The organism is Rhodococcus sp. 14-2470-1b (assembly GCF_002259415.1).
Lineage (GTDB): Bacteria > Actinomycetota > Actinomycetes > Mycobacteriales > Mycobacteriaceae > Rhodococcoides.
This window is the reverse complement of the sequence record NZ_NPFY01000011.1, coordinates 285,314-342,183: the sequence shown is the minus strand read 5'-3', so window position 1 is coordinate 342,183 and position 56,870 is coordinate 285,314. Positions and strand designations below refer to the sequence as shown.

At 64.9% G+C, this 56,870-nt stretch carries 53 protein-coding genes (2 of these 53 running past the window's edge); 27 read left to right on the top strand and 26 right to left on the bottom strand.

The features are described 5' to 3' along the window. Positions 1-424 carry the end of an ABC transporter ATP-binding protein gene (locus CH293_RS08625; protein ID WP_094719968.1) on the top strand. It extends 716 nt beyond the left edge of the window, so the window shows 424 of its 1,140 coding nt (coding positions 717-1,140); the start codon falls outside the window, past its left edge; it ends in the stop codon at positions 422-424. On the opposite strand, the gene CH293_RS08620 is transcribed toward CH293_RS08625, so the two are convergent. Both CH293_RS08620 and CH293_RS08615 read right to left on the bottom strand, forming a co-directional pair. Continuing rightward, a complete protein-coding gene (locus CH293_RS08620; RefSeq protein ID WP_037109391.1) occupies positions 402-1,712 on the bottom strand; it encodes a cytochrome P450 in 1,311 nt (436 codons plus the stop codon). The two genes, CH293_RS08625 and CH293_RS08620, sit on opposite strands and share 23 nt — an antisense overlap. Before the next feature lie 95 nt (positions 1,713-1,807). Further along, positions 1,808-3,778, bottom strand: coding sequence for a M13 family metallopeptidase (locus tag CH293_RS08615; protein WP_176459949.1), 1,971 nt, complete (start codon positions 3,776-3,778; stop codon positions 1,808-1,810). Between the two features lie 71 nt (positions 3,779-3,849). Between CH293_RS08615 and CH293_RS08610 the strand changes: the two genes are divergently transcribed. The 3 genes from CH293_RS08610 to CH293_RS08600 all read left to right on the top strand — a co-directional run bounded on the left by CH293_RS08610 (position 3,850) and on the right by CH293_RS08600 (position 7,489). Then, positions 3,850-4,764, top strand: coding sequence for an ABC transporter ATP-binding protein (locus CH293_RS08610; protein ID WP_094719966.1), 915 nt, complete (start codon positions 3,850-3,852; stop codon positions 4,762-4,764). Further along, the gene (locus CH293_RS08605; RefSeq protein ID WP_094719965.1) at positions 4,761-6,350 is read left to right on the top strand and encodes an ABC transporter permease; all 1,590 of its coding nucleotides are present in this window, start codon (positions 4,761-4,763) and stop codon (positions 6,348-6,350) included. The genes CH293_RS08610 and CH293_RS08605 overlap by 4 nt, the downstream gene beginning before the upstream one ends. Before the next feature lie 74 nt (positions 6,351-6,424). Beyond that, positions 6,425-7,489 (top strand): GGDEF domain-containing protein, encoded by a 1,065-nt coding sequence (locus tag CH293_RS08600; RefSeq protein ID WP_241483743.1) that lies wholly within the window; start codon positions 6,425-6,427, stop codon positions 7,487-7,489. 37 nt (positions 7,490-7,526) lie between these two features. Here CH293_RS08600 and CH293_RS28515 read toward each other — a convergent pair whose 3' ends face one another. Both CH293_RS28515 and CH293_RS08590 read right to left on the bottom strand, forming a co-directional pair. Next, positions 7,527-8,123: a DUF4190 domain-containing protein gene (locus tag CH293_RS28515; RefSeq protein WP_241483741.1), complete on the bottom strand. Its 597-nt coding sequence runs from the start codon at positions 8,121-8,123 to the stop codon at positions 7,527-7,529. A gap of 62 nt (positions 8,124-8,185) precedes the next feature. Further along, positions 8,186-8,971, bottom strand: coding sequence for a pirin-like bicupin family protein (locus CH293_RS08590; RefSeq protein WP_037109380.1), 786 nt, complete (start codon positions 8,969-8,971; stop codon positions 8,186-8,188). A gap of 163 nt (positions 8,972-9,134) precedes the next feature. Between CH293_RS08590 and CH293_RS08585 the strand changes: the two genes are divergently transcribed. After that, complete coding sequence (locus tag CH293_RS08585) at positions 9,135-10,544, top strand: hypothetical protein (RefSeq protein WP_094719964.1); 1,410 nt, start codon at positions 9,135-9,137, stop codon at positions 10,542-10,544. Positions 10,545-10,550: 6 nt separating this feature from the next. On the opposite strand, the gene CH293_RS08580 is transcribed toward CH293_RS08585, so the two are convergent. After that, positions 10,551-11,525 (bottom strand): pirin family protein, encoded by a 975-nt coding sequence (locus CH293_RS08580; protein WP_094719963.1) that lies wholly within the window; start codon positions 11,523-11,525, stop codon positions 10,551-10,553. Between the two features lie 123 nt (positions 11,526-11,648). Between CH293_RS08580 and CH293_RS08575 the strand changes: the two genes are divergently transcribed. The 11 genes from CH293_RS08575 (at position 11,649) to CH293_RS08530 (ending at position 23,494) form a co-directional block, all read left to right on the top strand. Then, positions 11,649-12,245 (top strand): MSMEG_1061 family FMN-dependent PPOX-type flavoprotein, encoded by a 597-nt coding sequence (locus tag CH293_RS08575; protein WP_094719962.1) that lies wholly within the window; start codon positions 11,649-11,651, stop codon positions 12,243-12,245. A gap of 10 nt (positions 12,246-12,255) precedes the next feature. Continuing rightward, positions 12,256-14,400, top strand: a complete 2,145-nt coding sequence (locus CH293_RS08570; RefSeq protein WP_094719961.1) for a xanthine dehydrogenase family protein molybdopterin-binding subunit — start codon at positions 12,256-12,258, stop codon at positions 14,398-14,400. Positions 14,401-14,462: 62 nt separating this feature from the next. Further along, the gene (locus CH293_RS08565) at positions 14,463-14,921 is read left to right on the top strand and encodes a (2Fe-2S)-binding protein (protein WP_037109374.1); all 459 of its coding nucleotides are present in this window, start codon (positions 14,463-14,465) and stop codon (positions 14,919-14,921) included. Between the two features lie 102 nt (positions 14,922-15,023). Then, positions 15,024-15,194 (top strand): hypothetical protein, encoded by a 171-nt coding sequence (locus CH293_RS28160; RefSeq protein ID WP_170945190.1) that lies wholly within the window; start codon positions 15,024-15,026, stop codon positions 15,192-15,194. 73 nt (positions 15,195-15,267) lie between these two features. Continuing rightward, a complete protein-coding gene (locus CH293_RS08560; protein ID WP_037109372.1) occupies positions 15,268-15,720 on the top strand; it encodes a GtrA family protein in 453 nt (150 codons plus the stop codon). A 44-nt stretch (positions 15,721-15,764) separates the two neighbouring features. After that, positions 15,765-17,981, top strand: a complete 2,217-nt coding sequence (locus tag CH293_RS08555) for a DUF2254 domain-containing protein (RefSeq protein ID WP_094719960.1) — start codon at positions 15,765-15,767, stop codon at positions 17,979-17,981. Between the two features lie 122 nt (positions 17,982-18,103). Next, positions 18,104-19,162, top strand: coding sequence for a Dyp-type peroxidase (locus CH293_RS08550; RefSeq protein ID WP_094719959.1), 1,059 nt, complete (start codon positions 18,104-18,106; stop codon positions 19,160-19,162). After that, entirely contained in the window at positions 19,159-19,968 is an 810-nt protein-coding gene (locus CH293_RS08545; protein ID WP_037109366.1) for a family 1 encapsulin nanocompartment shell protein, read from the top strand. The genes CH293_RS08550 and CH293_RS08545 overlap by 4 nt, the downstream gene beginning before the upstream one ends. Before the next feature lie 146 nt (positions 19,969-20,114). Further along, complete coding sequence (locus CH293_RS08540; RefSeq protein WP_037109363.1) at positions 20,115-21,077, top strand: acyl-ACP desaturase; 963 nt, start codon at positions 20,115-20,117, stop codon at positions 21,075-21,077. A 48-nt stretch (positions 21,078-21,125) separates the two neighbouring features. Beyond that, positions 21,126-22,676: an acyl-CoA carboxylase subunit beta gene (locus CH293_RS08535; RefSeq protein WP_170945209.1), complete on the top strand. Its 1,551-nt coding sequence runs from the start codon at positions 21,126-21,128 to the stop codon at positions 22,674-22,676. A gap of 113 nt (positions 22,677-22,789) precedes the next feature. Further along, a complete protein-coding gene (locus CH293_RS08530) occupies positions 22,790-23,494 on the top strand; it encodes a M50 family metallopeptidase (RefSeq protein ID WP_094719958.1) in 705 nt (234 codons plus the stop codon). Here CH293_RS08530 and CH293_RS08525 read toward each other — a convergent pair. Continuing rightward, positions 23,439-24,890 (bottom strand): NAD(P)/FAD-dependent oxidoreductase, encoded by a 1,452-nt coding sequence (locus tag CH293_RS08525; RefSeq protein ID WP_037109357.1) that lies wholly within the window; start codon positions 24,888-24,890, stop codon positions 23,439-23,441. The genes CH293_RS08530 and CH293_RS08525 overlap by 56 nt on opposite strands. A 168-nt stretch (positions 24,891-25,058) precedes the next feature. Next, positions 25,059-25,427, bottom strand: a complete 369-nt coding sequence (locus CH293_RS08520; protein WP_037109354.1) for a hypothetical protein — start codon at positions 25,425-25,427, stop codon at positions 25,059-25,061. A gap of 91 nt (positions 25,428-25,518) precedes the next feature. Here CH293_RS08520 and CH293_RS08515 point away from each other — a divergent pair, with 91 nt between their 5' ends. The 5 genes from CH293_RS08515 (at position 25,519) to fabG (ending at position 29,834) form a co-directional block, all read left to right on the top strand. After that, positions 25,519-26,502 (top strand): ATP-binding cassette domain-containing protein, encoded by a 984-nt coding sequence (locus CH293_RS08515; protein WP_094719957.1) that lies wholly within the window; start codon positions 25,519-25,521, stop codon positions 26,500-26,502. An 11-nt stretch (positions 26,503-26,513) separates the two neighbouring features. Then, complete coding sequence (locus CH293_RS08510; protein ID WP_094720094.1) at positions 26,514-27,260, top strand: ABC transporter permease; 747 nt, start codon at positions 26,514-26,516, stop codon at positions 27,258-27,260. 63 nt (positions 27,261-27,323) lie between these two features. Next, positions 27,324-28,259: a lysophospholipid acyltransferase family protein gene (locus tag CH293_RS08505; RefSeq protein WP_170945189.1), complete on the top strand. Its 936-nt coding sequence runs from the start codon at positions 27,324-27,326 to the stop codon at positions 28,257-28,259. A gap of 14 nt (positions 28,260-28,273) precedes the next feature. Further along, positions 28,274-29,008, top strand: a complete 735-nt coding sequence (locus tag CH293_RS08500) for a 1-acyl-sn-glycerol-3-phosphate acyltransferase (protein ID WP_094719956.1) — start codon at positions 28,274-28,276, stop codon at positions 29,006-29,008. Positions 29,009-29,075: 67 nt separating this feature from the next. Next, complete coding sequence (fabG, locus tag CH293_RS08495) at positions 29,076-29,834, top strand: 3-oxoacyl-ACP reductase FabG (RefSeq protein WP_037112123.1); 759 nt, start codon at positions 29,076-29,078, stop codon at positions 29,832-29,834. Positions 29,835-29,878: 44 nt separating this feature from the next. On the opposite strand, the gene CH293_RS08490 is transcribed toward fabG, so the two are convergent. The 4 genes from CH293_RS08490 to CH293_RS08475 form a co-directional block, all read right to left on the bottom strand. Next, positions 29,879-30,790, bottom strand: coding sequence for an SDR family oxidoreductase (locus CH293_RS08490; RefSeq protein ID WP_094720093.1), 912 nt, complete (start codon positions 30,788-30,790; stop codon positions 29,879-29,881). A 158-nt stretch (positions 30,791-30,948) separates the two neighbouring features. Continuing rightward, the gene (locus CH293_RS08485) at positions 30,949-31,794 is read right to left on the bottom strand and encodes a 3-hydroxybutyryl-CoA dehydrogenase (RefSeq protein WP_303396209.1); all 846 of its coding nucleotides are present in this window, start codon (positions 31,792-31,794) and stop codon (positions 30,949-30,951) included. A gap of 5 nt (positions 31,795-31,799) precedes the next feature. Next, positions 31,800-32,957, bottom strand: coding sequence for an acyl-CoA dehydrogenase (locus tag CH293_RS08480; protein ID WP_019666868.1), 1,158 nt, complete (start codon positions 32,955-32,957; stop codon positions 31,800-31,802). Between the two features lie 132 nt (positions 32,958-33,089). Next, the gene (locus CH293_RS08475; RefSeq protein ID WP_094719954.1) at positions 33,090-33,782 is read right to left on the bottom strand and encodes a TetR family transcriptional regulator; all 693 of its coding nucleotides are present in this window, start codon (positions 33,780-33,782) and stop codon (positions 33,090-33,092) included. A gap of 123 nt (positions 33,783-33,905) precedes the next feature. Between CH293_RS08475 and xylB the strand changes: the two genes are divergently transcribed. Then, positions 33,906-35,294, top strand: a complete 1,389-nt coding sequence (gene xylB, locus CH293_RS08470) for a xylulokinase (protein WP_037112118.1) — start codon at positions 33,906-33,908, stop codon at positions 35,292-35,294. Between the two features lie 14 nt (positions 35,295-35,308). Here xylB and CH293_RS08465 read toward each other — a convergent pair whose 3' ends face one another. The 7 genes from CH293_RS08465 to CH293_RS08435 are packed head-to-tail and all read right to left on the bottom strand — an operon-like array spanning position 35,309 to position 42,692. Then, the gene (locus CH293_RS08465) at positions 35,309-36,382 is read right to left on the bottom strand and encodes an SDR family oxidoreductase (RefSeq protein WP_037112116.1); all 1,074 of its coding nucleotides are present in this window, start codon (positions 36,380-36,382) and stop codon (positions 35,309-35,311) included. 35 nt (positions 36,383-36,417) lie between these two features. Beyond that, complete coding sequence (locus CH293_RS08460) at positions 36,418-37,134, bottom strand: sulfite exporter TauE/SafE family protein (RefSeq protein WP_176459961.1); 717 nt, start codon at positions 37,132-37,134, stop codon at positions 36,418-36,420. Between the two features lie 21 nt (positions 37,135-37,155). Further along, a complete protein-coding gene (locus CH293_RS08455) occupies positions 37,156-38,166 on the bottom strand; it encodes an ABC transporter ATP-binding protein (RefSeq protein ID WP_037112113.1) in 1,011 nt (336 codons plus the stop codon). Beyond that, positions 38,159-39,184, bottom strand: coding sequence for an ABC transporter ATP-binding protein (locus CH293_RS08450; protein ID WP_037112112.1), 1,026 nt, complete (start codon positions 39,182-39,184; stop codon positions 38,159-38,161). The genes CH293_RS08455 and CH293_RS08450 overlap by 8 nt, the downstream gene beginning before the upstream one ends. Continuing rightward, positions 39,181-40,164 (bottom strand): ABC transporter permease, encoded by a 984-nt coding sequence (locus CH293_RS08445; RefSeq protein ID WP_094719952.1) that lies wholly within the window; start codon positions 40,162-40,164, stop codon positions 39,181-39,183. The genes CH293_RS08450 and CH293_RS08445 overlap by 4 nt, the downstream gene beginning before the upstream one ends. Before the next feature lie 8 nt (positions 40,165-40,172). Next, positions 40,173-41,102: an ABC transporter permease gene (locus tag CH293_RS08440; RefSeq protein WP_094719951.1), complete on the bottom strand. Its 930-nt coding sequence runs from the start codon at positions 41,100-41,102 to the stop codon at positions 40,173-40,175. A 9-nt stretch (positions 41,103-41,111) separates the two neighbouring features. After that, entirely contained in the window at positions 41,112-42,692 is a 1,581-nt protein-coding gene (locus tag CH293_RS08435) for an ABC transporter substrate-binding protein (protein WP_176459947.1), read from the bottom strand. A 343-nt stretch (positions 42,693-43,035) separates the two neighbouring features. Between CH293_RS08435 and CH293_RS08430 the strand changes: the two genes are divergently transcribed. From CH293_RS08430 to CH293_RS08420, 3 genes are all read left to right on the top strand, one after another. Further along, on the top strand, positions 43,036-44,031 hold the full coding sequence (locus tag CH293_RS08430) for a 2-hydroxyacid dehydrogenase (RefSeq protein WP_255122766.1): 996 nt from the start codon (positions 43,036-43,038) through the stop codon (positions 44,029-44,031). Continuing rightward, positions 44,028-44,423 (top strand): universal stress protein, encoded by a 396-nt coding sequence (locus tag CH293_RS08425; RefSeq protein ID WP_094719949.1) that lies wholly within the window; start codon positions 44,028-44,030, stop codon positions 44,421-44,423. Before CH293_RS08430 ends, CH293_RS08425 begins: the two co-directional genes overlap by 4 nt. A gap of 322 nt (positions 44,424-44,745) precedes the next feature. After that, positions 44,746-45,591 carry an endonuclease domain-containing protein gene (locus CH293_RS08420; RefSeq protein WP_141217161.1) on the top strand — a complete coding sequence of 282 codons (846 nt, stop codon included), beginning with the start codon at positions 44,746-44,748 and terminating at the stop codon, positions 45,589-45,591. Between the two features lie 67 nt (positions 45,592-45,658). On the opposite strand, the gene CH293_RS08415 is transcribed toward CH293_RS08420, so the two are convergent. From CH293_RS08415 to CH293_RS08390, 6 genes are all read right to left on the bottom strand, one after another. Further along, positions 45,659-46,552, bottom strand: a complete 894-nt coding sequence (locus tag CH293_RS08415; protein ID WP_037112107.1) for a LysR substrate-binding domain-containing protein — start codon at positions 46,550-46,552, stop codon at positions 45,659-45,661. A gap of 84 nt (positions 46,553-46,636) precedes the next feature. After that, positions 46,637-47,917 (bottom strand): glucarate dehydratase family protein, encoded by a 1,281-nt coding sequence (locus CH293_RS08410; RefSeq protein WP_037112105.1) that lies wholly within the window; start codon positions 47,915-47,917, stop codon positions 46,637-46,639. Next, positions 47,917-48,843 carry a 5-dehydro-4-deoxyglucarate dehydratase gene (locus CH293_RS08405; protein ID WP_037112104.1) on the bottom strand — a complete coding sequence of 309 codons (927 nt, stop codon included), beginning with the start codon at positions 48,841-48,843 and terminating at the stop codon, positions 47,917-47,919. The genes CH293_RS08410 and CH293_RS08405 overlap by 1 nt, the downstream gene beginning before the upstream one ends. A 31-nt stretch (positions 48,844-48,874) precedes the next feature. Further along, complete coding sequence (locus CH293_RS08400; protein ID WP_094719947.1) at positions 48,875-50,473, bottom strand: aldehyde dehydrogenase (NADP(+)); 1,599 nt, start codon at positions 50,471-50,473, stop codon at positions 48,875-48,877. 160 nt (positions 50,474-50,633) lie between these two features. Then, positions 50,634-51,647, bottom strand: a complete 1,014-nt coding sequence (locus CH293_RS08395; protein ID WP_094719946.1) for an ABC transporter substrate-binding protein — start codon at positions 51,645-51,647, stop codon at positions 50,634-50,636. 24 nt (positions 51,648-51,671) lie between these two features. After that, a complete protein-coding gene (locus tag CH293_RS08390; RefSeq protein WP_094719945.1) occupies positions 51,672-52,496 on the bottom strand; it encodes a siderophore-interacting protein in 825 nt (274 codons plus the stop codon). A gap of 191 nt (positions 52,497-52,687) precedes the next feature. Here CH293_RS08390 and CH293_RS08385 point away from each other — a divergent pair, with 191 nt between their 5' ends. After that, positions 52,688-54,037, top strand: a complete 1,350-nt coding sequence (locus CH293_RS08385) for an enolase C-terminal domain-like protein (protein ID WP_094719944.1) — start codon at positions 52,688-52,690, stop codon at positions 54,035-54,037. A gap of 11 nt (positions 54,038-54,048) precedes the next feature. After that, entirely contained in the window at positions 54,049-54,984 is a 936-nt protein-coding gene (locus CH293_RS08380; protein WP_176459946.1) for a 2-hydroxyacid dehydrogenase, read from the top strand. 21 nt (positions 54,985-55,005) lie between these two features. On the opposite strand, the gene CH293_RS08375 is transcribed toward CH293_RS08380, so the two are convergent. Together CH293_RS08375 and CH293_RS08370 are read right to left on the bottom strand one after the other, a co-directional pair. Continuing rightward, positions 55,006-55,812, bottom strand: coding sequence for an IclR family transcriptional regulator (locus CH293_RS08375; RefSeq protein WP_170945187.1), 807 nt, complete (start codon positions 55,810-55,812; stop codon positions 55,006-55,008). Positions 55,813-55,865: 53 nt separating this feature from the next. Continuing rightward, positions 55,866-56,870 carry the 3' portion of an enolase C-terminal domain-like protein gene (locus tag CH293_RS08370; protein WP_037112098.1) on the bottom strand. Its footprint extends 156 nt past the window's final position, so the window shows 1,005 of its 1,161 coding nt (coding positions 157-1,161); its start codon lies beyond the right edge, outside the window — the gene reads right to left on this strand; its stop codon occupies positions 55,866-55,868.

Below are 56,870 nucleotides of genomic sequence, written 5' to 3'. Positions count from 1 at the left end.
CGGGATGAACCTGATCGACGCTCCGGTCGTCGACGGCGCCGCCGTGGTCGGCGACATACGCATCCCTGCTCCCACGCGGGATCCCCGCGTGACGGTCGGAATCCGGCCAGAATCGTGGAGCTTGCGGGAACGATCATCGGCGCAGTCGTGGAGCTTGCGGGAACGATCATCGGCGCAGTCGTGGGATCTCGTCGGGAAGGGGGTTGGAGCTGTTGAGGTCGCGGTCGAACTGATCGAGGAACTGGGCGCCGAATCGTTCCTGTACGGCGCTCCACCCCTCGGTTCGGACTGGAGCACGCAGTCCGGCCGGGTGTCGGTGCGCGTCGACCGGCGGTTGTCCATCGGGTTGGCCGAGACCGTTCGGCTCGTTCCGAAGCTCGACGAGGTGTTCTTCTTCTCCGCTACGACGGGTGATCGGCTGTAGCGGGCTGCCCCAGATCCACCGGCAGCGACGCCCAGCCGTGCAGGACTCGGGTGTCGCGGCGAATTCCCTCACCTGCGAGCCGCAGGTGGGGGAATTTGTCGAACAGGGTCTTCAGGCCGACTTCGGTTTCCGCCTTGGCCAACGACGCGCCGAGGCAGTAGTGCCTGCCGCCGGAGAACGACAGGTGCTTGCCTGCGTTGGCTCGGGTGACGTCGAAGCGGTACGGGTCGTCGAACACGTCGGGGTCGCGGTTGGCGCCGGCCAGGACCAGAATCACCAGCGACCCTTCGGAGATGGGGACGCCCTCGATCGTCACGTCGTGGCGTGCCATGCGGGCGGTGAGCTGCACCGGGGATTCCAGCCGAAGCATCTCGTCGACGGCCGTCGGCCAGTGCGACGGGTCGTCGCGCAGAATCTCGAGTTGGTCCGGGTTGTCGAGCAGGAGCCGGATTCCGCTGCCGAGTAGGTTCACGGTCGTTTCGAAGCCCGCCGCGAGTACGAGGCCTGCCGTTGCCCGCAGTTCCTCGTCGTCGAGTCCGACGCCGTCGTCCTCGGCCCTGATCAGCTGGCTCATCAGGTCGTCGCCGGGGTTGCGGCGCAGTTCCGCGAGGTGGCCGGCAAGCCAGGCGTCGAACTGCGCCAGGCCGTCCTCGACGCGGTTGAACTGCTCCCAGGACAGCCCGATGTCCAGGCTCGGGGCGGCCATCTCCCCGAATTCGAGCACCCGTTGCCGGTCCTTGTCGGGGACTCCGAGGATGGTGCTGATGACGGCGACGGGCAGCTGCGCGCAGTACTCGTGCACGATGTCCACCTGTGGACCTGCCGCGGCGAGCTCGCTGAGCAGACTGTCGGCCTTCTCCTGCACCATCTCTCGCATGCGGGCGACCGCGCGTGGGGTGAACACCGAGGTCACGAGCTTTCGGTACCGGGTGTGCTCGGGCGGTTCGACCGACAGCAGGGAGGGCGGTTTCAGCGGATGAAGAGCCTTGGACCTGGTTCGGTTCTCGATCCATCGAAGTGGACTGGGCAGGCTGGCGCCGATCTCGGTGACCCTGAGGTCGTCCGAGCGCAGCAGATCGTGGACCACGCGATGGGTGACCGTGATGTTGGAAATCCGGGTTTTCACCAGGGGCCCGGTGGCCCGAATCTTCTCGAACACTTGCCGCGGATTCGCGCGCGTCTCCGGATCGACAACCAGCTTGGCCTGCAGATCACCGGCCTTTGCGGCCTTCTCGGCCCCGTACCGCACGAGACCGTGCGCTGCGATCCACCTGATTCTGTTCTTCACGTCGTCCCCCCATCCGTGTGGGTGGAAATGTAGGCCAGGGGGCAGGAGCGGAGCCTGCGGAGCGACCCGAAGGCACTACATTTCCACTCACGTGATTACCAGATCCTGACCCGCTCCTGTGGCTCCAAGTACAACGCATCGCCCGGCTTCACATCGAACGCTTCGTGAAAACTGTCCAGATTGCGTACTACGCCGTTGCAGCGGAACTCGGGCGGCGAGTGCGGATCGACCGCAAGCCTGCGAATCGCTTCCTCGTCGCGTGCCTTCGTTCGCCACACCTGCGACCAGCCGAAGAACACTCGCTGCAGCCCGGTCAGCCCGTCGAGCACCGGAGCCTCCTTGCCGTCCAGCGCGATCTTGTACGCGGCGACGGCGATGGACAGGCCGCCGAGGTCGCCGATGTTCTCACCGATCGTGAACTCGCCGTTGACCTTGTGGCCGGGGAGCGCCTTCGGTTCGAACTGGTTGTACTGGTCGATCAGCGCAGTGGTGCGTTTGCCGAATTCGGTTCTGTCCGAATCGGTCCACCAGTCCACGAGGTTGCCGTCGCCGTCGTACTTGGCGCCCTGGTCGTCGAAACCGTGCCCGATCTCGTGGCCGATGACGGCTCCGATTCCGCCGTAGTTGGCCGCGTCGTCGGCGCCCGAGTCGAAGAACGGAGGCTGCAGAATCGCTGCAGGAAAGACGATTTCGTTGAGCCCCGGGTTGTAGTAGGCGTTCACGGTCTGCGGAGTCATGAACCACTCGTCACGGTCCACCTCGCCACCGAGCTTGTCGAGATCGCGCTGGTATTCGGCGACGTAGCCGCGTCGGTAGTTGCCGAGAAGATCGCTCGCCTCGATCTCCACGGCGGAGTAGTCGCGCCAGCGATCCGGGTACCCGATCTTCGGGGTGAACTTCTCGAGTTTGTCCAGTGCCTTCTGCCTGGTCTCCGGGCTCATCCACTCGAGATCGGTGATGTTGCGACGGTAGGCCTCACGCAGATTCGCGACGAGAACCTCCATGCGCGCCTTGGCATCCGCGGGGAAGTGACGCTCGACGTAGAGCTTGCCGACGGACTCGCCGAGCAGGTCCTGCACCAGTGAGACGCCACGCTTCCAGCGCTCCCGGTTCTCCTCGGTGCCGCTCAGCTTCTTTCCGTAGAACGCGAAGTTCTCGTCGACCAGCGCGGCAGTCAGGTAGGGCGCACGGCCGTGCACGATGCGCCAGGCGAGCCACGCCTTCCAGTCCTCGATGTCCGCGGACACCCACAGTCCGGTGAACGTGGACAGGAACGGGGGCTGCCGCACGACGATCTCGGCGAACTGCTCCGTGGTGCCTCCGAGTCCGGAAATCCATGCGGTCCAGTTGAATCCGGGTTCGTTCTTCACCAGCGTGTCGAAGTCGACCAGGTTGTAGCTCTTCTCCGCGTCACGACGCGCGACGACGTCCCAGTGGCCCGCGGCGAGCTTCTTCTCGAGGTCGAACACCTTCCTGGCGTCGTAGGAGAGTCCGGCGAGCGAGAACATCTTCTCGATGTGAGCGACGTAGGCGTCGCGGATGTCGGCGTACCCCTCCTCGCGGTAATACGACTCGTCGGGCAGGCCGATGCCGGACTGCGAGAAATGCACGAGGTAGCGGGAGGAATCCTTGGCGTCGGTGTCGACGTAGTGGCCGATGGCGCCGCCGATCCCGGTGCGCTGCAACGAACCGAGAACCTCGGCGAGGGTGACCAGGTCACCCGCATCGGCGACGGCAGCAAGTTCGTCGGCGATGGGCGTCAGGCCGGCGTCCTCGACGGCGTCCGCATCGAGGAAGCTCGAGTAGAGGTCGCCGATCTTCTGCGCGTCGGTCCCGACCGGGGGGTGCGACGCCGCGCTCTCCTGGATGATCGTGCGCACGTCCTCTTCCGCCTTGTCGTACAGCGTCCGAAACGCCCCGTCGACGGCCCGGTCCGCGGGAATGGCGTACTCGTCCAGCCACTTGCCGTTCACGTGGACGAACAGGTCGTCCTGCGCCCGAGTGTCCGCGTCCGTGTAGCTGAGGTCGATACCAGAGTTCGCCTGTCCAGAATCCACAACTGTCATGCATCCCATCTTTACACTCATCGCAGAGAAGTGGCCTTCGAGTCGTGACTGCAAAGGCAGGGAGCTCGTCCATGGTGGTGCACGTCAGGGATTTGCGGAAGACCTTCGGCACGTCGCTCGCGCTGGCGGGCCTGGATCTGAGCGTCGGGCAGGGCGAAGTGCACGGCTTTCTCGGCCCTAACGGTGCGGGCAAATCGACCACCATCCGCGTGTTGCTGGGGCTCGTTCGTGCCACGTCCGGGGAGGTGTCCGTGTTCGGAAAGGACCCCTGGGCCGACTCGGTGGAGTTGCACCGCCGCCTGGCGTACGTGCCGGGGGACGTCACGCTGTGGCCGTCGTTGACCGGTGGTGAGGTGATCGACGTCCTCGGTCGTATGCGGGGTGGTCTCGATTCGCGTCGACGCGAGGACCTGCTGGAGCGCTTCTCGCTCGATCCGAGGAAGAAGACTCGCACCTACTCCAAAGGGAACCGGCAGAAGGTCGCCCTCGTCTCGGCGTTCTCGTCGAACGCAGAACTGCTTCTGCTGGACGAGCCCACCTCCGGTCTGGACCCGCTCATGGAGCAGGTCTTCGCCGACTGCGTCGCCGATGCGTCGGCCCGCGGTGCGACGGTGCTGCTGTCCTCGCACATTCTGTCGGAGGTCGAGAAGCTGTGTGAACGTGTGACGATCATCCGTGAGGGCAGAACCGTCGACACGGGATCGTTGAAGGACATGAGGCACCTGACGCACACGACGGTCACCGTCGTCGTCGAGACCCTGCCCGGTGCTGGTCTGCCCAATGCCTCCCCGCCCGATGCCTCCCCGCCCGATGCCTCCCTGCCCGGGGTGATCGAGGTCGACGGGCACCGACTGATCTGCCGGGTGGCGTCCGCTGAACTGCCGGAGCTGATGACGAGGTTGGCTGCGCTCGGGATCACCAGCATCGTCAGTTCGCCTCCCACGCTGGAAGACCTGTTTCTGAAGTACTACGTGGCGCAGTCGTGAGCGGCATTTTCCAGTTGGTCCGACTGTTCGCTCGCCGCGACCGGGTGGCGATGCCACTGTGGGTGCTGGCCATCGGCTTGGTTCCACTGCTCTACGCAGTCAGTTTCGAAGGGCTCTACCCGACGGTGGCAGATCGTCAGGCGTTCTACGAGGCGACAGCGCAGACGCCCGCCGAGCTGGCGTTGGTCGGCCCGATCTTCGGCGCCGACCTGGGCGCGCTCGTCACGTGGCGCTCCGGGATTCTGTTGACGCTCGTGCCTCTCGCGGCACTGCTGACGGTGATCCGGCACACCCGTGCGGAGGAAGACGCGGGCCGGACCGAACTGGTGGGCTCGACGGCGGTCGGTCGACGCGACGGGCTGTGCGCGGCCATGGCGCTGGCGGCGACGGGTGTGTTGATGACGGCGGTGATCGCCGCGACAGCGCTGGCGGCCTCGGGGTTCGCGGTGGGTGGCAGCGTCGCGTTCGGGCTGTCGATCGCCGCGGTGGGCGTCGTGTTCGTCGGGGTCGCTGCCGTTGCCGCGCAGGTCGGCTTCAACGCGCGTGCGGCGCGCGGTTACGCGATCACGGTGCTGGCGGCGGCGTTCGTGCTGCGGGCCGTCGGTGATGCGGGCGCATCAGGAACTTCAGGGTCTTCCGGGACGCTGTCGTGGCTGTCGCCGATCGGGTGGTCGTCACAGCTACGACCGTTCGCCGACGAACGGTGGTGGGTAGTGGTGCTTCCGGCAGTGGCGGCGACGGTCGCCGTGGGGCTCGCGTTCACTCTCGCGAGTAGGCGTGACCTGGGCGCCGGTCTGGTGGCGGTGCGCGACGGTAAGCCCACGTCGTCTCTGCAGGGCGTGTTCGGCCTGGCGTGGCGCGCCCAGCGCGGCAGTCTGCTGGCGTGGACCGTCGGACTCGGGGTGATCGCGGCGGTGCTGGGCAGTGCCGCGGACAGCGTGCAGGGTCAGTTGGGTGGGAGTGCGGCGATCGGCGACGCGCTGAGCAAGTTCGGGGGGTCCTCGCTGGTCGATTCGTTCCTGGCGACGGCCCTGAGCATCCTCGGAATCGGTGCGGCGGCCATGTCCGTCTCGTCGGTGCTACAGGCCCACGGCGACGAGGAGTCGTCCATCGCGGAGATTGTGTTGGCCGGGAGCGTCGGGCGGACTCGGTGGCTGGTGAGCACAGTCGTGTTCGCGCTGGGCGGCCCGGCCGTCGCGATGACGGTCGTCGGCTTCGCAGCAGGTCTTCCGTACGGAATGTCGGTGGGCGACGTCGGGTCGGTGCTGCCGGGAGTGCTCGCCGGTGCGATGAGCCAACTGCCCGCAGTCTGGATACTGACGGCGTCGGGCATCGTTCTGTTCGGGTTCGTCCCTCGGTTCTCGGTCGCGACCTGGGGTCTGCTGGCCGCGTTCGTGATGCTGGGGCAGGTCGGGACCGTGCTCGGTCTTCCCCAGATGGTGCTCGACCTGTCGCCGTTCACGCACCTCCCGCATCTTCCTGGCGGTACTGTCTCGGTGACGCCACTCGTGTGGCTCGTCGTCGTCTCGATGGTCGGGCTCGTGACCGGGATCGTTGCTTTCGAGCACCGCGATCTCCGTAGTTGAGCCAGAGCGGTTAGCATTTCTCACAACCGGACCGCAGGGTTGGTTCCATAGTCGGGCGCAAAGGAGACGTACGGGTGACGTTTCTGCGCAGATGGTGGCATCAGTCCTACAGCTACGGCTGGATGGTGCACTACTTCGACGGGCACGGTGCGCTCACGGCGTACCGGGTAGGCGTCGGGTTGAGCTGTTTCTGCTTCGGACTCGCCGCGATCACGACGTACCTCACTGCGGTTCCTCCCACCTCGACCGTGGCGAACGCTGTGATCATCGGCGGAACAGTCTCGTCGTTCGCGGCAGGGCTTCTCTGGATCCGCGGGCCGTGGCCGCCCGAGCGCCGGTCGCTGATGTTCGTGGTCTACGCCGACATCGGCACCACGGTCGCGTTGCTGTCCTACGGTTCGATTCAGATGTCGTTCCCCGGCTGTGCTTTGCTGGCCGCCACCGGTGTCTACGTGCAGATCTATCACAGCCCGCGGGTACTGTTGATGCACCTGGGTTGGTCGGCGTTCACCGTCGCGCTGATGTTCGTGCTGATCATGACGACCCCGCACTTCGATCACGGTCTGGCCGTATCTCAGCTGGTGGTGCTGCTGCCGGTGATGTTCGCCGCGCCGGTCTTTCTGCAGTCGGTGCTGCTGAGCCTCCGGCTCGACGCCGACGGCGCCAGAACCGACCCACTCACCGGTCTGCACAATCGGCGCGGGCTCGACGAGAAGGTCGCGCAGTTCCTCGACGATGCCCCCGACGTGTCCGTGATGGTCCTCGACGTCGACCGGTTCAAGTCGATCAACGACCGATTCGGCCACCAGGCCGGCGACGTGGCGTTGCAGCTCATCGCTCGGCGGTTGCGAGTCGACGACCTGCTGGTCGCACGCACCGGCGGCGAGGAATTCGCGGTCGTCGCCAAGGTGGGTCTGGATCAGGCCAGATCCATCGCCGAGTGGTTGCGCAATCGACTGCATTCACCGCAGGATGCATGTCCCCTGACGGTCAGCGTCGGCCTGGCGCATGTTCAGCCCACCGAATCCGAGCCGATTCGCACGGTCACGGGCCTGATGCGCCGCGCTGACGTCGCCATGTACGAGGCGAAGCACCGGGGCGGAAACCAGGTCGTGGAAGTCGGCTCCCTCCGCACGTGAGCACCCCGGCAGGGGTGCCGACGTACGGAGAGACTCGCTAGCGGTAGCGGTCCTCGATGTTCTGCTGGAACCTGTCGCTGCACTGGTCCTGTGCGGACTGGCTGTTGCCCGCGTCGTTCATGCAGTCGATGAAGTCCTGCCCACCGACGTTGTTGAACCAGCTGACACCGAAGGCGATCAGCGCCACGGACAGCGCTGCGGCGACGAAGCCCAGAATGATGGCGACCAGCGACACCGTCCCGTTGGTCGCGTCACCCTTCTTCACCCGCGATCTCGCCACGAATCCCAACGCCACCGCGAGCAGGCCGAGGACGATTCCGCCGACGACCGACCAGAACGTCAGCACACCGACGATCGCCGCGACGAGCGCCACCGTGCCCAGGGTGTTCTTCGGTGCCGACGGCGGGTACTGCCCGGGCTGCTGGTAGCCACCTGCCTGGTAGCCGCCTGCCTGGTAGCTACCCCCCTGGTAGCCACCCGACTGGTAGCCGCCGGGCTGATTTTCACCTGACGGGTAGTTGCCGGGCGGTGGTGGATATCCGCTCGCCGGTGGTGGGTAATTGCCGGGCGGTGGCGGGTAGTCACCGGGTGGCTGATCGCCGGGTGGCTGGTGTCCAGGTGGCGGATAGGTCATGTGGGGTCCCCCCGTTGTCGTTGCGTGCTTGGCGTTGCGTGCTTGTCGGTCGGGGCAGCGTGTCAGAAGCCGAGGCGAGAATGCATTTCCCAGACCAGGACTTCCGCGTGTTCGTACGATTGGATGCGCTGCCCACCGGAATCGCTCATGCGCACTGCGTCACCTTCGTACAGTTCCCCGACTCCCTCGACCTGCACGGTGCCCTGTGCGACGAAGACGTGGAGGAACGGGGCTTCGGGAAGCGTGATGGGCCGCTCGGGCTGCAGGCGTGCGACGTGCAGCGCTGCTGCCTTCTGATTGATTCTGATCGCGGCGTGGCCGTCGTGCTTCTTCATTCCGGATGCCACGGGTACCAACCCGCCGCGTAACAGTTCGTCGTCCACTTCGAGCTGCTCGTAACCGGGATCGAGACCGGGGGTGTCCGGAACAACCCACATCTGGACGAATCTGACCGGTTCCTGGTGCGTCTCACCGCTGATCCGCCAGGAATCGTTCTTCTCGGAGTGCATGATGCCGCGGCCTGCACTCATTCGTTGTGCGAGACCGGGATAGATGACGCCGGAGTGCCCGATCGAATCCTGGTGAACCAGTGACCCTTTTGTCACCCAGGTCACGATCTCCATGTCCTTGTGTGGGTGGCTGTCGAATCCTTGCCCGGGAGAAACGATGTCGTCGTTGTTGACGAGCAGGAGGCCGTGGTGGGTGTTGTCCGGGTCGTAGTGCTGGCCGAAGGAGAACGAATGTTTCGAGTCCAGCCATGCCACACGGGTTTTCAAGCGATCACCGGCGCGATGGATGTCGATGTGCGGGATCGAAGGTTGGTGCGGACTACGTCGTGGAGCGGACATGAGACCACTCTACGGAGCGCACTCGAACCTCGGAACTGCACTCGCATAACTTTCGCGCGACGAAAGGCGCTGATGTGTGAGCGAATGCGACGCCGGGTAAGGGCCGATAGGGTTCGGGACACATCGAACTTCGGGCATACCGAGCGAAGGCGGCACACTTTCCATGATCGAGTCGACGGGCGTGACCACGGTGGACCTCGAGGCGGCACTGCTCACCTGGATTCCGCAGCAGCGTTGGTTCGCCGCGAAGGGCACACCGGTGGTTTCCCTCGACATCGTCGAACGCGTACGCATCGGCGCCCGTCCCGACGTCACGGCCGAGCATCTGCTGGTGGACATCGGACTCGACGCACCACTCGCGCAGAATCCACAGGTGCAGCGGTATCAGGTTCCGTTGGGGTTTCGCAGCAGCGCCCCCGACGAGGTGGCTGCATGGCAACTTCCGCTTCCCGGTTACGACGTCGTCGTGTACGACGGGATGAGGGATCCGGCGATCATCTCGTTGTACGGTGACGCACTCGCGGAGTCGGCGTCGTTCGGGCGCATCGATTTCGAGACGCTTGCCGAGGATTCGGTGGATTCCGGGCTGGTCGGTCGAGTGCTGGGTGCAGAACAGTCCAATACGTCGGTTGTGCTCGGCGAAGAGCTGCTGCTCAAGCTTTTTCGTCGCATTTCACCGGGCGTGAACCCCGATATCGAGCTGCATCGAGCGCTGGCGGAAGCCGGCTGCGACAACGTCGCGCCGCTGCGTGGGTGGATTCAGACGGAGGAGGTCGGCGATCTCTCGATGCTGGGGATGGCGCAGGATTTCGTCGTCGACTCGGCCGAGGGGTGGACGGCGGCCCTCGCGTCCGTCACGGATCTGATCGCCGGGGGTGCAACCGACGCGTTCGCGGTCGAGTCGTTCGAACTGGGGAAGGCCGTCGCGCGCGTGCACGCGGATCTGGCGACGGAGCTGGGAACGTCGAGGCGTCCGGCGTCCGAGCTGGTGCAGGAGATCACCGAGCGGGTCGAGGCGGCGGCGCTGGTGGTGCCGGAGTTGGCCGAGTGCCTGCCCGCGGCCCGTGAACTGATCGCTCGCGCTCGCTCGGGCGAGACGACGGTGCACCGCATCCACGGCGACCTTCATCTCGGTCAGGTACTGCGGACACCGCTGACATGGCTGCTGATCGACTTCGAGGGGGAACCGTCCAAGTCACTGGAGGAGCGGCGCCGGCCGGACAGTCCGCTACGGGACGTCGCGGGGATGCTGCGGTCCTTCGACTACGCGGCACACCATCTGCTCGTGGACGGTGCTGGACCGGACGGTGCTGGACCGGACGGTGCTGGATCGGACGGTGCTGGGTTGGACGAGACGGTTGCGACGCGGTGGGTGGAGCAGAATTCCGCCGCGTTCTGCGAGGGATACGCCTCGGTGACCGGCGAGGATCCGCGTGCCACCGAGGCGCTGCTGGGCGCCTACGAGTTGGACAAAGCGGCCTACGAAGCGGTGTACGAAGCGCGTAACCGGCCCACGTGGCTGGACATCCCGATGCGCGCGGTACGGCGACTCGCGCCGCCCGCACGCACCTGACGATCGTTACTCGGTCGGTGCGCCCAGTCGCCCGGCCTGGTAGTCCTCGAAGGCTTGCACGACCTCGGACTTGGTGTTCATGACGAACGGGCCTGCCATTGCGACGGGCTCCCGGATCGGCTTGCCGCCGAGCACGAAGATCTCCATCGACTCTCCACGCGAATCGGCGGCAAGATCGATGACGTCGCCCCTACCGAACAGCGCGGTCTGGCCCATGCGGATCGGCCTGCCTGCCGATGCACTCCCAATGGATGCACTCCCGACGGATCCGCCCCCGCCGACGGTGCCCGAACCGGCCAACACGTAGGCCAGCGCGTTGAACTCCGGGTTCCACGGCAGGGACAGTGCTGCCCCCGGTGCCACCGTGATGTGCGTCAGTGCGATCGGGGTGTACGTCGATCCCGGTCCCTGATGCCCGGCCACTTCGCCGGCGATCACGCGGACCAGCGCACCGCCGTCACTGCTGGACAGTAGTGCGACTTTGTTGCCCGTGATGTCCTGGTACCGCGGCGTCGCCAGTTTGTTCGCCCGCGGAAGGTTCACCCACAACTGCACGCCGTGGAACAGTCCACCGGACATCACCAGGTGCTCCGGCGGAGCTTCGATGTGCAGTATGCCCGCACCGGCCGTCATCCACTGCGTGTCGCCGCCGCCGATGGTTCCACCGCCGCCGTGGGAATCCTTGTGTTCCATGATCCCGTCGATCATGTACGTCACCGTCTCGAAACCACGGTGCGGGTGCCACGGAGTTCCCTTCGGCTCACCGGGCGCGTAATTCACCTCGCCCATCTGGTCCATGTGAATGAACGGATCGAGCGAAGAAAGGTCGATACCCGCGAACGCCCGACGAACCGGGAACCCTTCACCCTCGAACCCTGTGGGGGCTGTGGTGACGGTCTTGACCGGCCGGGCCACCGCCGTGGCGTCGGGGAGGGGGATGCGGGGGAGAGCAAGGATGTTGTCGACCGTGACAGCGGGCATGGTGGGCTCCTCGACGATGCAGTCGGCTGGATTCCCGCCGGCTGGATTTAGTTGCTTAGTCAACTACTGCTGCCGAGTGTAACGGCCATGGCGCCGAACTATTCCCCCGCTACCCTGTACTGCATGTCGGCACTTCGAGACGCTGCGTTCGCAGCCACCATCGCGTCGGTTCCGGATCTCGAGGCCCTCGTCGGCGAGCCCTCGGAACTCGTGCGAACGAAGGTGGGCCACGTGGTCACCCCCGGTGTCCGAGCGTTCCTCGACGACGCCCGCTTCCTTCTGTTCGCGACGTCGGATGCCGACGGCAACTGCGACGTCAGTCCGCGGGGAGATGCGCGCGGCGCTCTGCTGCATCTCGACGACCGGACGTTCGTGATCGGGGATCGGCCGGGCAACCGCCGAGTCGACAACTTCCGCAACGTCCTCGCCAATCCGCACGTCGGAATGTTGTTCGTGGTGCCGGGCGCATCGCACACACTCCGGGTCAACGGCCGCGCGACGCTGACGGTTGCTCCCGAGATCCTCGACTTGCTCGAGGGTGAGGAGGCGCGGCCCAAGCTCGGTGTGGTCGTCGAGGTCGACGAGATATTCGCGCACTGCCCCAAGGCCTTCCAGCGTTCAGGGCTGTGGGACAGCGCACAGTGGGTCGACCCGGCCTCGCTTCCCAGCTCCCGCGACATGACTGCGGAACTCAAAGCGGCGACACGCGTTTCGGCGTGACGCTTCAGGCATGCGTGACGAGAAGGGGGAGTCGGTGTGGAGTAGGCGAGCGTTTCTGACGACTCTGCTCATCGCTCCGACGCTCACCGTTGCGGTGTCACCGTCCGCCTCGGCCCAGGATGCGACGGGTCTCGGTGACAGCATGGATCTGGGTGACGTCTTCATCGCGGCGGGCAAGCCGACGGAGCATCTGCTGGTCGTTCTGGACGTACGCGCAGACGGCACCGTCGGTCTCGTCATTCCTCGCGCCGAGGTGGGGCAGGGTCTGACGACGTCGCTGGCGATGCTCGTCGCCGACGAGCTCGACGTTCCCGTTTCGGCCGTGCGCGCGTCCCTTGCCGATGCGCGGCCCGAACTGCTGTTCGGCCAGATGACCGGCAGTTCCAACTCGATCCGCTCGATGTACTGGCCGGTGCGTCACGCGGCAGCAGGTGTGCGGGCACGTCTGATCGCGGCGGCCGCGGTGACGTGGACGGTGCTTCCCGACGCGATCTCGCTACGCGAGGGTGTTCTCACCGCTCGGGACGGTAGGTCGATGGGGATCGGGTCCGTTGCCGTGGCCGCCGCCGACCCGTTGCTGCGTGTCGTCTCCGGTCCGCCCAAGCAGCAGAAGAGTCTCGCCGGGACAGGCAGGCTCGACGCACGCGCCATGGTGACGGGTACACACGAGTACGCTCTCGACCTCGACGTGCCGGGCGCACTCCCGGTGGTCGTCAAGCGTCCCCCGACGATCGGTGCCCGCGTGGACGGGGTCGACGAAGCCGGCCTGCGAGGCCTTCCCGGTGTGGTCGACGTCGCCGTGATCCCGACGGGTGTTGCGATCATGGCCGAGACCTTCGGCCAGGCAATCGACGCCGCTGCGGCGGCGCAGGTCACGTGGACGGCAGGCACCGTCGACGACGAGAACGACGAGTCCATCCGAGCTCGGCTGCACGGGGCCGTCGAACCGTTCGACACGGCAGGTGATCTCGAAGCCCGTTTCGATTTCGCGTTCGTGTCGCACGCGCCGATGGAAACCAATTCTGCGGTAGCCGATGTGCGTTCGGATTCCGCCGAGGTCTGGGGCTCGATGCAGACGCCGATCATCGCGAAGCAGACCATCGCCCGCGCGCTCGGCCTGCCTGTGCCGAGTGTGACCGTGCACGTGGTTGCCGGGGGTGGATCGTTCGGTCGCAGACTGTTCTTCGACGCGCCGTTGGAGGCCGCTCGAATCTCGAAGGCCATGGGTAGACCGGTTCGGTTGATGTGGACGAGGGTCGACGACATGCGTCACGGCCGGGCCCGTGCCGCGTCCCACCACAGGTTCGCCGTCCGCACCGACGGCCGGACGGTGTCGTCGTTCGATCATCGAATCGCTTCTGTTGCAACGGACTTCTCGCACGGGTTCGGTGAGGCGTTGACTGCCGGAAGCGGGGGATCGGGACGGTCGGTGTACGCGCGAACCGTGGTCACCCCCTACCGATTCGGCGGTGTGCAGGAGTCCCTGCGTGAAGTGGACCTGCCGATGAACACCGGCAGTTGGCGGTCGGTGTTCTCCGCCACCAGTCGAGGCGCCGCGGAAATCGTCGTCGACCGTGTCGCGGCGCGACTCGGCATCGACCCCGTCGAGTTCCGTCGCGTACACCTCGAGGATCCACGCCACCGAGCGGTGCTCGACGCCGCCGCGTCCTCGAGCGGGTGGGGCGACCCGCTACCGGCAGGAGTGGCCCGCGGAGTCGGGTTCCATGCCGAGTACCGGTCGTGCGCGGCGGTCGTGGTCGAGATCGATGCCGTGGATCCGGAGCGGCCACGTGTCCGTCGCGCGGTGATCGCTGTCGACGTGGGTACGGTGATCAACCCGCTCGGGCTGAAGGCTCAGATGCTCGGTGGCCTCACCGACGCCATCTCGACGACACTGTCCGCGGGCCTGCACATCGATGCCGGGCTTCCGGTGGAGGGCAGTTTCTCGCAGTTCCATTACGCCAGGCAGCGAGACTCGCCACTCGACGTCGAGGTGGTCGTCGTCGACAGTGGGGGCGGGCCGGGCGGAGCTGGCGAATTGGGCGTGCCTCCCGCCGTCGGGGCCGTCGCGAATGCCTACGAGAAGGCGACGGGGAGGGAGATCACGTCGTTTCCCCTACGCTTCGCCGTCGACTTCGAACCGTTCCCCCGATGACAACCGCTGCCACGGAAGGTGCACGCGTATGAAGGACTTTCACTCATGACGGACTCTCGCTCATGACGGATTTCGTGGTGAACGGTCGACCGGTGTCCGTCGATGCCCCGGGCGATCTTGCGTTGCTGTGGGCGCTGCGGGACAAGCTGGGCATCAGGGGGCCGAAGTACGGGTGCGGCATCGGGGTGTGCCACGCCTGCACGAGTCACCTCGACGGCGAAGAGATCCTGCCGTGTGTCACTCCGCTGTCCGAGGCCGAGGGCCGCGAGGTCACGACCATCGAGGGTCTGGCCGACGGCGACCGCCTGCATCCGGTTCAGCAGGCATGGCTGGACGAGGACGTGGCCCAGTGCGGCTACTGCCAGCCGGGGCAGATCATGGCCGCTGTCGCGTTGCTCCGTCGTACTCCCGAGCCGACCGACGAGGACATCGACCGCATCGAGAACGTGTGCCGGTGCGGCACGTACTTCCGGATTCGACGGGCCATCGCGCGGGCCGCCGAGCTGGGTGGCGGAGCGTGAGAGCGCCGCGGGGCGTCGGCCGCACATGTCCGATTCGGGGTGGATTCGACCCGCACTTCGGCTGCCCAGTACGGTAAGGGGCGACACGGGAGGTAGGCAGTTATGGAAAGTATCGGCGCGTTCATCGGAATCGTCGTGGTCGTTCTGACGATCGTCTTGGTTGTTTTCGGGTGCGCGATGCTGTTCCTGGCGTCCGTGAAGCCTGATCTGTTCAACTTCGATCTCACGCGTGGCAAGCGCGCCAAGGCGGAGAAGAACGCTCGATCCAAGTAATCAGGCCCTGTCTTTCAGTGACATAGGCCATAGTCGGGGACCGAATGTCACAGGTCTGCGGTTGTATGGATTCATGAGTAGCAGGGTCGACGCGCGAACCCGGGTCGATACCTGCGGTCCGCGACTCAAGGCCAGGTTCCTGGGCGAGTCGGCGACCGCGCAGTTCGTCAGATTCGTCTTCGTCGGCGCCTCCAGCAATATTCTGTACGCCGCGCTGTTCGTCGGCCTTGCGTCGTTCGGATCGTTCGTCGCCAACATCGTCGGAATAGCATCCAGCACCGTCTTGGCCAACGAGCTACATCGGCGCCACACCTTCCATGCCGCGGAACGTGTCGGCTGGTTCCAGACTCAGTGGGAAGCAGGCGGCCTCGCCCTCGTCGGACTGGCACTCGGTACTGCCGCGCTCGCCGCGGTCCACGTCCTCTTCCCCGGCTCGTCCGCACTGGTTCAGATAATCGCGGTCATCGCCGTGAGCGCAGCCACCGGCGCACTCCGCTTTCTCGCCCTCCGCGGGTGGGTTTTCTAGCTCTCACCACGTAGTTCACCTGCCCGGTTATAGGCTGGCTGGCCATGAGCGGCTGGTTCACCGAGACGATCGTCGACAACGGGCGATTACCGCTGTTCTTCCTGCTCGTGTCGTTTCTGCTTGCCTTTCTGTTCATCCGATTCAGCGTTCGCATGATCCGTGCCGAGGTCTCCTGGTGGCCGGGCAACGTCACCCCGGGTGGGATGCACATCCACCACGTGATGTTCGGACTGATCATGGTGCTGATCTCGGGGTTCTCGCTGGTCGCGATCGCGAACTATCACACCCCGGTCGCCAATTGCATCCTCGCGAGCGTCTTCGGCGTCGGTAGCGCGTTGATGCTCGACGAGTTCGCACTGATCCTGCATCTGCGGGATGTGTACTGGGCGGAGGAAGGTCGAGCGTCGATCGACGCAGTTTTCGTTGCGATCGCCATCACCGGCCTGTACTTGCTGGGGGTGCACCCGATCGGTTTCGCCGGCGACTTCGACGCCTACCAGCAGGATCGTTCGTTGGTCACGCTCGCTCTCGTGCTCGGCGGACTTGCGTTCCAGTTGGCGCTCGCCGCCGTCACGCTGCTCAAGGGCAAACTGTGGACGGGTCTCGTCGGCTTGTTCTTCGTGCCGTTGTTGATCGTCGGTGCGTCGAGGCTCGGGAGGCCGGGTTCTCCCTGGGCCAGGTGGCGGTACGCCGACAAGCCGAGCAAACAAGCCAGGGCGTGGTCGCGTGAGAAGCGATTCCGTGAGCCGATGATCCACGCGAAGATCGTTGTGCAGGAGGCGCTGTCCGGTCGCTTCGGAGTCCCGGTGAACATCGCCCCGGTGCAGGAATTCCCTGTCGCGGACCCGCTGCAGGCGTCCAAACCCTCACTGCCGAACCGGGTGTTGTCGACGATCCGATGGCGCAGTACCCGCCGACGCCTGCGTCGCCCTCCGGTGTGGCGACTTCCGACGCTGTTGGTGCTGTTCTTCTTGATTCTTGCCATCGTTCTCGTCGTCGTCGACGCGGAGCTCGCAGGCAGCGACGGGACCGTCACGGTCGAGTCGAGTCTCGACATCGGTGCCACGGCAACACTGCTGGCAGTGATCGCGGGCGGGATGATCACCCTCACCGGTCTGGTGTTCACGGCCATCACCCTGGCGATGCAGTTCGGCGCGTCGCAGATCTCGGTCCGCGTGGTTCCGATGCTTGCGCAGGAAGCCATCATGCGATGGTCCATCGGAATGTTCCTGTCCACCTTCGTGTTCGCCATCGTCATCGCCTCGGATATCGCGCTGTCCGGTCAGTCGTCGTCGCCGGTACTGTCGACGTCGATCGCGATTCTGCTGTCGTTCGTCAGCGCGTTCCTGTTCATCGGACTCGTGTCCCGGGTCGGGATGATCCTGAACTCGTCCCGGTTGCTTCGCTGGCTCGCGGCGCAGGGCAGAACCTCGATCGTCCGAATGTATCCGGCAGTCAAGGAATCCGCCCCGACGGCCATGGCGGACAGTGCAGTGGTGGCCGATCCGGACGACCGAACGTCCTTGCCCGAGTCGACCTCGACGGTGAGGTTGACGCAACTCTCACCGGACGGACGAGTGCTGCTGGCGGTGAATCTGGCAGGCATACAACGCATGGCATCATCCTGGGGTGTGACCGTGCAACTGATGCCGACCATCGGCGAATTCGTGGCACAGGATGCCGTTCTGTTCCGCGTCGAAGGACCGCAACTACGGGTTCGGCCGCACAAGCTGATGGCGGCCCTCGTCTTCGGTGACACGCACAGCCCGACGGTCAGCCCTGCTGCCGCCCTGCAGGCCATCGTCGACATCGCGTTGAAAGCCCTGTCCCCGGCCATCAACGACCCGGGACGTGCAGTGCAGGCAATGGATCACCTGGAGGACCTGCTGATGACACTCGCGCCGCGAGTGCATGCAGAAGCCGAGGATTCCGCGCTCACCCGCGTCCGAGGAACGCGTCGGACATGGGGTGATTACGTCACGGTCGCCACCGACGAGATCCGACACTTCAGCCGCGGCTCGACCCAGGTGCAGCGTCGACTCCGGTCGTTGTTCGAAACCCTGAGGGCCGCATGCCCGCCGGATCAACACCCGCCGCTGCTCGCGCGGCTGAGTGCGCTCGACGCTCAGGTGGCGCGGGAGTGGTCGGGCAGTCTCGACGTCGGCCTCGCCAGCGTGGCCGATCCCCAGGGGTTGGGTTCGGAGATGGGGGCGATGGGTCGAATCCTCCCACTCAGGCTGGGAGTGGAGCCTGCGGAATGACCCGGGGGCGGCTGGGAGTGGAGCCTGCGGAATGACGGATGGGGCTGGGAGTGGAGCCTGCGGAATGACGGATGGCAGTAGTCGGTGGGGGTAGCAGGTAGATCGGGGTCGGGGAATCGGCAATGACGCGGTGTGAGGGTTGTGCAAAACTTGCTCCCGTGACTTCGCAACCGGTGCTTTCTCCGCTGACTTCGGCGGCGATTTTTCTTGTGGTCACCATCGACGACGGTGGCGAGGATGCGGTTCGGGATGTGCTGTCCGGGATTCAGGGTCTGCAGCGGTCGGTCGGCTTCCGGGTTCCCGAGGGGAAGCTGACGTGTGTGGTCGGGATCGGCTCCGACGCATGGGATCGGTTGTACGGCAGCCCGCGGCCTGCGGAACTGCATCCGTTCGTGCCGTTGGCCGGTGCGACGCACAGTGCACCGTCGACGCCGGGAGATGTGTTGTTCCACTTGCGCGCTCAGCAGATGGATCTGGTGTTCGAGATGGCTACGCAGATCATGGGTGCGCTGGGTGAGTCGGTGACGGTGGTCGACGAGGTGCAGGGGTTCAAGTTCTTCGAGATGCGCGATCTGATGGGCTTCGTCGACGGCACGGAGAACCCGACGGGTGACGACGCGGCGGTGGCGGTCACCGTCGGTGATGAAGATCCGGGGTTCGCCGGTGGCAGTTACGTGATCGTGCAGAAGTATCTGCACGACATGGCGTCGTGGAATTCGTTGACGACCGAGGATCAGGAGAAGGTCATCGGGCGAACGAAGTTGACCGACATCGAGATGGACGACGATGTGAAGCCGTCGAATTCGCACACGGCGCTCAATGTCATCGAGGACGAGAACGGTGTGCAGCTCCAGATTCTGCGCAACAACATGCCGTTCGGTAGCCCGGGGGCGAAGGAATTCGGGACCTATTTCATCGGGTATTCGGCGTCGCCTGCCGTGACCGAGGAAATGCTCCGCAACATGTTCCTCGGTAAGCCGGAGGGCAACCACGACCGGATCCTCGACTTCTCGACGGCTGTCACGGGCACGTCGTTCTACGTTCCCACTGTGGATTTCCTGGAGGATCCACCGGAAGTACCCACCGTGCAGGATGCACAGTCATCGCCTGGGGTGTCGGACGGTTCGCTGGGAATCGGAAGTCTGAAACATCTGTCCAACAAGGGAGTGTCGGTCCAATGAGTAATTTGCATCGTGAACTTGCTCCGATCTCGTCGGCGGCGTGGGCCGAGATCGAAGAAGAGGCGACGCGGACGTTCAAGCGCAACGTCGCAGGCCGTCGCGTCGTCGATGTGAAAGGTCCGGCCGGGTTGACACTTGCGGCCGTCGGCACAGGTCATCAGCGGCCTATCGAGCCGATCGCCGACGGAGTCGTCGCACACGCGAGGGTGGCGCAACCGGTGGTGGAACTGCGCGTTCCGTTCACGGTGAGCAGGCAGGCGATCGACGACGTCGAACGGGGAGCGAGCGACAGCGACTGGCAGCCGGTGAAGGATGCGGCCACCCAGATTGCTTTCGCCGAGGACCGTGCGGTGTTCGAAGGCTATGCGGCAGCGGGCATCACGGGTCTACGAGACAGTGCGTCCAATCCGGAGTTGAAGCTTCCGTCGGATCCGCGGGACTACCCGGAGACCATCAGCCAGGCCATCACGGCGTTGCGTTTGGCGGGCGTCAACGGGCCGTACTCGTTGCTGCTGAGCGCCGAAGCGTTCACCGCCATCAACGAGACGTCGGATCACGGCTATCCGATCCGCGAGCACCTGCGCCGGTTGCTGGACGGAGAAATCATCTGGGCACCGGCGATCGACGGTGCGTTCCTGTTGACCACTCGTGGTGGTGACTACGAGTTGCACATCGGGCAGGACCTGTCGATCGGCTACTCGTCGCACGATGCGTCGAGCGTGGAACTGTACTTCCAGGAGACGCTGACGTTCCTGGCGTACACGAGCGAAGCCGTCGTTCCTCTGGTTGCCGCGCCCACAGTGTGACCGAATGGTCTGACCGAACGGTGTGAGCCTGCCCAAAGTCCTCGCGGGCAGGGTTGCTACATCTAACAGAATTTCCGGCACCTTGCATTTCGACCGGTCGAGCACACCTACGCTCTCGTAGGTATTCGATTCGAGGAGGCATGTCCATGGTCAGGGAACTGACACAGCTGGAGCTGCTGCAGGAGCTGGTTCCGGTTGCGGAAGACAACGTGAACCGGCATCTGTCGATGGCGAAGGAGTGGCATCCCCACGACTACGTGCCGTGGGACGAGGGCCGCAATTTCGCCGAGTTGGGCGGCGTCGACTACGACCCGGAGCAGAGCAGGCTGTCGGACGTGGCACAGGCCGCGATGGTCACCAACTTGCTCACCGAGGACAATCTGCCGTCGTACCACCGCGAGATCGCCGAGAACTTCTCGCAGGACGGCGCCTGGGGTACCTGGGTGGGCCGGTGGACCGCCGAGGAAAACCGTCACGGCATCGTGATGCGCGATTACCTGGTGGTCAGCCGCGGGGTCGATCCTGTGGCGCTCGAAGAGGCTCGCATGATTCACATGACCAACGGGTTCGCGTCTCCCGCCGGTTCGCACACGGGGTTGCTGCATTCGGTGTCCTACGTGACGTTCCAGGAGCTCGCGACGCGTGTGTCGCACCGCAACACCGGCAAGGTGTGCGACGACCCGATCGCCGACCGCATGCTTCAGCGCATCGCGGCCGACGAGAACCTGCACATGATCTTCTACCGCAACATCTGTGGTGCCGCGATGGACATCGCACCGGACCAGACTCTGAACGCGGTGTCGGACATCGTGACGAACTTCCAGATGCCGGGTGCAGGTATGCCGAACTTCCGGCGTAACGGTGTGTTGATGGCCAAGCACGGTATCTACGACCTGCGTCAGCACCTCGAAGAGGTCGTGTGGCCGGTGCTACGTAAGTGGCGTGTGTTCGAGCGAGAGGACTTCACGGGCGCCGGCGAGAACAAGCGCGAGGAGCTCGCAGCCTTTCTCGAGGACCTCGAGAAGCAGGCAACGAAGTTCGAGGAGATGCGCGACCGTTCACTGGCTCGTGATGCGGCCAAGGCGGAGAAGGCACAGAAGGCGTCCTGAGTTCCTACATGCTCGCACCGGGGTCCGCATCGAACAACGGAGTTCGTTCTGAACGCGACAGCTGAAAAACTGGCGACTCTCGCCGAGAAACTCGAACACGCGCGTAACCCTGGTAGTGAGCGGGCGATCGCCAAGAGAAGTGCCGCGGGGCTGCCGGGTCCGCGGGACCGCATCGATGCGTTGCTCGATCCCGGTAGCTTCGTCGAGTACGGTGCCTTGATGCGGGCTCCCGGTAGCCCGAAGAATCCGTACGGCGACGGCGTCGTCACCGGGCGCGGCACCGTCGGGGGCAGGCCTGTCGTCGTGTATTCGCACGACAACACGGTGTTCGGTGGGTCGCTCGGAGAGATGTTCGGGCGCAAGGTCGTTGCGATGATGGAACTGGCCGCCAAGACGGCGTGTCCGATCATCGGTATCAACGATTCCGGCGGTGCACGGGTGCAGGATGCCGTGACGTCGCTGGCCTTCTATTCGGAGATCGGGCGTCGCCAACGGCTGCTGTCCGGATTGGCGCCGCAGATCTCCATCATGCTCGGCAAGTGTGCAGGCGGTGCGGCGTATTCACCTGCGTGCACCGACTTCATCGTCGCAGTGCAGGATCAGGCGTACATGTTCGTCACCGGACCCGACGTGCTCAAAGCGGTGACCGGGGAGAACATTTCAGCCGAGGATCTCGGCGGCGCGACGAAGCAGGCGAGCTACGGCACCGTGCATCACGTCGCCGATTCCGAGCCCGATGCATTCGCGTGGGTGAAGACGCTCCTCGGTTACCTGCCGAGCAACTGCCACGAGATCGCACCCGTCGTGAACCCAGGTCTGGAACCGACTGTGACGGAATCGGATCTGAGCCTCGATTCCTTCCTTCCCGACTCGGACAACACCGCGTACGACATGCACGACGTCATGACGAAGGTCTTCGACGACGGGGAGTTCCTCGAGGTCGGCGCGCTGTACGCACCGAACGTCATCACTGCCTTCACCCGCGTCGACGGCAGAACCGTCGGCGTCGTCGCGAACCAGCCGACCTATCTCAGTGGTGCTCTGGACATCGCCAGTTCGGAGAAGGCTGCACGCTTCATCTACATCTGCGACGCCTTCGCCATCCCCATCGTGTTCCTCGTCGACATTCCCGGCTATCTGCCGGGGTTGGAGCAGGAACGCGCCGGTGTGATCTACCGTGGCGCGAAACTGCTCGCGGCGGTGATCGAATCGACCGTCCCGAAAGTAACCGTCGTCATCCGCAAGGCGTACGGGGGTGGTTATGCAGTAATGGGTTCCAAGAACCTCGGCGCGGATCTCAATTTCGCGTGGCCGACGGCCCGCATCGCCGTGATGGGCGCCGAGGGTGCTGTCGGGCTGCTGAAGCGTCGGGAAATCGAGGCAGCGGGCGAGAACGGTCCGCAGGTGCGTCAGGACTTCATCGACTTCTACAACGAATACGTCGCGACGCCGTACACGGCAGCCGAACGTGGGTACATCGATGCCGTCATCGAACCGTCGCAGACTCGGCTGGAAATCCGTCGAGCATTGACCTTGTTGGCCGACAAGACACCCGAGCCTCTCCCTCCGCGGCGTCGATCGTTGCTGCGCCCTGTCTGAGCACGGTTCTGAAGGTCGTGGTCCGAAGCGAGACTCGATCGACGGCGTCCTGAAGCGGACCGGCGCCGGCTGCAGCACTGCAAGCGCACGAGTGCACTCGCATAGGGTGTGGTGTGCAGCAATTCTGGGACCGCGTTTCCGCGGTGAGTCCTGATCCGCCTGTCTGGATCGTCCAAGTAGCAGCTCTGGTGGCTCTGGCGATCGTGTCGATTCCGCAGACGTGGAGGGTTGCCCGCAATGTCGTGACCATCGCCCACGAGGGCGCTCACCTGTTCGTGGCGCTGATCACCGGCAGGCAACTGGTGGGACTGCGACTGCACTCCGATACGTCGGGGGTCGCTATTTCGAAGGGCAAGCCGACGGGCCTCGGGGTCATCGCGATGACGTTCGCCGGCTATGTCGGACCGTCGCTGCTCGGCCTCGGGGCTGCATTCGTACTGGGGACGCAGCACGCGTCGGCGGTGCTGTGGATCGGGATCGTCTCGATCGCACTGATGCTGCTGATGATTCGCAACGTCTACGGATTGGTGTCGTTGGTCGTGGTCGGTGCGGCGCTGTTCGCGGTGTCTTGGTGGGGAACCGGTGAGCAGCAGGTGGCCGCCGCGTACTTCATCACGTTCTTCTTGCTGATCGCCGGACCACGGCCCGTCCTCGAACTGCAACGTTCACGCAGTCGAGGACGGGCACGCGATTCCGACGCCGATCAGTTGGCTCGTCTGACGTTCCTACCTGGAATCGTCTGGGTGGGCCTGTTCCTGCTGGTTACGTCCGGCTGTCTTGTAGTGGGCGCGTGGAGGATTCTGGCTCCGGTGCAGTGACGGGGGCGTCGCCTCCTGGAGTTTCCGGTGCGGTGAAGTAGAACATGGCACGTCTGGCGTCGACCTGCTGTTCGGTCATCGCCAGCTGACCTCGTCCGCGGGAGAAGAACGCGGTCAGCCAGGAGATGACTGTGGTCAGGCGGCTGCGGAAGCCGACGATGTAGAGCAGGTGCACCAGCAGCCACATGACCCAGGCGATGAAGCCGGTGATCTTGATGGGGCCGACCTGCGCGACGGCGGAGAAGCGGGACACCGTCGCCATCGAGCCCTTGTCGAAATACTTGAAGTCCTTGCGCTCGGGTACCTGCTTGCCCGCGCGCACTGCTTCGACGCCGTCTTCGATGACACGTGCTGCGTATCGGCCACCCTGGATCGCGACCTGCGCGACACCGGGGAGCTTGTCCAGTGCCATCATGTCGCCGACGACGAACACTTCGGGGTGGCCGGGGAGGGTGAGGTCCTTGTTCACCATGACGCGGCCTGCGCGGTCGATCTCGGCTCCGGACTGCTCGGCGAGGGTCTTGCCGAGGGGGCTCGCGGCGACACCTGCAGACCAGACCTTGGTTCGCGAGGCGATGCGTCGGACACTTCCGTCACTGTCCTTGACGGTCAAGCCGTTGGCGTCGAGGTCGGTGACCATCGCGCCGAGTTGGATGTCGACGCCCATTTTCGTGAGTCGTTTCGCGGCCGCCTGGCCAAGGGAGTCGGCGAACGGGGGCAGGACCTTGGGTGCGGCGTCGAGCAGGATGACCTTCGCTGATCGGGAGTCGATGTGCCGGAAGGTGCCGTCGAGGGTCTTGTTCGCGAGTTCGGCGATCTGGCCTGCCATTTCGACGCCGGTAGGTCCGGCACCGACGACGACGAAGGTCAGCAGCTTCTCGATCTCGGCCGGGTCCGTGGCGAGTTCGGCCTGGTCGAAGGCTCCGAGGATGCGGCCGCGGAGTTCGAGGGCGTCGTCGATGGTTTTCATGCCCGGTGCGTATTCGGCGAAGTGGTCGTTGCCGAAGTAGGACTGGCCCGCGCCTGCGGCGACGATGATGCTGTCGTAGCTGGTTTCGGTGATGCGCTCGAGGAACTGGGAGGTGACGACTCGGTTCTCGAGGTCGATGGCATTGACCTCGCCGAGGATCACCGAGGCGTTGTGCTGGTCCTTGAGGATCATTCGGGTGGAGGGCGCGATCTCTCCTTCGGAGAGGATGCCGGTGGCCACCTGGTACAGCAGTGGCTGGAAGAGGTGGTGTGTGGTCTTGGCGATCAAGGTGACGTCGACGTTGGCCTTGCGCAGTTGTTTCGCTGCGAAGAGACCCCCGAACCCGGAGCCGATGATGACGACGTGATGCCGGTGCACCCGCTGGGCGAGTGCAGGAGTCAGGTCAGGCGTGGTGGATGCGGACATTGGTTGTGTCCTTCTTCGGTTCGGGACGGTCGGGTGCGAGGCCGTCATGTGTGCTGTGTCACTATGGTGATTGAACAGTACACCAAACCATGTACGAATGTTAAGACAAAATTTGCAGCAGCTCATCGAGTGGATCGACTCCACTCGACGAGGGTGCGACAGGTTTGCTCAGTCCTTGTGCGGTGTTCGTTCCCCGGTGTCGGGATCGATGTCGAGCACCACATCCGGAGAATCGGGATGGTAGAGGACGGGCCGAGCTGCCGTGGCACGCTTCGCCCCGGCGCGTAGCAGCAGAACTCCGGAGGCCACCAGAACGATCGTCGCGATGCCGGCGATCCATACCCACCCTTCGAACCCGCCTGCGAGGGCGGTGATGAACAGTGCTGCCGCAACTATTCCTGACATCACGAGGATGATTCCGGTGCGGTTCTCTGCGGTCTTGATCCAACGCGGACCGGGCGCGGTCTTGTTCTTGGCCATGACAAGTAGTCCCTTCAGGTTGCCTGAGCCCGAGATACCCGCTGGGAGAGCATTCACACAAATGCTCCTCGACTGCGGACCGTAACCGTCCGCAAGGGGTCCTAGCGTCTCCTCCGTCAGGATCCGCACGGGCAGAAGAGGGGCTCACATGATCGAAACGACAGGATTGACGAAGAGTTTCAACAGGGGGAAATCGACAGTCGAGGCTGTTCGGGGCATCGACCTGTCCGTGGCCGAAGGCGAGCTGGTTGCGTTGCTCGGCCCGAACGGCGCGGGCAAATCGACCACACTCCGGATGCTCACCACACTGTTGCCGCCTACCTCGGGCTCGGCTCGAATCGCGGGCCACAGTATCGAGACCGACCGTGATGCGGTGAGGCGCAGTCTCGGGTACGTCGGACAGGGCAACGGGGGTGGCCACAACCAGCGCGTGCGCGACGAGCTGATCACCCAGGGACTCTGCTACGGAATGCCCAAGCAGCAGGCTGCTTCTCGTGCGGATGAACTGTTGTCCGCACTGGACCTGACGGATCTCGAGAAGAGGACCGTCGGCACGCTCTCGGGAGGCCAGCGTCGTCGCCTCGACATCGCGATCGGGCTGGTGCACCGGCCGCCGCTGCTGTTCCTGGACGAGCCGTCGACTGGAATGGACCCGCAGAGCCGGGCCAACTTGTGGGACCACATCCTTCGGCTGAGGAAGGAGATGGGGACCACCATCGTGTTGACGACGCACTATCTCGACGAGGCGGATTCCATGGCGGAACGGGTCGTCGTCATCGACAAGGGCACGATCATCGCCGATGACACTGCCGACGCGCTGAAAGCCGAGTTGGCAGGTGACCTGGTGACGCTCAGTCTGTCGGCGTCTTCCTCGTCCGGTGCGGCGGAGGCATTGACGGCGGAGGCATTGGCAGCGGTGGTGCAGGGCGTCGACGGGGTTCGCGACATCACGACGTCGGGGCACCGGCTGAACATACGGGTCGCACGCGGGGATCGTGCTCTGCCGGAGCTGTTGCGTCGCAGTGAGTCACGCGGCTTCTCCATCGAGGCCGCAGACCTGTCTCGTCCGACTCTCGACGACGTGTTCCTCGGCCTGACCGGCCGCAGTCTTCGTGAAAACGCAACGGTGTGAAGGAGATCGGCATGAACGTAGTCACAGGCAGTGTGTTGGTCATGAACCGTGAACTGCGCCCGATGGTTCGGGACCCGTTCACGTTAGTTTTCAGTCTTACTCAACCCTTGATCCTGCTCGCCTTGTTCGGTCCGCTTCTGGGTGGCATTCCCGGCCTCGGCGACGGCAACGTGTGGGACTGGTTCGTGCCGGGGGTGCTCGCGATGATCGCGATCTTCGGTACATCGATGACCGGGTCCAATCTGCTCATGGAGCTCCGCGAGGGATCGCACGAGCGCATGCTCGTCACTCCGTTGCCCAGATCCGCTCTGCTCATCGGACGGGCGGTGAAGGAGATGGTGCCGCTCGCAGCCCAGTCGGTGTTGATCGTGCTCGTGGCGTTGCCCCTCGGACTGTCGGTCGATCCGTTCGGCGCAGTCGTCGGAATTCTCCTTCTCGGAGTGTTCGGCATCGGTCTGGGCGCGCTGTCGTACTCGTTGGCGCTCACGGTTCAGGCGCAGGACTGGGTTTTCTGGGCAGTGCAGCAGACGCTCATGTTCCCGCTGCTGATCTTGTCCGGCACGATGCTGCCGTTGGACGATGCTCCGGGATGGATGCAGGTTCTCGTCGACGTCAACCCTCTCGGTTACGTCGTCAGCGCCGAACGGGCCTTGTTCGCGGGAGATTTCGCGTCCGTTGAGGTGCTGCACGGTGCGGTGGCGGCCGTGAGTGTTGCCGTCGTCGGACTCGGGGTCGGAATCAGAGCGATGCGGCGTTGACGATCGTCGGTGCGATGTTTTGTCCGGACATCAGTTCTTGACGAGGTGGAGTACGGTTCGGGTATGAGTGATGCAGATCACCGAAGTGAGGAACTGCAGGAGCAAGCTCAGCGGCAGGCCGCGGCGGCACGGGTGAAGATGAAGCGCCGCCGCGATCGGCAAGAAGGGGGCTTGGGGGGATACGTCGCCGAACGGGCGGGGGACTGGGACCTCGACGACCAGGACACGGCCGCGATGGATCGGCAGGTACGGTTCTGGCGCTTCGTCACGGACAAGTGGTTCCGCATGGAGATCGACGGGTGGGACAACATCCCGGACCCGCCGGTGCTCGTCGTCGGAGTTCATACCGGTGCGCCGTTCGTGTGGGACGCATGGACAGTCGGCGCCCAGTGGTGGCGTCGTTTCGGCGAGAAGCGAACTCTGCACGGCACAGCCCACGACGCGTTGATGGCGTTTCCCGTCATCGGAACGGTGTTCCGGGCGATGGGCGTGCTCCCGGCCGCCCCCGATTCCATGGCGACCGCACTGGCCGAGGGCCGCGACGTCATCGTCTGGCCGGGCGGGGAAGTGGACTCGCTGCGGCCGTGGAGTGAACGGGATGTCGCAACCCTCGGCGGGCGAACGGGTTTCGTCAAGATGGCGATCCGCATGGGCGTGCCGATCGTCCCGGTCGCGACGGTCGGTGGGGCCGACGCCATGCCAGTACTCGTTCGAGGCGACAGGCTCGCACGGGTGCTCGGTCTCGACAAGGTCGCGCGGCTGAAGGTGTTCCCGATAGCACTGTCTCTGCCGTGGATCATTGCTCCCGCGGCGCTTCCTCAGATTCCGCTTCCGGCGAAGATCCGCACCAGGTTCATGCCGGCGATCACCGTCGACCACGACCCGACGCGCTGCGAGGACGAGGACTACGTCGACGCGAAATACGAGGAAGTGCGCGCGCTCATCCAGAGCGGAATGGACGACCTCGCGACGAAGCGTCGGTTTCCGATCTTCGGGTAGCTAAGCTTCCCTCCATGGATCGACCCGCGGTAATTCTGGAGAACGACACCACTGTTTACGACTTCTATCTGCGCCACCAGCAGAACCGTCAGGTCGCGAGATTGGCCTACGCAACGCTTGCCAGGCGCTTCAAGCCGCGCGTGAGCTACCCCGAGGGTGCACGGGAGGAACTTCGCCGCCTCGTCTACGACGACACGCGCCTGATCATTGCCGTCAACCATCTGTCGGAGACTGACCCGTACACCGTCGCCGCGACGGCATGGGCGTCGCCGCTGCGACCGGTGATCGGACGCACCCGTGTTCTGGCCAAGGACGAGCTGTTCCAGGAACCCAAGCAGCGCAGACGGATCGACATGATGGGCGGAATACCTGTGTTCCGCGGCAAGAATCACGGAATGCGGGCCGTCAGCGCGGCAGGCAACCGCATGATGGACGTCAGTGCCGAGCGGGTGAGACGCGGTGACGACTTGGCGATCTTCCCCGAAGGAACCTGCAACCTCGAGGATCCCACGAAGGTGCAGAAGGTGGGCAGCGGCATCGGCCACATCGTCTCGCGCGTTCGTGCACTCGGCGTCGAGCCGGTCCTGATCTGCATCGGGCTGAGCTACGGCGACCCGCAGAAGCTCAAATCGGCGAGCGTGTACATCGACACTCCGATCACCGGTCTGCCGGACAAACCGTTGCACATCACGCGCACCGTGTCCGACGGTATGCAGAAGGCCCTCGACGGCGCGGTAGCCGCCTACTGAGCAGTCACTCGGTTATTGGTAGAACAGGTGGCAGAGGTTTCATCCATCGCAACTTCAGGAGACGCACGTGAGTGATGCAGTCAAGACCGCAGTGGTGACCGGAGCAGCACGGGGAATCGGCGCTGCGGTAGCGAAACGCCTGGCCAAGGACGGATTCGGTGTCGCAGTCGTGGACCTCGACGAGGCCGCATGTTCCGACACCGTCGGCGCGATTCAGTCCGCAGGCGGACAGGCGGTGGCCATCGGCGCGAACGTCGCCGACGAGGAGTCGGTGAAGACCGCGGTGGACCGTATCGCAACCGAGTTCGGTGCGCCGACCGTCTTGATCAACAACGCCGGAATCACGCGGGACAACCTGCTGTTCAAGATGACCGTCGAAGACTGGGACTCGGTGCTCGGTGTGCATCTGCGCGGCTCGTTCCTGATGACCCGCGCGATCCAGAAGCACATGATCGACGCCAAGTGGGGTCGCATCGTGAACCTCTCGAGCACCTCGGCGCTCGGCAACCGTGGGCAGGCCAACTACTCGGCCGCCAAGGCAGGCATGCAGGGATTCACCAAGACGCTGGCCATCGAACTCGGCAAGTTCGGCGTCACCGCCAACGCCATCGCTCCCGGCTTCATCGAGACCGAGATGACGGCAGCGACGGCCGAACGCGTCGGCATGCCGTTCGAGGACTTCAAAGCCGCTGCGGCGTCGCAGATTCCAGTCAACCGAGTCGGCAACCCCGACGACATCGCACACCTCGCGTCGTTCTTCGTCAGCGAGGGTGCAGGCTTCATCTCCGGGCAGGTCGTCTACGCCGCCGGCGGCCCGAAGGACTAGCGGGACGTGGGAGGTCTGCCCACCCGGCAGGCCTCCCATCCGCTCTACGGCGTCGGCATTCCGCCGTTGACGTTGAGAGTCTCACCGGTCACGTAGCCCGATTCCGCGGACGACAGGTAGACGTATGCCCCGACGAGTTCGGCGGGCTGGCCTGCGCGGCCGAGCGGGGTCTCCTTGCCGAACTCCGGCAGCGCCGACGTCGGCTGCCCGCCCGACGCCTGCAACGGCGTCCAGAACGGGCCAGGCGCCACGACGTTCACCCGAATTCCCTTGGGCGCCAGCTGTTGTGCAAGTGCCTTGCTCATCGTGTTGATGGCCATCTTGGTGGTGGCGTAATCCACGAGTCCAGGCGACGGCGTGTACGCCTGAATGGAACTGGTGTTGACGATCGTCGACCCCGGCGGCATATGCGGAACGGCTTCCTGAATGGTCCAGAACAGCGCGTAGACGTTCGTCTTGAACGTCGCATCGAACTGCTCGGAGGTCAGATCGGCCAAGTCCTCGACGAACTGCTGCTTGCCGGCCACCGTGACGAGCAGGTCCAGTCCACCGAGCTCCTCGACGGTTGTCCGGACGATCCCGCGGGCACCCTGCTCGTCGGTCAGATCGGCGGGCGCAAGTACAGCCGTGCGTCCGGCGTCGCGAATCAGCTGCGCGACTTCCTGTGCGTCCTTCTCCTCCGACGGCAGATAATTGAGCACGACATCCGCGCCTTCACGAGCGATGGCAATGGCAGCCGCCCGTCCGATGCCCGAATCAGCACCGGTGACAAGGGCTTTACGTCCCTCCAGCCTGTTCGTGCCACGGTAGGTGTCCTCGCCGTGATCGGCCTTCGGTTCCAGATCCGAGGCGAGACCCGGCGGATCCTGATGCTGCTCGGGGTACCCATCCTGACGGTACTGCGTCACAGGATCGGTGAATGTGTATTGGTCCGTCACGGTGAATGCGTCTCCCAACATGGAGTGTGAATGCGAACCGTTGTCTCGATTCAGTACCCACGCTGCTTTCCCTGCAGTCATGCGTCGCAAACGCATGACTGCGCCACAGCAACCGTCTGAGCGTTGCCATGGCGCATTCATGCCGCGGTGGATTGGTGGAGCGGTGGAGCGGTGGATCAGTAGGTGTAGAAGCCTTGACCGGTCTTGCGGCCGAGCTGCCCGGCTTCGACCTTGCGTCGAAGCAGCGGAGGCGGTGCGTAGTGGGTTTCGCCGAACTCTGCGTACAGCGATTCCGCGACGGCCAGGGTGACGTCGAGGCCGACCGTATCGGTCAGGCGCAAGGGTCCCATCGGATGGGCGCAGCCGTTGACCATGCCCTCGTCGATGTCCTCGGCGCTGGCGAAGCCGGTTTCGAACATCCTGATCGCGGACACCAGGTACGGGATGAGCAGAGCGTTGACGATGAACCCGGCCCGGTCTCCGGAGCGAATCGTCTTCTTGCCGAGGGTGTTCCCCGCGTATTCGGTGACGGCGGCGACGGTCTCTTCGCTGGTCACCAGGCTCACGACGATCTCCACGAGAGGGAGCACCGGTACCGGATTGAAGAAGTGGACGCCGACGACCTGGCCCGGCCGCTTCGTGGCGTTCGCCATCTTGATGACGGGAATCGACGACGTGTTGGTCGCGAGGATGCCCTCGGGCTTGACGATGGAATCGAGCTTGCCGAACAGCTCGAGTTTGAGCGACTCGATCTCGGGTGCAGCTTCGACGACCAGGTCACGGTCCGCGAAGTCCTCGATGTCCAGCGTCAACGAGATTGCCGCGCGGGCTTTCTCGGCTGCGTCGGCCTCGATGCGTCCGGATTTGACTGCGCGAGCGAAGGACTTGTCCAGGCGTGCCTCGGCTGCGTCGGCGGCTGCCTGGCTGGTCTCGAGAACGATGACCGACGAGCCCGCGCGCGCAGCGACCTCGGCGATACCGGCGCCCATGGTGCCGCCGCCGATGACTCCTACCAGTTCGATGTTGCTCATTTCAGCAGCGCCCGGGACATGACGACACGCTGGATCTGGTTGGTGCCCTCGTAGATCTGGGTGATCTTGGCGTCGCGCATCATCCGCTCGACCGGGAAGTCGGTGGTGTATCCGGCGCCGCCGAACAGCTGAACGGCGTCGGTGGTGACCTCCATCGCGACGTCGGACGCGAAGCACTTCGATGCGGCGGAGATGAATCCGAGGTTCTTCTCGCCACGCTCGGCGCGGGCAGCCGAGGTGTAGACCATGAGGCGCGCTGCTTCGACCTTCATCGCCATGTCGGCCAGCATGAACTGCACGGCCTGGAAGCTCGAGATGGACTGGCCGAACTGCTTGCGGTCCTTGGTGTATTCGATCGCGGCGTCGAGTGCGCCCTGTGCCAGGCCCACGGCCTGAGCGCCGATCGTGGGACGCGTGTGATCGAGGGTCTGCAGTGCAGTCTTGAAGCCGGTGCCGGGCTCGCCGATGATGCGGTCGCCGGGGATCTTGCAGTTCTCGAAGTACAGCTCGGCCGTCGGCGAACCCTTGATGCCGAGCTTCTTCTCCTTCGGGCCGACGACGAAGCCCTCGTCGTCCTTGTGCACGATGAAGGAGCTGATGCCGTTGGCACCCTTGTCGGGGTCGGTGACGGCCATGACCGTGTACCAGTCCGACTTTCCGCCGTTGGTGATCCAGCACTTGGAGCCGTTGAGGATCCAGTCGTCACCGTCGGCTGCGGCGCGGGTTCGCATGCTGGCGGCGTCGGAACCCGCCTCACGCTCGGACAGGGCGTACGACGCCATCGCGCCGCCGGCGAGCGATGGGAGGACCTGCTTCTTCAGCTCGTCGGAGCCGTTGAGAATCAGGCCCATGGTGCCGAGCTTGTTCACGGCGGGGATCAGCGAGGACGATCCGCAGACACGGGCCACTTCCTCGATGACGATGCAGGTGGCAACCGAGTCCGCTCCCTGGCCCTCGTACTCCTCGGGGACGTGGATGGCGTTGAATCCGGAGTTGTTGAGCGCAGTCAACGCCTCCTCGGGGAAGCGAGAATCCTCGTCCACAGCCTTGGCGTGCGGGGCGATTTCCTTCTCGGACAGCGCGCGGATGGCTGCGCGCAGCTCGTCGTGCTCCTCCGGAAGACGGAAGAGGTCGAAGTCCGGATTACCGGCCATGGTGCAACTCCTACGGCATAGATCGACAGGCACTCAGTGCCACGTATGCGTCGAGACTACGGCAGAGTTGGACATTCGAGCAAGGATTCGTGGCACTGGGTGCCAAGTTTGCTCGCTGGATGAGCCGAAATCTCACCCGTCCAGATGCTCGCCGAGTGCGTCGACGACGGCCTCGGCCGATGTTCCCCGCCGGAACACGGCCACCACGACGTCGTCCGACTTGCCGGCGGACGCGGAATCGGATCCCGCCCCGCTTCCTGTTGCGCCGTAGCCCGCACGCACCCTGCTGAGAGCAGTCTGCAGATCAGCGGGCGCGATGTCGATGCCGTCGCGGATCATTCGTCGCAGCACGTAGTTGTGGGTGGCTGTGATCGTCGCGCAGAACTGGATCGTTTCGAGGTGCGAGTGGTCGGGGGCGGCGCTGCGCAGGTACTCGACGAACAGTCGCTCGTACTTGAACACGGTCACGATTTCTCGGTCGCGCAGCGCAGGATTCTGGTGAACCACCTGGTAGCGGAGTCGGGCGTACTCCTTCCAGTCGGTGAAACGATCGAACACGAGTTGGGCCGCGTCGCACACGGCAACCCAGGGATCGTCGTGTTCGGCCTCGAGGAACGCGGCGGCCTGAGCGAGGAGGATCTCGTGGTCGACGAAGATGACGTCGTCCTTGCCCTTGAACTGGCGAAAGAACGTACGACGCGAGATGCCCGACGCCTCGGCGATGTCGTCCACCGAGGTGGCGTCGTATCCGCGGACGGAGAACAGGTCGAGTGCGGCCTTCGCCACGGTCAGACGGAAGGCCTCGGAGTCCTCGGTGTCACGCATAGCTGACGAAGGTATCCCAGTTTCGCGAGTGTCGAGAACTCCTACTTACGGAATCGGCTGTGTCGTTCGTCCGGGCCGGTAGAGTCGACTGAACCGTTTCTCGCGCTGGAAGGATCTTCGATCTTGGCTCTCGTCGCAGGTATCGACTCGTCCACTCAATCGTGCAAAGTCTTTGTACGCGATGCGGATTCGGGAGAGCTCGTTCGTAGTGGGCGGGCCTCGCACCCGTCCGGAACCGAGGTGGACCCGGCCGAGTGGAAGAAGGCCCTCGACACCGCTGTCGCCGACGCGGGTGGACTGGACGACGTCGACGCCGTGTCCGTCGGCGCTCAGCAGCACGGGATGATCTGTCTGGACTCGTCGGGCGATGTCGTTCGGCCTGCACTTCTGTGGAACGACACACGGTCGGCACCGTCGGGTGCCGACCTGGTGGAGGAGTTGGGCGCGCAGGGTTGGGCCGACGCCGTCGGCGTGGTTCCGCTGGCGTCCATCACGGTGACGAAGCTTCGGTGGCTCGCGGACAACGAGCCGGAGAACGCAGATCGCACTGCAGCGGTGTGCCTTCCGCACGACTGGCTGAGCTGGCAGCTAGCCGGCGCCCCGGGCCTGGACGCGCTCGCCACGGACCGCGGCGACGCCAGTGGTACTGGGTACTTCTCGGCGGCGACCGGACAGTACCGACACGATTTGCTGGAACTGGGATTCCGCGGCCGGACGCCCCGATTGCCCAGAGTTGCAACGCCGTTCGAGCGTATCGGCGAGACGGCAGGCGGTGCGGTGATCGGTCCCGGTACCGGTGACAATGCGGCAGCCGCACTCGGATTGGCTGCTCGCCCTGGCGACGTGGTGGTATCGGTCGGCACGTCGGGTGTCGTCTCGGCGGTGACCGACGTCGCCGCGGCCGACCCGTCGGGAATCATTGCTGGTTTCGCCGACGCGACCGGACGCCAGTTGCCGTTGGTCTGCACGCTGAACGCAGCGAGAGTGCTCGACGCAACGGCGTCGTTGCTGGGCGTCGACCATGCAGAACTGTCTCGGCTCGCATTGGCGACACCGAGTGACGGCCTCGTTCTCGTTCCGTACCTCGAAGGCGAGCGAACACCCAACCGGCCGGACGCATCCGGGGCCGTTCACGGTCTACGCCTGGGCAATTCGACGCCAGGTCACCTGGCCCGCGCAGCCGTCGAGGGCCTGCTGTGCGGGCTGGCCGATGGCATCGACGCACTCCGAGACGCCGGAATCGAGACCAAGCGAGTCCTGCTCGTGGGCGGCGGTGCCAAGTCGGCAGCGCTGCGTGAATTGGCGCCTGCCATTCTCGGTATGCCCGTCGTGGTTCCGGAGCCGGGCGAATACGTCGCCGACGGCGCCGCCCGCCAAGCTGCATGGGCGTTGGCGCAGACGCCCGAGCCGCCGCAGTGGGAGTCGGCGCCCGCCCGCATCCACGAGGCCGATCCGACGCCGTCGATCCGCGCACGGTACGCAGAAGTCAGGGACCTGACCGAAGGGGTGTAGCGAAACGAGCCGGCCTAGGGAATCAGCCGAGCGTCGCGGTAACGCTGGACCACCGATGCGATGCCATCGGGGGTCGATCGGAAGCCGAGGAAACCGGCTTTCTTCGACTTGTTCATGTCGGTGAGGCACTCCATGTCGCGGCCGAGGTCGCCGTCGGTGTGCCACCAGGACGCGAGCTTCGTGACGTCGGGCTCGACCAGATCGTGCGTGGCGGCGATACGTGTCCATGTCTCGGCGGCGTCCGCCATCCGAGGTTCGAGCGGACGTGGTTCGGTGTCGTACCCTTCGGGCTCGACACCGAACATTTCGGCGAACTGCGGCCACATCCAGCGCCAGCGGAAGACGTCGCCGTTGGCGATGTTGAACGCTTCGTTCTTTCCGTTGTCGTTCGACGATGCCCACACCATCTGTTCCGCGAGCAGGTCCGCGTCGGTGAGGTCGGTGAGACCGTTCCACTGGGTGTCCGACCCGGGAAAGACGAACGGGGTGCCCAACTCGGCGCAGATCGAGGCGTAGACGGACAGGGTAAGCACCATGTTCATCGCGTTGCCGACGGCGAAGCCGGAGATCGTGTGCGCACGATGCACACTCCACGTGAAGTCGTACTTGTCCGCGCCGGCGAACAGTTCGTCTTCCTGGGCGTAGTAGAAGTTGGGTGTGTCGAGTCGCTCTTCCGACTCGTGGAACGGTGTCTCGGCCATGACGGCGTCGCCGTAGGCGTCGAACGGCCCGAGGTAGTGCTTGAGGCCGGTCATCAGCGCGACGTGTTTCACCGTTCCGGACGGCCCGAGCACGTCGAGGACGTTGCGCAGCGTGGCCGAGTTGACCTCGATGTTCTCTTTCTCGGAGTCCTTCTTCATCCAGGCCGTGAAGAAGACTATGTCGGGGTTCACCTCGGCGAGAGCGTCGGTCAGGCTTGCGGTGTCGAGCAGGTCGGCGGCCACGGGCGTGACGCCGTCGACGGGGGTCTTCCCGCTGCGGCTCAGCCCGTAGGTGGTCCAACCTTGTGCGAGGGTCTCGCGGCACAGGGCTTGACCGGAGATTCCGGTGGCACCGACGATCAAGGCACGGTGTTGGGGTTCGCTCATGAGCCGTAACTACCCAGTTAGTGAGTAGTTGACACTCACAGGGTGACGAGCTGCTGTCCGATCAGGACGACCGCACCGATCGTCGAGACCACGATGGCGGTGAGTCTCAGCCGTCTACGGTCCATGAGTCGGTTGACGAAACGAGACAGTACGTAACCGAGGATCGTGGCCGGCGCGAGCAGAACGAACAACAGGGCGGTGTGACCGTCCACCGCCCCGGCGGCTGCGAGAGCGACCAACGACATGACGGATCCGACAAGGAAGAACGCGCTCATGGTACTGCGTAGCTTCGCACCCGTGTTGCGCTGCCACACCAGCGCCATGGGCGGACCGCCGATCGAGGTGGCGGTGCCCAGCAACCCGGACGCAGCTCCGGCCACCATCAGATTCCGCCTGCGCGGCAGGGGGATCCATCCGAACGACGTCAGTGCGATCCCGAGCAGAACAACACCTGCGAGCATCAACGCCAAGCCACGTTCCGGCAGCGCCACCAACAGCAACGCGCCGAGAATCGTGCCGGGAACCCGGCCCGCCAGCGCCCAGCTGGCACCGGACAGATCCAGCGAGGTCCCCTCCTTGATCAACACCATCGTGCTGACGAGGATCGCCAGCATGATCAGGGTCCCGGGCACGAGACCAGGGTCGACGATCGCGACGATCGGCGCCGCGAGCATTCCCATGCCGAACCCGATGGACGCCTGCATGCACGACGCGAACAGGATCGCGCACGCCACCACGGCGAACCCCGACAGCGGCAGATCACCGATCACCTCTCACGTCCCGGCGGCGACGAGGCCCAGGTCGTTCTCGACGAGTGGGTAGTGGCATTCGGCCATGTGGTCGAACTCGTTGCGGTCGCGGGCAACCGGTGGTGCGTCCGAGCTGCACAGTTCGGTCGCTTTCCAGCAGCGGGTCCGGAACCGGCACCCCGACGGCGGGTTCAGCGGAGACGGGACCTCGCCCTTCAACAGGATCCGCTCTCCGCGGGAGGCGGCGTCGAGCTTGGGAGCTGCGGACATCAATGCTGCCGAGTAGGGGTGGCTCGGCCTGTCGAAGACGGCGTCGGTGGCACCGGATTCGACGATACGGCCGAGGTACATGACAGCCACTCGGTCGGCGACGTGTCGGACGACCGACAGGTCGTGCGAGATGAACACGTAGGAGATTCCGAGTTGCTTCTGCAGATCGTTCAGAAGATTGAGTACCTGTGCCTGCACCGAGAGGTCCAATGCCGACACCGGCTCGTCGCAGATGATCACGTCGGGGTTCAGTGCCAGTGCGCGAGCGATGCCGAGACGCTGCCGCTGGCCGCCGGAGAACTCCTGCGGGAACCGGTGTTCGTCGCTCGGGCGTAGACCGACCAGGTGCAGCAGCTCACGGACTCTCGCGGACCGATCCCGGCGAGTCTTGTACAGGGTCTTGTGGCTCCGCCACGGCTCGCTGATGATGTCCGCGGCCGTCATTCGTGAGTTGAGGGAACCGTACGGATCCTGGAACACCATCTGGACGCGTCGGCGAAACCCCAGGAGATCCTTGCCTTTCAGCGAGAACGGGTCGACACCGTCGAAGTCGACGGTTCCGGAGTCCGGCCGCTCGAGCATCATCAGCGTGCGGGCAAGTGTCGACTTACCGCAACCGGATTCGCCGACGAGTCCGAGTGTCTCGCCTCGGCGCAGGTCCAGGTCGATCGCGTCGAGTGCGCGGAGGTCGCCTCCGCCGACCTTGAAGGTCTTGTTCAATCCGCGGACCGTCAAAAGCTGTTCTGCTCGTGCTGTTTCAGACATGAGACACCTCGTTCGAAAAGTGGCAGGCGGAGAATCGGCCGTCTCCGACGGGTTCTAGGGACGGGCGTCGGTCGATGCAGATGTCCCGGGCGAGCGGGCATCGAGCTTGATAGACGCATCCGTCGGGCACGGAGTGCAGATCCGGCGGAGTGCCACCGATGGATTTCAGGTCCTCTCCGCGGACGGCGTGCACGGGAACCGAATCGAGAAGACCCTTGGTGTACGGGTGGCGCGGATCGGCGAACACCTCGGACACCAGGCCTGTCTCGACGACGTTGCCCGCGTACATGATCGCCACGCGGTCTGCCTCCTCGGCGACGAGCGCGAGGTCGTGCGTGATGAGTACGACGGCCATGTCGTGTTCGGTCCGCAGCTCGCGGAGGAGCGTCATGATCTGTGCCTGCACCGTCACGTCGAGTGCCGTGGTCGGTTCGTCCGCGAGCAGCACCGAGGGACTGAGGGCCACGGCCATCGCAATCAGCAAGCGCTGACGCATACCACCGGAGAACTGGTGGGGATAGGAGTCCGCCCGCGACTCCGGCTGGGGAATCCCGACGCGGCGCATCAGCGAAATAGCCTCCACCTTGGCTTCTTTCGCGCTCAGACCGCGGTGGATGCGGAACGGTTCCGCGAGCTGGGTGCCGACGGTGTACACCGGATTGAGTGCGGTGAGGGCGTCCTGGAAGACGATCGCCAGTTCCGTTGCGGCGATGTGGCGTCGCACCTTGGACTTCGCGGACACCAGGTCGACCTTGCCGAGATCCGAGCTGTCGATCTCCACAGAACCGTCGGTGACGTCGGCGATCGGTTCGAGGAGGCCGACGACGGCCTGTGCCGTCATCGACTTACCGCAGCCGGATTCGCCGAGCAGAGCCAGGGTTTCGCCACGCCTGGCGCTGAACGTGACGTGGTCGACGGCGCGAATGACGCCCGAGGGGGTCCGTAGATCGACCGTCAGGTCGCGCACGTCCATGGCGATGCGGTCGGTGTCCGGGCGTGCTGCGGCAGGTGCACTCATGAGACGACCTTTCGGACGGGGAGAAGGCGGGACTTGGCCGAGCGCGGGACGGTCAGACGCCAGCGCTGAGCAGGATCGGTGGCGATGCGTGCCCAGGCTGCGAGCACCGTGGCCGACACCGTGGTGATGACGATGGCGAGGCCGGGGAAGAACGACAACCACCAGGCGGTCTGCAGGTACGTGCGGCCCTGCGCGACCATGAGACCCCAGCTGACGTCGGGTGGCTGAATTCCGATGCCCAGGAAGCTCAGTGACGACTCCGCCAGCATGACGAAGCAGAAGTCCAAGGTGGCGACGGTCAGCAGCGTCGGCAACAGGATCGGTGCGACGTGCCGACGAATGACCGACCCGCTCGACGCACCGAAGGTACGGGCGGCGTCGACGAACAACCTGCTCTGCAGTTCCGCGGATTCGGCGCGTGCGGTACGCAGATAGATCGGGATACGGGTGATGGCAAGAACCAGAACGATGTTCGCGGCGCTGGGGGAGAAGACGTACAGCACGACGACGGCCATCAGCAGAGACGGGAAGCTCATGATGACGTCGGCGACGCGCATCGCCGTCGTCTCACGCCATCCGCGGTGGTACCCGGCCCACATTCCGATGATCGAGCCGATGATGGCCGACAGGATGACGGCGGGGATCGCCACGGACATTGTGGTCTGGCACGCGACGATCAGGCGAGCGAGCATGCTGCGGCCGAGGGGATCGGTACCGAGAATGTTCATCCAACCGGTGTCGAGGGAGAACGGTGCCAGGTTGGAGCGGTTGAGGTCCTGCGCGGTGGCCGCGTCGCCGACGAGCATCGGCCCGAAGATCGCCGTCAGGAACACCAGGACCAGAATGCCTGCCGCGACGGTCGCGACGCGGTCGCGGAGAAGGAGCCTCCACAGCGGCGCGGAGCTGGTGCGCGACGCCGGCGTCGGATCCGGAACATCCTCCGGCTCGGACGTTTTCGGGGCTTCGAAATCGAGTGACATGGTGGCTCCTAGACCTTCGCCTTGTCGCGGACACGGGCGTCGAGCAGTGCGTAGCAGGCGTCGATGACGATGTTGAGTACGAAGATGCTGATGGCGGTCAACAGCACAGCCGCCTGCAGGACCGCGAAATCACGCTGGAGGATGGCGTCGATCATGAGCTTTCCGATACCGGGCCATCCGAAGATCGCCTCGACGACGACTGCTCCGTTGACCAGACCGACCATGAGGTCGCCTGCAACGGTCAGCGCCGGTGCCGCTGCTTTGCGCAGTGCGTGGTGGGTGACCACACGGATGTCGCTTGCGCCCTTGCTGCGGGCGAGCCGGACGTACGGCGCGGACAGTGCGGCCACCATCGCACCTCGCACGACCTGGGTCAGTACACCCAGTGGGCGGATGAGCAGTGTCGCGATCGGCAGGATCCACGACAGCATGCCGGCACCGGTTCCCGACGTCGGGAGCACACCGAAGGTCACGGCGAAGAGCCAGACGCCCATGATCGCGAACCAGAAGTCCGGGATGCTTGCCGCCGTCATGGACAGCAGGCTGGAGATCCGGTCGGCGAGGGAGTTGGGTCGGTACGCCGCCCAGCACCCGATGACGATGGCGCCGACGATCGCCAGGAACATCGTCATGAACGCCAACTGCAGCGTGGCGGGGAACGCGCGAAGAGCCATGGTCGACGCGGCTTCACCGGTGCGCAGCGAGTCGCCGAAGTCCAGATGGACGACGCCGCTGAGGTAATCGAACAGCTGCGTCAGGAGCGGCTGGTCGAGCCCGTTCGACGCCCGGAACGCCTCACGCTGGGCCTGGGTGGCGGACTCCGGCAGGTAGAGACTCGTCGGGTCGCCGGTGAGGCGGGCCAGGAGGAATACACCGAGGAGCACGACGATCAGCGGAACCAGGCTGGTGTAGATCCTTCGTCGCAGAAATCTGAACATGATGGGCCTCTAGTCCGTTTCGGGTGAGTCGGCGCGGGTCATCGCGGCGAGATGCATCTCGTCGACAGTGGCCGAGTTGGGGGCGTAGTCGACGGAATCTGCCTTGGCGAGAACACCTTCCATGTGGGCGATGAACGCCATCTGCATGATCTCCTTGGGCTCCTCCGCGAACAACTGTGCGTATGCGTCCTGCCGGGCGTCGCCGGTGAGGACGGCGGCCTGACGGACACGCTCGTCGAACTCCGGTGTCCCGCCTGCGCTCTGGAATCCTTCGCTCATGAGGTACTGGTCGGCGGTGAACGCGGCGTCGCCTGCCTGGTTTCCGTGCTGAATGACGAGGAGGTACGGACCGACGTTGGGGAACGGGCGTTCCTGGTACTCCGCTGTTCCGGCCGAGTCCGTCATCTCGATCGACACGTTCATCCCCAGCTGGGACAGTGCGTACTGCACGACCTCGAGAGTTTCGTTCACCTTCGGGAACTGACCGGTCCGGCCGATGAGTCGGATCGGAGTATCGACGGGTACGCCGTCCGCCCGTGCCTCGTCGATCAACTCCTGGGCTCGGGCGGGGTCGTACGGCCACGGTGAGAGTTCGTCGTTGTATCCGATCACTCCGTCCGAGACCAGCTGCGCCGCAGGCTTTCCGAGTCCCTGGAACAAGGCGTCGACGATTCCCTCGCGGTTGATCGCGTAGTTGATCGCCTGACGTACCCGCATATCGTCCAGCGGAGTCTCCTCGAGCTGGATACGAACCGCTGTCGTCTCGTTGTTCGGGTAGGCGACTCCGAGGTCGCCTGCGCCGTCCTCCGGTCCGAGCGAGGTCGCGATCTCGGCTTCCCCGTTGGACACCATCGACGCGCGGACGCTGCCCTCGCTTCGCCACTGGTACGTCGCGCGGGCGTAGTCCGGCTTGTCGCCCCAGTACGTCTCGTTGCGTACGAGCGACAGACGCTGGCCGTAATCCCAGTTGTCGATCGCGAACGGTCCGGTGCCGATCGGCTCGCGCACGCGTTCGGTGAGGCTGTAGGTCCTCGGCACCATTTCGACGAAGGAAAGCTTCAGCGGAAGGATCGGGTCCGCACTCGGTGCCGCGACGCTCACGGTCAGTGGATCGATGATCTTCACGTCCAGGTCGGCGTCGCCGAAGACGTAACCCTCGACGTTGCATCCGAGGTCCGAGTTCACGGCCCGCTCGATCGAGTGCGCTGCGTCCTCTGCTTCGAACGGGCTGCCGTCGCTGAAGGTGACGCCGGGATGAAGCTGGAAGGTCCATTCACGGTCCGATACCTGGGTCCAGGAGTCGGCCAGCTTCGGCTCGAGGGTTCCTTCGGTCGGGTTCCGTTCCATCAGGGGCTCGGTGATGTTGGACCGCGTGACGACCCCGACCGATGTGAGGGAGACGTCGCACGCTTCGAGGGTCGGCGGCTCTTCCTGCAGAACGATGCGGAGGGTGTCCGCACTCGCGGCGGTGCCGCTGCCGGAGTTCGCCACCGTGCAACCGCTCGCGATCATCGAAAAGCTCAGTGCGCCAGCGATGATGATCGCGCTGCGCGTGGTCCGTCCCTGCTGCACTGCCTGTGCAGGGCTCATGGTGACCTCCAGGTGGATGGGGAGTGCGACTGCACGTGGTGCAGCGCTTATCTGTGACGGTAGACACACGGTAGGAGTGGCGCATATCGGCGTCAACACGACAATCGCCCCTAACCAGGGGGTTTTGTGGGTCACATCGACCCGCATCACGAGGTCTGTGTCACATCACGACGCGTCTGACCTGGTCGGACAGCGTTACTCAGCTGAAGATAGGGTGTAGTAAGTACGTCGACAATGCCGTTTGAGTATCAATCCATGTTATTTACGTGTTGGACAGGTATCCGAAAGGCGACATAGCGTACTGGAAAACGCGCACGCGGCGAGTCCTGTGAGGAGCTGAGTAATGGCAACGGTTGGAGCCACGGAATCATCTGCGGTGCAGAGTGATTCGAACAGAACCGGACGGGTGCTTCGGGTCGGGCCGCTCAAGCCGTCCCTGATGGACACGCTCGCCGGCGACTACGACGCCCTCGTACTCCCCGATGTGGCCGAGCGCGACGAGTTCCTGGCTCGGCACGGCGAGTCGATCACCGCAGCGGTCACCTCCGGCCGAACGGGAGTGGACGCGACACTCATCGAGCAGCTCCCCAATCTGGGGGCGATCGTGCACTTCGGCGTCGGGTACGACACCACCGACGTCGACGCGGCATCCGCGCGCGGTGTCGTGGTCAGCAACACGCCGGACGTCCTGACCGACTGCGTCGCCGACCTAGCGGTGGGACTCGTGATCGACGCGCTCCGTCAGGTGTCGTTCAACGACCGTTACGTCCGCGCCGGCCGGTGGGTCGCGGAGGGCAACTCGCCGCTGACGTCGCAGGTCACCGGAAAGCGGGTGGGCATCATCGGTCTCGGACGCATAGGGAGCGCAATCGCGGACAGGCTCACCGGGTTCCGCTGCTCCATCGGCTACCACAACCGCAACGAGATCGCCGACTCCCCGTACACGTATTCACCCACGGCCGCAGGGCTTGCCGGAAGCGTGGACATCCTCATCGTCGCAGCCTCGGGAGGTTCGGGCACCAAGCATCTCGTGGACAGTGACGTGCTCGACGCACTGGGCCCCCAGGGCTACCTCGTCAACGTCGCCCGAGGAAGCGTCGTCGACCAGGATGCGTTGGTGGAACGGCTCGCCGACGGCAGGCTGGCAGGCGCAGGGCTCGACGTCTTCGCCGACGAACCGGATGTACCGGAGAAGCTTCTCGGCCTCGACAACGCGGTTCTACTGCCCCACGTGGGCAGTGGAACGGTGGAGACGCGCGCGGCCATGGAAGCGCTGACGCTGCAGAATCTGGACCAGTTCCTCGCTGATGGAACTCTCACGACGCCGGTGACCCGATGACCGTCGTGGTCGGCTACTCGCCGACTGTCGAAGGTAAAGGCGCACTGCCCTTCGCGTTCGGCGAAGCCGTGCAGCGCGGCGTCGACCTCGTCGTCGTAGCCGAGGAGGACAGTGCCTCGGAAGAAGGATTCGGCGCAGCAATCGAATCCGCGCGCGACGAGGCCGGAGCCGGTGGAGTCGTGGTGAAGGTGCACGACAACGAACCCGGGCGTTCGCACGCCGACAACCTGATAGACCTGTCCTACGCGGAGGGAACCGACCTGGTGGTGATCGGCATCAGGCGCCGATCACCGGTCGGAAAACTGTTTCTGGGCAGCATCTCTCAGCGAGTTCTGCTGGAAGCTCAGTGCCCGGTGGTTGCGGTCAAGCCTGCAGTAGGTCTGCCCCGCTGATCCGACGGATCACCAGAAGCCGAGGCTCTGTCCGTTGGAGAAGATGTTGAATGCGTCGCTGAACAGGGAGAACAAGATTCCGAGCATGTGAGATCCACTTTCCGAGATTGTGTAAGGACACATCAGTTTAGAGTCTCGTGGGTGAGATGTCACAGTTCCGCGTATCTCAGGCGGGATCCCGCCTGAGACGCATGGAACTGTTACACGGCGCCCGTTGTCCACAATCTTCGAGTTGTCCACAGGCTTCGAGTTGTCCACAGCCTTGCCGAAACACCAGGTCGACGACGAATCTCGCGTAGTCGGGTGTCCGACACTTCGAGGCATGCATCCTCACGGACTGGCCACCAGAGAGCAATTGCTGGCGTCGGGTATCTCCAGTAGCGCCATCTCCCGCAGGTTTCGACGGATTCTGCCCCGGATCTACTGCTCCGGTGAACCCACCGTCATTGCCCGGTGCCATGCCATCACGCTGTGGCAGCCCAGGGCTGTGCTGAGTCATCGCACTGCGGCATGGCTGTTCGGATGGATCGAGGCCCCCGCGCAGCACGACTTCACGCTGCCCGTCGGTAGCGCCGCGCGCACACCGGACTGGCTGACAGTTCACCGACGCACGTTGGAGGTCGGGGACCTGTCCGAATCGCAGGGACTCCCGGTGGTCGCTCGGCCCCGGACGCTGATCGACTGCGTTTCGGTGATGGCGCCGGAGGTCGTAGCGCGCCTCGTCGACGAGCGCCTCGTGGGCGACGTTCCCTCCGAGGAGGTCCTTGCCTTGCTGAACGAATTCCCGAGGCGCAAGGGAAACGGTCGCGCACGCCGGCAGCTCGAGCTTGCGGCAACCGGGTTCGCATCCGAGCCCGAGCGCGTGCTGGACCGCCAGCTCATCGTTCTGGGTCTGCGCCTCGAGACCAACTACTGGGTCGGCCGGTACCTGTGCGACTTCGTGGACGTCTGGGCGATGGTGATCGTCGAGGTGGACGGCCGAGAATTCCACATAGCACCTGATGTGTTCAGCCGGGACCGTCGACGCCAGAACGACCTGGTCCTGGAAGGTTGGCTGGTCCTTCGGTTCTCGGCCCTGGATGTGTTGTCGAATCCGGAAGCGGTCGCTCGTCGGATCATCGAGGTGGTTCGACGACGCAGGAAGGCGCGCCGTCCGGGTGTCATGTGACATTTCCGTATTTTTCGGACGGGATCCCGCCTGCCGCGGGCGCAACTGTTACGTCACGCCCGCTGACCTACTGCCATTCCCGGGACGGGAGGACGTCGGACATGAAGCGGTGCAGTGCCGGGTTGTCGTTGTCCACGCGCCAGGCGGCGTTGAGTTCGACAGGGCGTCGGGGCGTGGTTTCGACGGGACGGAAGACGACGCCGCTCGGTTGCATGGTCGTGGACGATTCCGGGACCAGTGCCATGCCGATCCCGGAGCGGACGAGGACCAGCATGGTGTGCACCTGTGTCACGTACTGCACGTACCGGGGCGTGACGCCGACGACGGTGAACGTACTGATCAGCAGTTCGTGGAAGTACCGGGCGTCGACGGGTGAGTACATGATGGTCGGTTGGTCGTCGAAGTCGCCGATGGTGAGCTTGTCGAGTTCTGCAAGCGGATGATCGGCGGGCAGGGCAGCGACGAGTGCCTCGTGCAGGACCGGCCTGGAGGCGATCCCGGGGCGCTTGAGCGGTGGTCGGGCCAGACCGAGGTCGAGGTCTCCGATCGCGAGGGATTCCATCTGCACCGCGGACACCATCTCGCGGAGAACGATTTTGACGTCCGGTAGTTCGATTCGGGCCTTCTCCAGCAGTTGCGGCAGCACTGCGTGTGCCGATGCACCGGTGAAACCGACGACGACGGTACCGAGGTCTCCGGTGGGCACGCGCCGCACGGTCAGTACCGCGCCTTCGGCGAGGTCGAGGATGCGTCGGGCGTCGGGGAGGAAGGCGATTCCTGCTGCGGTGAGCATCACCGATCGGCTGGTGCGGTCGATCAGCTGGACACCGAGTTCGTTCTCGAGCTGCTGGATCTGTCGGCTCAACGGGGGCTGAGTCATGTGGAGGCGTTCCGCGGCGCGCCCGAAGTGCAGCTCCTCGGCGACGGCGATGAAGCAGGTCAGGCGATTGAGGGAAAACAACCCATTCACTCCCGATATCGAAGAAGGCCACTCGCGGTCAGGTCTGGTATCAACCTAACCCACGAGTGGCCTTGTTCGACGCACTTACCAGCGAGGACTGGTGTTGACGAAGCTGGGATCGATGCTCTGCATGTACCCGGTGTCGTCGCGGTCACGGAGGCCACAATCGAGGTACTGCTGGTGCAGCGCGGCGAGTGCGTCCTCGTCGATCTCGATGCCGAGCCCGGGTCCGGTGGGAACGGCGACGGATCCGTCGACGATCGTCAGGACACCGGGCTCGATCACATCCTCGTTCTTCCACGGCCAGTGGGTGTCGCAGGCGTAGGTGAGGTTGTCCGTCGCACCGGCGAGATGGACCATGGCGGCCAGGCTGATCCCCAGATGACTGTTGGAATGCATGGACAGTCCGAGATCGAAGGTGTCGCAGATCCCGGCGAGCAACCGAGACCTCTGCAGCCCACCCCAGTAGTGATGGTCCGACAGAACCACTTTCACCGAGTTCTTCGACACCGACGGTGCGAGTTGATCGAACGCGACGACACACATGTTGGTTGCCAAAGGCATCTTCGCTTCCAGAGCGACCTCGGCCATGCCGTCGAGTCCGGGTGTCGGATCCTCCAGGTATTCGACGATGCCGTTCAGCTCGGACGCCACGCGGATCGACGTGTCGACCGTCCACGCGGCGTTGGGATCGAGCCGCAGCGGAAGGTCGGGGAACGCTTCGCGCAGCGCCTTGATTCCGGCGATCTCCTCGTCGGGCGGGAAGACGCCTCCCTTGACCTTGATCGCGCCGAAGCCGTACTCGTCGATCATCTTCCGTGCCTGACGAACCAGGCCGTCGGGATCGATCGCTTCACCCCACTCGTCGGGCTCGCGGCCGGGATGCGCGGCCCACTTGTAGAACAGGTACGCGCTGAACGGGACGGAGTCGCGCACTTTTCCACCGAGCAGGTCCGACACCGGACGCCCGAGGGCCTTGCCCTGCACATCGAGGCATGCGACCTCGAAGGGTGAGAAGACGCGATCGGTAGTGCTCGCGGTCGTGATCATGCCTGCGACGCCGTCGCCACCGGTGATCGTCGACGTCGCCAGCTGCGTGTCGATGGCCGTGCGAATCGCGTTGAGCGCGAACACGTCCAGGCCGGTGATGGCCTCGGCGGCTGCTTCGAGCCTGGCGACGTGCGCCGTGTCGGCGTAGGTCTCACCGAGGCCGACGATGCCGGCCTCGGTGTCCAACTGGATGATCGCCCGCAGTGCATACGGCTGGTGCACACCGACCGTGTTCAGCAACGGAGGGTCGACGAATGCAACGGGTGTGATCCGTGCGCCGGTGATGCGGACCGGTCCGCGAACACTGCCGGACATCAGTGGACCGCGAGCTCGTTCGCCAGAACTGCACGACCGGCTGCGACGATCTCGGTGAGCTCGCTCAGGTGCGGTGCGCTGATGTCGATCAGAGGCGGACGGACGGGTCCTGCTTCGATGCCTTCCATGGTGACGCCGGCCTTGATGAGAGAGACGGCGTAGCCGGGAACCTGATCGCGCAGGCGCACGAGTGGGTGGAAGAACTCACGAAGCAGTGCAGCAGTGAGCTTGTCGTTGCCGCTCTCCATGGACTGGTAGAAAGCCAGAGCCAACTCGGGCGCGAACGCGAAGGTCGCGGAGGAGTACAGCGTCACGCCGATCGCCCGGTACGCCTGCTGCGACACCTCGGCGGTGGGCAGACCGTTGAAGAACTGGAAAGGCTTGCCCGACGGTTCGAGCGAGTCCAGAACCGCGCGAACGATACGACCGACCTGGTCGAGATCGCCGGTGCCGTCCTTGAATCCCACGACGGTCGGGAACTGCGCGACCTCGACCGCGGAGGCTTCGGTGAAGCGCGCGTTGCCGCGGTTGTAGACGATGAGCGGCAGGTCCGTGGACTCGGCGACGGCCTTGGTGTAGCTGACGAGCCCCGCCTGCGGCATCGTCACGAGGTAGGGCGGGAGGAGCAGAATGCCGTCGGCGCCGTTGATCTTCGCGCTCCGGGCGAAAGCCTTTGCCTGCGCGACGGATCCGCCCGCACCTGCGTAGACGGGGACGCGGCCGGCGACGACGTCGACTGCGGTGCGGACGATCTTGCCGAACTCCTCGGCTTCGAGTGCGTGGAATTCGCCGGTGCCGCAGGCGATGAAGACTCCACCCGGGCCGGCGTCGACGCCCTTGGCGACGTGGGCGGCGAGCAGGTCGTAGTCGACCTCGCCGGACGCAGTGAAGGGGGTGACTGGGAAGAAGAGGACTCCGTCGAGCATTTCGTATCTCCTGTGTGGTGAGGGGAAGGGATCAGTCTTGGGTGAGCTGGCCGTCGATGCGACGCCAGATTCCCTCTGGATTACCGTCGGCAATGGCGCTGGGCAGCAGTGTCTTCGGAACGTCCTGGTAGGCCACTGGCCGAAGGAAACGTTCGATGGCGAGGGACCCGACGGACGTGGTGGCCGAGTTGGATGTCGCGGGGAACGGTCCGCCGTGCACCATGGCGTGGCCGACCTCGACGCCTGTGGGCCAGCCGTCGAACAGAATGCGTCCGGCTTTGAGTTCGAGAACCTCGAGGAGTTTGCTTGCCTCGGAGTGGTCGGCGTCGTCCACATGGATCGTTGCGGTGAGCTGGCCTTCGAGAAGTGCCGCGACGTCTCGAACCTGCTGCGCATCGGTGCACTTGACGACGAGGCTCGATGCACCGAAGACTTCCTGCTGCTCCACCTCGGACGCGAGGAAGGAATCTGCGTCGGTCACGAACAGCGCTGCGCGGCAGGCGTTCGGGGCGTCGGTCTCGGTGCCGCGCGCGACCTCGGTGGCCGACTGCGCGAGTTCCTCGACGCCGCTCGCGTAACTGGCGGCGATGTTCGGCGTGAGCATCGTGGTCGGGGTGGTCTCGGACACGGCCGTACGCGCGGCGTCGACGAACGAGTCGAGGCCGGGGCCGTCGACGGCGATGACCAGTCCCGGGTTGGTGCAGAACTGGCCCGATCCGAGCGTCAGGGACGCGACGAACGCGCGACCGAGATCCGCTCCGCGGGTCTCGAGAGCTTTGTCGAGGACGAACACCGGGTTGATCGAGCTCATCTCGGCGTACACCGGGATGGGTTCGCGGCGCCCGGCGGCAGCGGCGACGAGAGCGGTTCCACCCGAACGTGATCCGGTGAATCCGACTGCCTTGACGCGTGGGTCGGTCACCAGGGCCGTGCCGAGGCCGCGACCGGAGCCGTAGAGCAGCGAGAAGGTGCCCGACGGCATTCCGGTGGAGGCCACCGCGTCGGAGATCGCGCGTCCGACCAACTCGGACGTTCCTGGATGCGCGTCGTGAGCCTTGACGATGACGGGGCAGCCGGCGGCGAGTGCGGATGCGGTGTCTCCGCCCGCGACGGAGAACGCGAGAGGAAAGTTGCTGGCGCCGAACACGACTACCGGCCCGAGTGGGATCTTCCGCTGACGGATGTCGGCGCGGGGAAGCGGAGCGCGATCAGGCTGAGCGGGGTCGATGCGCGCACCGTTCCAGCTGCCTTCGCGGAGTACGGAGGCGAAGAGCCGAAGCTGTCCCGTGGTGCGGCCGACCTCGCCGGTGATGCGTCCGACGGGCAGTCCGGATTCGGCGACTGCACGTTCGATCAGGGTGTCGCCGAGTGCGGCGATGTTGTCGGCAATCGCGTCGAGGAACTGTGCGCGGGTCTCGGAGGAGGTGGCGCGGTAATCCGCGAACGCCGACCAGGCGGCAGCAGCGGCAGCGTCGACGTCGCCCAGATCGCCGTGGTGGTAAGCAGGTTCGAGTGACTTGCCTGTGCTCGGATCGATGCCGTTGATGGCGGTTCCGGAACCCTGCACCGCCTTGCCCGCAATGATCAACTTGCCGGTCAGTTCGGTGGACTGCGTCAGTGATGCTGTCATGGGTGACTCCTTGTACTCGACTCGATCGGCGACACCGCGTGAGGGTGAGGCTCGGACTCGACGTCAACGTTAGGAGTCCGATCGATACGTGTCCAAGTCAAAAAGTCTTACCTTCGATACCTGAACGGCATCGATCGACGAGGGCTTCCGAAGAGGTGAGCTACGAGAGCAGAGTGCGTCGTAGATCGTCGATGACCGCAGCGGCGGCCGTGAGGTTGTACCCGTCGAACCACGGCGCGGAGTCGACCTTGTAGGCGCGACCGGCCTGCACTGCGGACAACGTCGACCAGAGTGGACTGGACACCAGCGACTGCTCCACCTCGTCGCCTGCATCGGCCTGACCGCCTGCGCCGACGTAGTAGAGGATCACGTCCGCGTCGATCATCGGCAGGTTCTCCGAGCTGACGGCGACGTTGACCTTGGTCGGGTCTGCTCCCGGCGCGGTGTCGGCGGTCGGAGCGATCCCCGCGCCGGACAGAATGTCTGCGTACAAGAACGTCGACGACGCCGCGAGCGTGTTGTACGACCGGACGTCGCCCGAGGTGTCCGAGACGCGCACCACGGACAACCTGAGCCCGTCGGGCCATGCCTGTGCGACATCGGCCCGAAGATCGGCGATGCGATCGTCGAGCCCGACGAATGCACCGACGGCATCGTCCTTGCGGCCGACCGCGTCGGCAACGTCGATGTACTGGTCACGCCAGTACGTGAACGGGATCAACACGGTGGGGGCGATGGTCGACAGTTCGGAGTAGAACGGCTCGCCGATGGGCTGACGTCCGACGATCAGATCGGGGTTCGCTGCCGCGATGGCCTCTAGTTGGACATCGCCGAGGGCGGTGACGCCGATGGACGGTAGTTGCTGCGAGGCCTCGCCGACCAGCGTGCGGACACCTCCGCCCAGAGTGCCCGTCGCGACGACGGGAACGTCGAGTTCGTCGAGCGTCTGCAGGCCGACATACGCGTCGAGGCTGACGATTCGCGTCGGGCCGGCCGGCACGACGACGTCGCCCATGGGCGTAGAGAGGGTCCGTGTTCCGTCGTCTGCGGCGGGTGTGGTGTCGCCGTCGGCTGCGCAGGCAGTGATCAGCGACGCGAGCGCGAGGCCTGCCGCGGCTCCGAAGCGCCTGCGCGAGAGATCGTCGGTGACGGGTGTGTGGGCGAGGGTGATCATGTCTTCTCCTGGTGGGGTGGTGGGTCAGAGGCCGGATTCTTCGAGGGCGGCGTCGACGACCTGGGTCAGCTCGTGTCCGCTCAGGCCCTGGGCGAGTGCGCGGTCGCGGACGGAATCGATGTGCTCTCGGACCTCGGAGAACCGCTGCTGCCAGGCTTCTTTGTCGCGTCGCCAGTAGCCCTTGATGTCGAACCGGTCCGGAGTCCACCCCAGTTCGCGGTGGTAGAGCTTCCGGATCGCTCGGGCGTCGGCCGCTTCGGTCGCCGCCCACAGATAACCGCCGCCGCTGGGTCTGTCGAAGGATCGGACTGTCTCGAGCAACTCATGGTCGGTCGTCCACTCGTACGTGACGGTCGCTGCACTCGGCACCTGTTGCTCGTCGGCTCGGCTCGGCACCGATGCGATGACGTGCGCTGTGGCGCCTGAGGGAAGTTGTTCGACGGCACGGGTGAGAGCGGGTAGTCCGGTCATGTCGGCAACCAACAGTTGCCACTCGGTGTCGGTAGGTGGCCGATACCATCCGTGCGGCTCCGACACGCGGATCCGATCACCGGGCTGCGCATGTTCTGCCCACTGCGCGGCAACGCCGCCGTCGTGAACTACGAAGTCGATGTCGAGGTGTGGGCCGGCCGGGTCGAAGCGGCGGACGGTGTAGCTACGCAGGGTGTCGTCCTCGAAGATCAAGCGGAGACGTTCGTCGGGCACGCCGGTGGTCGCGAAGCCGGACAGGTCGGCACCGCCGAGGCGTACGCGGAGCATGGAGGGCGTCACGTACCACGACGACAGGGTCACGGCGTCGAACGTCCTCGGTTCCGAAGGGCGGCGTTCGGCGGGAACGGTCGGGGGCATCCGGGCAGCTTCCTGTCGAGACCTGTTCAACTCTGACCTGTTCGATATTAGGGTAGCCATACTTTGCCCGACGATCGCCCCGTGTCGATACCCGCAGTGCATCGATCCATGCCTATCTCGTCTTGGACACGCATAGGTGTGGAACCATAGGGTTCGTGTGAGCCGAGTCACGACCACGGAAGGTTCCACCGATGAACGCGCGTACCGCCACCACCCCTGCCGTCACCCGAATGCGAGTGGTTCCCATCGCGGGTCACGACGGCATGCTGCTCAACCTCAGCGGTGCGCACGCACCGTATTTCACGAGGAATCTGGTGGTGCTGACGGATTCGGACGGCCGCACCGGCGTCGGCGAGGTCCCTGGTGGTGAGCCCATTCGCCGGTGCCTCGAGGATGCCCGGTCTCTGGTCGAGGGCCAGTCGGTCGGTACGTACAACGCGATCCTGCAGTCGATGCGAACAGCGTTCTCGGACAGGGATTCCGGCGGTCGCGGCGCGCAGACGTTCGACCTGAGGATCGCTGTCCACGCAGTTACCGCGGTCGAGTCGGCCTTGCTGGACCTGCTCGGGCAGCACCTCGGTGTCACCGTCGCCGCGCTGCTCGGCGAGGGTCAGCAGCGCGAGAAGGTTCAAGCCCTCGGCTACCTGTTCTTCGTCGGCGACTCCGCGAAGACGGATCTGGCGTACCGGACGGCATCCGACGAGTCGGCCGGTGCCGACGACTGGGCTCGCATCCGTCACTCGGAGGCGCTCACCCCCGATGCCGTCGTTCGACTCGCCGAGGCCGCTCAGGCGCGCTACGGATTTCAGGACTTCAAGCTCAAAGGCGGGGTACTTCCCGCCGCCGAGGAGGCGGCTGCCGTGACGGCGCTGCATCGACGCTTCCCCGACGCTCGAATCACGTTGGATCCCAACGGTGGATGGTTGCTGAAGGATGCGATCGAGACCTGCCGCGGGTTGCGCGACGTACTGGCCTACGCCGAGGATCCGGTCGGTCCGGAGGGTGGATTCTCCGGCCGTGAGGTCATGGCGGAGTTCAAGCGGGCCACCGGGTTGCCCACTGCGACGAACATGATTGCCACCGACTGGCGGGAGATGGGCCACACCATCCGCACCGGCGCCGTCGACATTCCGTTGGCCGATCCTCACTTCTGGACCATGAGTGGCTCGGTGCGGGTTGCGCAGCTGTGCGACGCGTGGGGTCTGACCTGGGGGTCGCACTCCAACAACCACTTCGACGTATCGCTCGCCATGTTCACCCACGTCGCGGCGGCAGCACCGGGGAACATCACCGCGATCGACACGCACTGGATCTGGCAGGACGGTCAGCGAGTGACCAGGGAGCCCTTCGAGATCGACGGGGGTTACCTCACGGTGCCGGACAAGCCCGGTCTCGGTGTCGAACTCGACTGGGAGCAAGTGGATGCCGCGCACGAGCTGTATCAGCGTGAAGGCCTCGGTGCGCGTGACGATTCCATCGGTATGCAGTATCTGATCGACGGATGGGCCTTCGACAGCAAGAGCCCGGCCCTGGTTCGATGAGAGCACGGTCGATGAAGATCGTCGTCGGAGACGGAAACATACTGCCGTACCGAGAGCAGTTCGAGGACGGACTGCCCGACGACGCCGACGTGATCTGGGTCGTTCCGTTCGACGAGGCTCGTGTGCTCGCGGAACTGCCCGACGCCGACGTGTACGTGGGCGGAAAGTTCAGCGCAGCGATGGGTGCGGCCGGGTCCCGGTTGAAGATGGTCCACGTCGTCGGTGCTGGAACCGACAACGTCGACCGGTCCGGTCTGAGTCCGGACGTTGAAGTATGCAACACCTTTCACCACGAACAGTCCATAGCCGAGTACGTCGTCTCCGCGACCGTGATGCTACGTCGCAATTTTCTCGTTCAGGATCGTGCGCTGCGAGCAGGCGTGTTCAGTACCGCCGTCTACGACTCGTCGATTCCGCAACCTCTGTCGCTCGTGGACGCCCGCATCGGTTTCGTCGGGTTCGGGCACATCGGCAAGCGGACATGGAAGCTCTTCGAGGCCTACGGAGCGCACGGAGCCGCAGTGACCGGTAGTGGTACAGCAGCCGACGTCGGCCTCGAATGGTTGTCCAGCACCGCTGATCTCGGAAAGCTGATGCACTGGTCCGACGTCGTGGTCGTGTCGGCGCCGCTGACCGACTCGACGCGCGGCATGATCGGCGAGGACGAGTTGTCCAGTTTGGGCAGCGGCGGCATCCTCGTCAATGTCGGTCGAGGGCCTGTGGTTCAGGAGCAGGCTCTGTTCGATGCGCTGGCCGGGCACACGATCGCGGCTGCAGCCATCGACGTCTGGTACCAGTACCCCGGCGCCGACGGTGTCGGTCGACCGAGCACGTTACCGTTCGCGGACCTGGACAACATTCTGATGACCCCGCATTCGTCCGGCGTCACCCACCACACGTTCGTCGGGAGAGTCGCGGACGTCGCGGCCAACATCTCACGCCTGTGAACGCGTGAACGCTGGTGCGGGTCAGCGCACGCCCTCGGCGCGGAGCTCACGAGCCCAGGCGTCGGCGTGCTTGGTCAGGACACCGGCGATGCGCTCGAGTTCACCCGGATACGACGCCACCTCCGCGGGCATCGACACGCTGAGCGCGTCGGTGGCGGGAATGCGGTAGGGCACCACCGTCGCGATGCAGACCACGCCGGGTGTGCCCTGCTCCTGTTCGAGTGACCATCCGCGCTTGCGGACCTCGGCCAGCTCCGCGATGAGCGCGTCGCGGTCGACGATGGTGTTGTCGGTGTATCGCTCCAACGTCTCGGGAAGAAGCTGAGTCACCTCGTCGGTGGTGAGCTCGGCGAGCAACGCCTGACCCAGAGCTGTGACGTGACACGGCAGCTTGCGGCCGACGCGGTGCATGCGCCGGACCTCGAGCTTGGAGCCTCGGCTGGCGAGGTAGATGACGTGGTCCTCGTCGCGTCGGGCGAAGTGGACCGTGTGGCGGACGTCGGAGCGTAGTGCTTCCAGAACCGCGGCGGCCCTACCGACGACGGAATCCTTGTCGAGGTAGGACGTGCCGGTCAGCAGAGCGTGAGTGCCGATGCCGTAGCGCGAACCCGACTCGTCGGCCTCGATCCACCGCAGATCCTTCAGAGTGCGCAGGAGGGCGTGCAAGGACGATCTGGGGTACTTGCACGCCTCCTGCAGCTCGCCGAGACTCATGCGAGTCGGCGAGGCCGCCAGCGTCTCCAGGATGTGAATGGTCCGTTCCGCGGACTTCACCGGCTGGGTGTCCGGAGTGGAGCCTGCAGTAACCGTCTTCACGTCGTTCACCATGAGGACAGTGTCCCTCATATGGAACGCAGTTTCACTCCTGGACACCACTTGACTCAGTATTCCTGTACGAGATTGGCTGCGACGTACTCGTGATCGATCTCTTCCCCCAGGCCAGGACGGTCGGGCATGTGCACGATTCCGTTCTCGTCGATGGAATCCACGATGGATTTGAGGTGCGGCGGAACCCAGTCGTAGTCGGTGTGCGGGTGCAGCAGCCCCCGCTCGTACCAGTGAACGTTGGGCGCCCCGCCGACGAGCGCGAGGTTGGGAGCACCGTTGCCGTGGATCTCGCACTCGAGCCCGAATCCGTCGGCCATGTGCACCGTCTTCATCGCCGGCGTGATCCCGCCGCCGTTCATCGCGCCGACCCGCAGGATGTCGCAGGCCTCGTTGGCGATCCACTCCGACCTGGACTTGTGCCGTCCCGGAGTGGTCTCGGGACCGATGACGGGGGTGTCGATCTGGTCCGCGAGCCACTTGTACGAGCGCAGCGAGAACTCGTCCATCGGCTCCTCGAACCAGGCGAACTTCAAGCGGTCGAGCTCGCGTCCCAACGTGAGGGCTTCGGTGCGCGAGTACCAGTGGTAGCCGTCGAGCATCAGTGAAAAGCCGGGTCCGACGGCGTCGCGTACCGCGGCACAGGCGTCGATGTCGCGGTGAAGGTCAGGGGCGCCGGGGTGCGGCGGCATCCAGGTGTGCAGCTTGATGCCCTGGTAGCCGCGTGCTTTCAGATCACGAGCGAAGGCTGCGAAGTCCTCCGGCGAGGACAGGCCGCCCTCGATGTCGTCACCGCACATGGTGCTCGCGTACGCCTTCACCTCGGAGCGGGCTCCACCGAGCAACTTCCACACCGGAGTGTCGAACTTGTTGCCCGCCAGGTCCCACAGAGCCTGGTCGACGTAGCTGAGCGTGTGCTCGGGCAGTTCGACGGCCTTGGTGCGCTGCCGGATCGCGAACTTCTTCTCGACGGACTCACGCGCAAGCGGATCGGTCCCGATCAGGACCGACTGGAAGTACTGCTCCACCTGGTCCTGACGCAAGTAGTTGGGCTTGCCGAG

Bases quoted from the DNA above. Each gene is read 5' to 3' on its own strand.
- CH293_RS08615 (WP_176459949.1), bottom strand. From the start codon at position 3,778: ATGACAGTTGTGGATTCTGGACAGGCGAACTCTGGTATCGACCTCAGC.
- CH293_RS08610 (WP_094719966.1), top strand. From the start codon at position 3,850: ATGGTGGTGCACGTCAGGGATTTGCGGAAGACCTTCGGCACGTCGCTC.
- CH293_RS28515 (WP_241483741.1), bottom strand. From the start codon at position 8,123: ATGACCTATCCGCCACCTGGACACCAGCCACCCGGCGATCAGCCACCC.
- CH293_RS08590 (WP_037109380.1), bottom strand. From the start codon at position 8,971: ATGTCCGCTCCACGACGTAGTCCGCACCAACCTTCGATCCCGCACATC.
- CH293_RS08585 (WP_094719964.1), top strand. From the start codon at position 9,135: ATGATCGAGTCGACGGGCGTGACCACGGTGGACCTCGAGGCGGCACTG.
- CH293_RS08580 (WP_094719963.1), bottom strand. From the start codon at position 11,525: ATGCCCGCTGTCACGGTCGACAACATCCTTGCTCTCCCCCGCATCCCC.
- CH293_RS08575 (WP_094719962.1), top strand. From the start codon at position 11,649: ATGTCGGCACTTCGAGACGCTGCGTTCGCAGCCACCATCGCGTCGGTT.
- CH293_RS08570 (WP_094719961.1), top strand. From the start codon at position 12,256: ATGCGTGACGAGAAGGGGGAGTCGGTGTGGAGTAGGCGAGCGTTTCTG.
- CH293_RS08565 (WP_037109374.1), top strand. From the start codon at position 14,463: ATGACGGATTTCGTGGTGAACGGTCGACCGGTGTCCGTCGATGCCCCG.
- CH293_RS28160 (WP_170945190.1), top strand. From the start codon at position 15,024: ATGGAAAGTATCGGCGCGTTCATCGGAATCGTCGTGGTCGTTCTGACG.
- CH293_RS08560 (WP_037109372.1), top strand. From the start codon at position 15,268: ATGAGTAGCAGGGTCGACGCGCGAACCCGGGTCGATACCTGCGGTCCG.
- CH293_RS08555 (WP_094719960.1), top strand. From the start codon at position 15,765: ATGAGCGGCTGGTTCACCGAGACGATCGTCGACAACGGGCGATTACCG.
- CH293_RS08550 (WP_094719959.1), top strand. From the start codon at position 18,104: ATGACGCGGTGTGAGGGTTGTGCAAAACTTGCTCCCGTGACTTCGCAA.
- CH293_RS08545 (WP_037109366.1), top strand. From the start codon at position 19,159: ATGAGTAATTTGCATCGTGAACTTGCTCCGATCTCGTCGGCGGCGTGG.
- CH293_RS08540 (WP_037109363.1), top strand. From the start codon at position 20,115: ATGGTCAGGGAACTGACACAGCTGGAGCTGCTGCAGGAGCTGGTTCCG.
- CH293_RS08525 (WP_037109357.1), bottom strand. From the start codon at position 24,890: ATGTCCGCATCCACCACGCCTGACCTGACTCCTGCACTCGCCCAGCGG.
- CH293_RS08515 (WP_094719957.1), top strand. From the start codon at position 25,519: ATGATCGAAACGACAGGATTGACGAAGAGTTTCAACAGGGGGAAATCG.
- CH293_RS08510 (WP_094720094.1), top strand. From the start codon at position 26,514: ATGAACGTAGTCACAGGCAGTGTGTTGGTCATGAACCGTGAACTGCGC.
- CH293_RS08505 (WP_170945189.1), top strand. From the start codon at position 27,324: ATGAGTGATGCAGATCACCGAAGTGAGGAACTGCAGGAGCAAGCTCAG.
- CH293_RS08500 (WP_094719956.1), top strand. From the start codon at position 28,274: ATGGATCGACCCGCGGTAATTCTGGAGAACGACACCACTGTTTACGAC.
- CH293_RS08480 (WP_019666868.1), bottom strand. From the start codon at position 32,957: ATGGCCGGTAATCCGGACTTCGACCTCTTCCGTCTTCCGGAGGAGCAC.
- CH293_RS08475 (WP_094719954.1), bottom strand. From the start codon at position 33,782: ATGCGTGACACCGAGGACTCCGAGGCCTTCCGTCTGACCGTGGCGAAG.
- CH293_RS08465 (WP_037112116.1), bottom strand. From the start codon at position 36,382: ATGAGCGAACCCCAACACCGTGCCTTGATCGTCGGTGCCACCGGAATC.
- CH293_RS08455 (WP_037112113.1), bottom strand. From the start codon at position 38,166: ATGTCTGAAACAGCACGAGCAGAACAGCTTTTGACGGTCCGCGGATTG.
- CH293_RS08450 (WP_037112112.1), bottom strand. From the start codon at position 39,184: ATGAGTGCACCTGCCGCAGCACGCCCGGACACCGACCGCATCGCCATG.
- CH293_RS08445 (WP_094719952.1), bottom strand. From the start codon at position 40,164: ATGTCACTCGATTTCGAAGCCCCGAAAACGTCCGAGCCGGAGGATGTT.
- CH293_RS08440 (WP_094719951.1), bottom strand. From the start codon at position 41,102: ATGTTCAGATTTCTGCGACGAAGGATCTACACCAGCCTGGTTCCGCTG.
- CH293_RS08435 (WP_176459947.1), bottom strand. From the start codon at position 42,692: ATGAGCCCTGCACAGGCAGTGCAGCAGGGACGGACCACGCGCAGCGCG.
- CH293_RS08430 (WP_255122766.1), top strand. From the start codon at position 43,036: ATGGCAACGGTTGGAGCCACGGAATCATCTGCGGTGCAGAGTGATTCG.
- CH293_RS08425 (WP_094719949.1), top strand. From the start codon at position 44,028: ATGACCGTCGTGGTCGGCTACTCGCCGACTGTCGAAGGTAAAGGCGCA.
- CH293_RS08420 (WP_141217161.1), top strand. From the start codon at position 44,746: ATGCATCCTCACGGACTGGCCACCAGAGAGCAATTGCTGGCGTCGGGT.
- CH293_RS08410 (WP_037112105.1), bottom strand. From the start codon at position 47,917: ATGTCCGGCAGTGTTCGCGGACCGGTCCGCATCACCGGCGCACGGATC.
- CH293_RS08405 (WP_037112104.1), bottom strand. From the start codon at position 48,843: ATGCTCGACGGAGTCCTCTTCTTCCCAGTCACCCCCTTCACTGCGTCC.
- CH293_RS08400 (WP_094719947.1), bottom strand. From the start codon at position 50,473: ATGACAGCATCACTGACGCAGTCCACCGAACTGACCGGCAAGTTGATC.
- CH293_RS08395 (WP_094719946.1), bottom strand. From the start codon at position 51,647: ATGATCACCCTCGCCCACACACCCGTCACCGACGATCTCTCGCGCAGG.
- CH293_RS08390 (WP_094719945.1), bottom strand. From the start codon at position 52,496: ATGCCCCCGACCGTTCCCGCCGAACGCCGCCCTTCGGAACCGAGGACG.
- CH293_RS08385 (WP_094719944.1), top strand. From the start codon at position 52,688: ATGAACGCGCGTACCGCCACCACCCCTGCCGTCACCCGAATGCGAGTG.
- CH293_RS08380 (WP_176459946.1), top strand. From the start codon at position 54,049: ATGAAGATCGTCGTCGGAGACGGAAACATACTGCCGTACCGAGAGCAG.
- CH293_RS08375 (WP_170945187.1), bottom strand. From the start codon at position 55,812: ATGGTGAACGACGTGAAGACGGTTACTGCAGGCTCCACTCCGGACACC.